The 56,560-nt window shown below is 65.6% G+C and carries 51 protein-coding genes, 4 tRNA genes and 2 pseudogenes (2 of these 57 running past the window's edge); 32 read left to right on the plus strand and 25 right to left on the minus strand.

Annotated features, from left to right (window positions below):
- Nucleotides 1-1,469 carry the 5' portion of an alpha/beta hydrolase gene (locus F6B93_RS08325; protein WP_211698675.1) on the minus strand. The gene continues 121 nt to the left of window position 1, outside the view, so the window shows 1,469 of its 1,590 coding nt (coding positions 1-1,469); it begins with the start codon at nt 1,467-1,469; its stop codon lies off the left edge, out of view.
- A 12-nt stretch (nt 1,470-1,481) separates the two neighbouring features.
- Nucleotides 1,482-2,243 (minus strand): pyrimidine reductase family protein, encoded by a 762-nt coding sequence (locus tag F6B93_RS08330; protein ID WP_211698676.1) that lies wholly within the window; start codon nt 2,241-2,243, stop codon nt 1,482-1,484.
- Between F6B93_RS08330 and zapE the strand changes: the two are divergent.
- Nucleotides 2,242-3,412 (plus strand): annotated as a pseudogene (gene zapE / locus F6B93_RS08335) (cell division protein ZapE). The gene F6B93_RS08330 and the pseudogene zapE overlap by 2 nt on opposite strands.
- On the opposite strand, the gene F6B93_RS08340 reads toward zapE, so the two are convergent.
- Together F6B93_RS08340 and F6B93_RS08345 are read right to left on the minus strand one after the other, a co-directional pair.
- Nucleotides 3,342-3,848, minus strand: coding sequence for a GNAT family N-acetyltransferase (locus F6B93_RS08340; protein ID WP_246541110.1), 507 nt, complete (start codon nt 3,846-3,848; stop codon nt 3,342-3,344). The pseudogene zapE and the gene F6B93_RS08340 sit on opposite strands and share 71 nt — an antisense overlap.
- A 46-nt stretch (nt 3,849-3,894) precedes the next feature.
- The gene (locus F6B93_RS08345) at nt 3,895-4,419 is read right to left on the minus strand and encodes a hypothetical protein (protein WP_211698678.1); all 525 of its coding nucleotides are present in this window, start codon (nt 4,417-4,419) and stop codon (nt 3,895-3,897) included.
- A gap of 127 nt (nt 4,420-4,546) precedes the next feature.
- Here F6B93_RS08345 and F6B93_RS08350 point away from each other — a divergent pair, with 127 nt between their 5' ends.
- Nucleotides 4,547-4,870, plus strand: coding sequence for a DUF732 domain-containing protein (locus F6B93_RS08350; RefSeq protein ID WP_211698679.1), 324 nt, complete (start codon nt 4,547-4,549; stop codon nt 4,868-4,870).
- Between the two features lie 66 nt (nt 4,871-4,936).
- On the plus strand, nt 4,937-6,598 hold the full coding sequence (locus F6B93_RS08355) for a tetratricopeptide repeat protein (RefSeq protein WP_211698680.1): 1,662 nt from the start codon (nt 4,937-4,939) through the stop codon (nt 6,596-6,598).
- A gap of 25 nt (nt 6,599-6,623) precedes the next feature.
- Here F6B93_RS08355 and F6B93_RS08360 read toward each other — a convergent pair whose 3' ends face one another.
- The gene (locus tag F6B93_RS08360) at nt 6,624-7,967 is read right to left on the minus strand and encodes an APC family permease (protein ID WP_246541037.1); all 1,344 of its coding nucleotides are present in this window, start codon (nt 7,965-7,967) and stop codon (nt 6,624-6,626) included.
- A 222-nt stretch (nt 7,968-8,189) separates the two neighbouring features.
- On the opposite strand from F6B93_RS08360, the gene F6B93_RS08365 reads away from it, so the two are divergent.
- Nucleotides 8,190-8,978, plus strand: coding sequence for a thioesterase family protein (locus F6B93_RS08365; RefSeq protein WP_211698682.1), 789 nt, complete (start codon nt 8,190-8,192; stop codon nt 8,976-8,978).
- 23 nt (nt 8,979-9,001) lie between these two features.
- Here the strand turns inward: F6B93_RS08365 and F6B93_RS08370 are convergent, their stop codons facing one another.
- The gene (locus F6B93_RS08370) at nt 9,002-9,325 is read right to left on the minus strand and encodes a hypothetical protein (protein WP_211699682.1); all 324 of its coding nucleotides are present in this window, start codon (nt 9,323-9,325) and stop codon (nt 9,002-9,004) included.
- A 312-nt stretch (nt 9,326-9,637) separates the two neighbouring features.
- Between F6B93_RS08370 and F6B93_RS22760 the strand changes: the two are divergent.
- Nucleotides 9,638-9,949: pseudogene (locus F6B93_RS22760) on the plus strand (transposase domain-containing protein); the annotation flags it as partial.
- Nucleotides 9,950-9,990: 41 nt separating this feature from the next.
- On the opposite strand, the gene F6B93_RS08375 reads toward F6B93_RS22760, so the two are convergent.
- Both F6B93_RS08375 and F6B93_RS08380 read right to left on the minus strand, forming a co-directional pair.
- Nucleotides 9,991-11,610 (minus strand): serine/threonine-protein kinase, encoded by a 1,620-nt coding sequence (locus F6B93_RS08375; RefSeq protein ID WP_211698683.1) that lies wholly within the window; start codon nt 11,608-11,610, stop codon nt 9,991-9,993.
- A 178-nt stretch (nt 11,611-11,788) separates the two neighbouring features.
- Nucleotides 11,789-12,094, minus strand: coding sequence for a hypothetical protein (locus tag F6B93_RS08380; protein ID WP_246541038.1), 306 nt, complete (start codon nt 12,092-12,094; stop codon nt 11,789-11,791).
- Between the two features lie 1,273 nt (nt 12,095-13,367).
- Here F6B93_RS08380 and F6B93_RS08385 point away from each other — a divergent pair.
- Nucleotides 13,368-13,697, plus strand: a complete 330-nt coding sequence (locus F6B93_RS08385) for a hypothetical protein (protein ID WP_211698684.1) — start codon at nt 13,368-13,370, stop codon at nt 13,695-13,697.
- 94 nt (nt 13,698-13,791) lie between these two features.
- Here F6B93_RS08385 and F6B93_RS08390 read toward each other — a convergent pair whose 3' ends face one another.
- The 4 genes from F6B93_RS08390 to F6B93_RS08405 form a co-directional block, all read right to left on the minus strand.
- On the minus strand, nt 13,792-14,631 hold the full coding sequence (locus F6B93_RS08390) for an AbiJ-NTD4 domain-containing protein (protein ID WP_211698685.1): 840 nt from the start codon (nt 14,629-14,631) through the stop codon (nt 13,792-13,794).
- 135 nt (nt 14,632-14,766) lie between these two features.
- Nucleotides 14,767-14,841: transfer RNA gene (locus F6B93_RS08395), tRNA-Val, on the minus strand.
- Nucleotides 14,842-14,857: 16 nt separating this feature from the next.
- Nucleotides 14,858-14,928, minus strand: a tRNA-Cys gene (locus F6B93_RS08400).
- 29 nt (nt 14,929-14,957) lie between these two features.
- Nucleotides 14,958-15,030, minus strand: a tRNA-Gly gene (locus F6B93_RS08405).
- A 168-nt stretch (nt 15,031-15,198) separates the two neighbouring features.
- On the opposite strand from F6B93_RS08405, the gene F6B93_RS08410 reads away from it, so the two are divergent.
- From F6B93_RS08410 to F6B93_RS08420, 3 genes are all read left to right on the plus strand, one after another.
- Nucleotides 15,199-15,273, plus strand: a tRNA-Val gene (locus F6B93_RS08410).
- A 196-nt stretch (nt 15,274-15,469) separates the two neighbouring features.
- Nucleotides 15,470-16,417 (plus strand): alpha/beta fold hydrolase, encoded by a 948-nt coding sequence (locus F6B93_RS08415; protein ID WP_211698686.1) that lies wholly within the window; start codon nt 15,470-15,472, stop codon nt 16,415-16,417.
- A 192-nt stretch (nt 16,418-16,609) separates the two neighbouring features.
- Nucleotides 16,610-17,494, plus strand: a complete 885-nt coding sequence (locus tag F6B93_RS08420; protein ID WP_211699355.1) for an EamA family transporter — start codon at nt 16,610-16,612, stop codon at nt 17,492-17,494.
- 28 nt (nt 17,495-17,522) lie between these two features.
- Here the strand turns inward: F6B93_RS08420 and arsB are convergent, their stop codons facing one another.
- The 3 genes from arsB to F6B93_RS08435 all read right to left on the minus strand — a co-directional run bounded on the left by arsB (nt 17,523) and on the right by F6B93_RS08435 (nt 19,957).
- Nucleotides 17,523-19,031 carry an ACR3 family arsenite efflux transporter gene (arsB, locus tag F6B93_RS08425; protein WP_211698687.1) on the minus strand — a complete coding sequence of 503 codons (1,509 nt, stop codon included), beginning with the start codon at nt 19,029-19,031 and terminating at the stop codon, nt 17,523-17,525.
- Entirely contained in the window at nt 19,028-19,408 is a 381-nt protein-coding gene (locus F6B93_RS08430; protein WP_211698688.1) for an ArsR/SmtB family transcription factor, read from the minus strand. Before F6B93_RS08430 ends, arsB begins: the two co-directional genes overlap by 4 nt.
- Before the next feature lie 90 nt (nt 19,409-19,498).
- Nucleotides 19,499-19,957, minus strand: a complete 459-nt coding sequence (locus tag F6B93_RS08435; RefSeq protein ID WP_211698689.1) for an ArsI/CadI family heavy metal resistance metalloenzyme — start codon at nt 19,955-19,957, stop codon at nt 19,499-19,501.
- Nucleotides 19,958-20,057: 100 nt separating this feature from the next.
- On the opposite strand from F6B93_RS08435, the gene F6B93_RS08440 reads away from it, so the two are divergent.
- From F6B93_RS08440 to F6B93_RS08450, 3 genes are all read left to right on the plus strand, one after another.
- Entirely contained in the window at nt 20,058-20,417 is a 360-nt protein-coding gene (locus F6B93_RS08440) for an Rv2640c family ArsR-like transcriptional regulator (protein ID WP_211698690.1), read from the plus strand.
- Between the two features lie 119 nt (nt 20,418-20,536).
- Nucleotides 20,537-20,827 carry a hypothetical protein gene (locus F6B93_RS08445; RefSeq protein WP_211698691.1) on the plus strand — a complete coding sequence of 97 codons (291 nt, stop codon included), beginning with the start codon at nt 20,537-20,539 and terminating at the stop codon, nt 20,825-20,827.
- A 190-nt stretch (nt 20,828-21,017) separates the two neighbouring features.
- Nucleotides 21,018-21,785, plus strand: coding sequence for a sulfite exporter TauE/SafE family protein (locus F6B93_RS08450; protein WP_211699356.1), 768 nt, complete (start codon nt 21,018-21,020; stop codon nt 21,783-21,785).
- 37 nt (nt 21,786-21,822) lie between these two features.
- Here F6B93_RS08450 and F6B93_RS08455 read toward each other — a convergent pair whose 3' ends face one another.
- Nucleotides 21,823-23,358, minus strand: coding sequence for a DUF7159 family protein (locus F6B93_RS08455; protein WP_211698692.1), 1,536 nt, complete (start codon nt 23,356-23,358; stop codon nt 21,823-21,825).
- 182 nt (nt 23,359-23,540) lie between these two features.
- A complete protein-coding gene (locus tag F6B93_RS08460) occupies nt 23,541-24,200 on the minus strand; it encodes a DedA family protein (protein ID WP_211698693.1) in 660 nt (219 codons plus the stop codon).
- A 20-nt stretch (nt 24,201-24,220) separates the two neighbouring features.
- Between F6B93_RS08460 and F6B93_RS08465 the strand changes: the two genes are divergently transcribed.
- From F6B93_RS08465 to F6B93_RS08475, 3 genes are all read left to right on the plus strand, one after another.
- Entirely contained in the window at nt 24,221-24,421 is a 201-nt protein-coding gene (locus tag F6B93_RS08465; RefSeq protein WP_211698694.1) for a hypothetical protein, read from the plus strand.
- Between the two features lie 194 nt (nt 24,422-24,615).
- A complete protein-coding gene (locus F6B93_RS08470; protein ID WP_211698695.1) occupies nt 24,616-26,931 on the plus strand; it encodes a PE family protein in 2,316 nt (771 codons plus the stop codon).
- A gap of 99 nt (nt 26,932-27,030) precedes the next feature.
- A complete protein-coding gene (locus tag F6B93_RS08475) occupies nt 27,031-27,312 on the plus strand; it encodes a DUF1876 domain-containing protein (RefSeq protein ID WP_211698696.1) in 282 nt (93 codons plus the stop codon).
- A 50-nt stretch (nt 27,313-27,362) separates the two neighbouring features.
- Here F6B93_RS08475 and F6B93_RS08480 read toward each other — a convergent pair whose 3' ends face one another.
- Entirely contained in the window at nt 27,363-28,688 is a 1,326-nt protein-coding gene (locus F6B93_RS08480) for a phosphoribosyltransferase (protein WP_211698697.1), read from the minus strand.
- Nucleotides 28,689-28,866: 178 nt separating this feature from the next.
- Between F6B93_RS08480 and F6B93_RS08485 the strand changes: the two genes are divergently transcribed.
- Genes F6B93_RS08485 through F6B93_RS08495 form a run of 3 tightly spaced genes read left to right on the plus strand, consistent with a single transcriptional unit; the run spans nt 28,867 to nt 31,158 of the window.
- The gene (locus F6B93_RS08485) at nt 28,867-29,490 is read left to right on the plus strand and encodes a TetR/AcrR family transcriptional regulator (protein WP_211698698.1); all 624 of its coding nucleotides are present in this window, start codon (nt 28,867-28,869) and stop codon (nt 29,488-29,490) included.
- A 34-nt stretch (nt 29,491-29,524) separates the two neighbouring features.
- On the plus strand, nt 29,525-30,709 hold the full coding sequence (locus F6B93_RS08490) for an aromatic ring-hydroxylating oxygenase subunit alpha (RefSeq protein WP_211698699.1): 1,185 nt from the start codon (nt 29,525-29,527) through the stop codon (nt 30,707-30,709).
- Nucleotides 30,710-30,717: 8 nt separating this feature from the next.
- A complete protein-coding gene (locus F6B93_RS08495; protein WP_211698700.1) occupies nt 30,718-31,158 on the plus strand; it encodes a hypothetical protein in 441 nt (146 codons plus the stop codon).
- Nucleotides 31,159-31,192: 34 nt separating this feature from the next.
- Here F6B93_RS08495 and F6B93_RS08500 read toward each other — a convergent pair whose 3' ends face one another.
- Nucleotides 31,193-32,086 carry a universal stress protein gene (locus F6B93_RS08500; RefSeq protein WP_211698701.1) on the minus strand — a complete coding sequence of 298 codons (894 nt, stop codon included), beginning with the start codon at nt 32,084-32,086 and terminating at the stop codon, nt 31,193-31,195.
- 317 nt (nt 32,087-32,403) lie between these two features.
- On the opposite strand from F6B93_RS08500, the gene F6B93_RS08505 reads away from it, so the two are divergent.
- Both F6B93_RS08505 and F6B93_RS08510 read left to right on the plus strand, forming a co-directional pair.
- Complete coding sequence (locus tag F6B93_RS08505) at nt 32,404-35,679, plus strand: helix-turn-helix transcriptional regulator (protein ID WP_246541039.1); 3,276 nt, start codon at nt 32,404-32,406, stop codon at nt 35,677-35,679.
- A 147-nt stretch (nt 35,680-35,826) separates the two neighbouring features.
- On the plus strand, nt 35,827-39,075 hold the full coding sequence (locus F6B93_RS08510) for a helix-turn-helix transcriptional regulator (RefSeq protein ID WP_211698702.1): 3,249 nt from the start codon (nt 35,827-35,829) through the stop codon (nt 39,073-39,075).
- Between the two features lie 291 nt (nt 39,076-39,366).
- Here F6B93_RS08510 and F6B93_RS08515 read toward each other — a convergent pair whose 3' ends face one another.
- Together F6B93_RS08515 and F6B93_RS08520 are read right to left on the minus strand one after the other, a co-directional pair.
- Nucleotides 39,367-40,536: a nitroreductase family protein gene (locus F6B93_RS08515; RefSeq protein WP_246541040.1), complete on the minus strand. Its 1,170-nt coding sequence runs from the start codon at nt 40,534-40,536 to the stop codon at nt 39,367-39,369.
- Nucleotides 40,537-40,675: 139 nt separating this feature from the next.
- Nucleotides 40,676-41,497 (minus strand): class I SAM-dependent methyltransferase, encoded by an 822-nt coding sequence (locus tag F6B93_RS08520; protein ID WP_211698703.1) that lies wholly within the window; start codon nt 41,495-41,497, stop codon nt 40,676-40,678.
- 242 nt (nt 41,498-41,739) lie between these two features.
- On the opposite strand from F6B93_RS08520, the gene F6B93_RS08525 reads away from it, so the two are divergent.
- Nucleotides 41,740-42,165 (plus strand): hypothetical protein, encoded by a 426-nt coding sequence (locus F6B93_RS08525; protein ID WP_211699359.1) that lies wholly within the window; start codon nt 41,740-41,742, stop codon nt 42,163-42,165.
- 39 nt (nt 42,166-42,204) lie between these two features.
- The gene (locus F6B93_RS08530; RefSeq protein ID WP_211698704.1) at nt 42,205-42,549 is read left to right on the plus strand and encodes a cupin domain-containing protein; all 345 of its coding nucleotides are present in this window, start codon (nt 42,205-42,207) and stop codon (nt 42,547-42,549) included.
- 48 nt (nt 42,550-42,597) lie between these two features.
- Here the strand turns inward: F6B93_RS08530 and F6B93_RS08535 are convergent, their stop codons facing one another.
- Nucleotides 42,598-43,326, minus strand: a complete 729-nt coding sequence (locus F6B93_RS08535; protein WP_211698705.1) for a helix-turn-helix transcriptional regulator — start codon at nt 43,324-43,326, stop codon at nt 42,598-42,600.
- A 92-nt stretch (nt 43,327-43,418) separates the two neighbouring features.
- On the opposite strand from F6B93_RS08535, the gene F6B93_RS08540 reads away from it, so the two are divergent.
- Entirely contained in the window at nt 43,419-43,862 is a 444-nt protein-coding gene (locus tag F6B93_RS08540; protein ID WP_211698706.1) for an Rv2617c family stress response/phage resistance protein, read from the plus strand.
- A 27-nt stretch (nt 43,863-43,889) separates the two neighbouring features.
- Here the strand turns inward: F6B93_RS08540 and F6B93_RS08545 are convergent, their stop codons facing one another.
- On the minus strand, nt 43,890-44,390 hold the full coding sequence (locus F6B93_RS08545) for a DUF1990 domain-containing protein (RefSeq protein WP_211698707.1): 501 nt from the start codon (nt 44,388-44,390) through the stop codon (nt 43,890-43,892).
- Nucleotides 44,391-44,455: 65 nt separating this feature from the next.
- On the opposite strand from F6B93_RS08545, the gene F6B93_RS08550 reads away from it, so the two are divergent.
- From F6B93_RS08550 to F6B93_RS08585, 8 genes are all read left to right on the plus strand, one after another.
- Nucleotides 44,456-45,361, plus strand: a complete 906-nt coding sequence (locus F6B93_RS08550) for an aldo/keto reductase (protein ID WP_211698708.1) — start codon at nt 44,456-44,458, stop codon at nt 45,359-45,361.
- A gap of 106 nt (nt 45,362-45,467) precedes the next feature.
- Nucleotides 45,468-46,091: a PaaI family thioesterase gene (locus F6B93_RS08555; protein WP_425518512.1), complete on the plus strand. Its 624-nt coding sequence runs from the start codon at nt 45,468-45,470 to the stop codon at nt 46,089-46,091.
- 124 nt (nt 46,092-46,215) lie between these two features.
- A complete protein-coding gene (gene thrS, locus F6B93_RS08560) occupies nt 46,216-48,384 on the plus strand; it encodes a threonine--tRNA ligase (RefSeq protein WP_211698710.1) in 2,169 nt (722 codons plus the stop codon).
- Nucleotides 48,377-48,973 carry an ATP adenylyltransferase gene (locus F6B93_RS08565; RefSeq protein ID WP_211698711.1) on the plus strand — a complete coding sequence of 199 codons (597 nt, stop codon included), beginning with the start codon at nt 48,377-48,379 and terminating at the stop codon, nt 48,971-48,973. The genes thrS and F6B93_RS08565 overlap by 8 nt, the downstream gene beginning before the upstream one ends.
- Before the next feature lie 19 nt (nt 48,974-48,992).
- The gene (gene pgsA / locus F6B93_RS08570; protein ID WP_211698712.1) at nt 48,993-49,646 is read left to right on the plus strand and encodes a phosphatidylinositol phosphate synthase; all 654 of its coding nucleotides are present in this window, start codon (nt 48,993-48,995) and stop codon (nt 49,644-49,646) included.
- Nucleotides 49,646-50,599: a phosphatidylinositol mannoside acyltransferase gene (locus tag F6B93_RS08575; protein WP_211698713.1), complete on the plus strand. Its 954-nt coding sequence runs from the start codon at nt 49,646-49,648 to the stop codon at nt 50,597-50,599. Before pgsA ends, F6B93_RS08575 begins: the two co-directional genes overlap by 1 nt.
- 21 nt (nt 50,600-50,620) lie before the next feature.
- Nucleotides 50,621-51,745 carry a glycosyltransferase family 4 protein gene (locus F6B93_RS08580; RefSeq protein WP_211698714.1) on the plus strand — a complete coding sequence of 375 codons (1,125 nt, stop codon included), beginning with the start codon at nt 50,621-50,623 and terminating at the stop codon, nt 51,743-51,745.
- A complete protein-coding gene (locus tag F6B93_RS08585) occupies nt 51,745-52,809 on the plus strand; it encodes an NUDIX hydrolase (RefSeq protein ID WP_211698715.1) in 1,065 nt (354 codons plus the stop codon). Before F6B93_RS08580 ends, F6B93_RS08585 begins: the two co-directional genes overlap by 1 nt.
- On the opposite strand, the gene F6B93_RS08590 is transcribed toward F6B93_RS08585, so the two are convergent.
- Together F6B93_RS08590 and pdxH are read right to left on the minus strand one after the other, a co-directional pair.
- The gene (locus tag F6B93_RS08590; RefSeq protein WP_211698716.1) at nt 52,794-54,602 is read right to left on the minus strand and encodes a PE-PPE domain-containing protein; all 1,809 of its coding nucleotides are present in this window, start codon (nt 54,600-54,602) and stop codon (nt 52,794-52,796) included. The two genes, F6B93_RS08585 and F6B93_RS08590, sit on opposite strands and share 16 nt — an antisense overlap.
- A gap of 222 nt (nt 54,603-54,824) precedes the next feature.
- The gene (gene pdxH, locus F6B93_RS08595) at nt 54,825-55,499 is read right to left on the minus strand and encodes a pyridoxamine 5'-phosphate oxidase (RefSeq protein WP_211698717.1); all 675 of its coding nucleotides are present in this window, start codon (nt 55,497-55,499) and stop codon (nt 54,825-54,827) included.
- Between the two features lie 239 nt (nt 55,500-55,738).
- Between pdxH and pdxS the strand changes: the two genes are divergently transcribed.
- On the plus strand, nt 55,739-56,560 hold the 5' portion of the coding sequence (gene pdxS, locus F6B93_RS08600; RefSeq protein WP_211698718.1) for a pyridoxal 5'-phosphate synthase lyase subunit PdxS. 78 nt of this gene lie beyond the right edge of the window; only the first 822 of its 900 coding nucleotides appear in the window; its start codon is at nt 55,739-55,741; its stop codon lies off the right edge, out of view.

A 56,560-nucleotide genomic window follows, 5' to 3' on the forward strand; every position in this document is an offset into this window, starting at 1 on the left:
CGCTTGCTCGCGGCGTTTGCGTTGATGATGGTGGCGGCGGTCGCGGCGACGCCGTCCAATCCCACGATCGGGTCGTTCTGGACACCCAACAACAGAACGTCGACCTTGAGATCCTTGGGCGGTTCCGGGGCCGAGTTACTGGGCCAGTGCACGCATTTGATCAGGTTGAGAGCGCCGACGGTACCGAACTGCGGGTAAAGCTTGCCCCAGGCAACCACCAGTTCGCGGACCCGATCCGGCGTCGGGCGGTGGATCGCGTCGCTGCATGAGCTGACGAACTGGCCATCGGTGTCCCGGATGGCATCGGCGCGGGTGATCAGGTTGGTCAGCATGTTCATGTCGCCGGTGCGGGCGGCGGCCACTGCGTCGGCGAGGGTCGTGGTGTTGTTGACCCGGCCACCCCTCGGGAAACCCAAGGTGGTGGTGATCGCGTTGGCGATGGCCGCCACCGATCGGCCGCCGGGTCCATCCCCGGACCGGGCGGCGCTCAACAGGTCATCGATGGCCGCCTTCGGATCGGGGCCCAGCGCGCAGCCCACCGCGACGCATTGGGCGGCGAAGGCGTCGAGTGCGGCCTGCTGGCCTTTGACCTGTTGCTCGGCCGCGGCTTCTTCGCTGACCCCCAGGGCAATGGGGGAGTCGAGAATCAATCGGGCGACCTTGTCGGGACGCTCTCCTGCGTAGGTCAGTGCCACCTGGGCGCCGTTGCCGATTCCGATGAGGGCGATGGCCGGCACATCCCACAGATCGCGCAAGCGCTCGATGTCCGAAGCGGCGTGGGTGTTGTCGTAGGCGGAGGCGCCCGGCGCGATGACGTCGGTGCAGTCGGTGGTTGCGGTGTTGGAGATTTCCGAGAGATTGGCCACGGGGTCGTCGCCGGTCTCGAATTGGGCCTGGGAACGCATCTCCTCGCGGTCGAACAGATCGCGGCAGTCGATCGGGCTCGACATGCCGATTCCGCGGCGGTCGATGGCGACGATGGGGTGGCTGCGCAGCACATCGGCACCCGCGTGGGACAGCCAGACCGGCAACTGCATCGACGACGGCAGATCGGATCCGGTGGTCAACACGAGGGGACCGGCGTCGCGGGGGGTCTGGTTTGACCGGGCTCTCACTACGCCAATGTTGACCGAGGAGGACCCGCCATTGATCGGGTCGAGGTCGGTGTCGAAGCTCGCGCAGTCCAGCCGGATCCCAGGTGCGGCCGCGACCCCCGCGTCGGAAGAGACCTGCGACGTGCAGTCACGCCACGACAAGTGGTTCTTGGGTGCTGCGATGGGCGGTGGGCCGGTCTGCGGCGTTGTCGTGGTGGCTTCGCCTTGTGGTCGGGCACCGGAGTCGGTGGCAAAGCGAGGCCCGGCGCCCAGGGCGGGCACGCAGCCGGCCAGCACCATCGTCACCGAGGAGGCCAGCGCAACCAGGATCGTTGCGGACGTGATGTGCCGACTCATGCCGACCACCCTAGCCACTGGCCGGGTCTGCTAGCCCCTGACGTAGCGCGTGTACAGGTAGCCCGCGTCGTCGGTGAGGATGTGGGCGCGGCGCATCTGGGTGATCAGCTGGGTAGGGCTGGTAGCGATCCGAGAGGCCTGGCCGCCGACGACCACCGGCGCGATCGTCAGGCACAGATCGTCGACCATCTCGCGAGCAACGAAAGCGCCGAGCAGCGTCGGTCCACCTTCGGTCAGGATGCGGCGCAGATCGCGTCCGGCGAGCAGTGCCACGAGTCTGGCCTCATCGACCCTGGTCGGGTCGTCGCCCGAGCAATCGATGACCTCAGCGAGGTCGGCGAGCCGGCGGCGCGTCTCGTCGGCGACATCGGAACAGGTGAACACCAGCGGCGACACCTCGGTCCGCGTGAACACACCAAGACTCCGGTCAAGCTGGCCCGACCCCGTGACGATCGCCAACTGTGGGATTTCGCTTTGATTGCGAGCTTGCCGCCGTTGCCGCTGAGCCACACCGAGCTGCGCCCCCGAGTAACCCTCGGTGCGCACGGTGCCGGCCCCGACCACGATGACATCGGCGAGTTCACGCAACAGATTGAAGACGAATCTGTCGCCGGGTCCGGCCAGGCCGCCGGTGGTGCCGTCAACGGTGGCACCGCCGTCGAGGCTGGTGATGAAGTTCGCGCGCACCCAGGTGCTGTCTTGCCCTTCCGGATAGCCGTAGAGCTGGGGCAGTTCGCCGTCGGTGAGTTCGCGCTCCCCCCCGAGCAGCGTCAGCGGTGTGTCGGCGGGCATGAGTCTGATTGCAGCACGTCGCTACAGTGCCAGCATGCACGGGTCCACCTCCGCGAACGTCTCGGCAGCCGTCGGTCAGGTGGGGCGGCTGGTGGATCGCCATCCGACGGTGTCGCCGGGGCGCCTGATCTCGCAACTGCGGCCGCCGCCGACGTTTGCCGAAGTCAGCTTCGCGACGTATCGACCGGACCCGGCCGAACCGACCCAGGCTGCCGCGGTGCAGGACTGCCAAGAGTTCTGCCGGCAGGCCGTCCAGCGGCGGGCGGGCCGCAAGAAACTGTTCGGCAGACGGACGGTGTTGCCCGGTGTCGGGTTGTACCTGGACGGCGGGTTCGGTGTGGGCAAGACCCACCTGCTGGCCTCGGCGTACTATCGGCTGCCCGGAGACGGGCCGGAAGCGCCCACGCGTCCCAAGGCCTTCGCGACCTTTGGCGAACTCACCCAGCTGGCCGGGGTGTTCGGCTTCGCCGAATGCATTGAGTTGCTCGAGCATTACACGGCCATCTGTATCGACGAGTTCGAGCTGGACGATCCGGGGAATACCACGCTGATTTCGCGGATGCTATCGCACTTGGTTGAGCGGGGCGTATCGGTGGCTGCCACGTCCAACACACTGCCCGAACAGCTCGGCGAAGGCAGGTTCGCCGCTCAGGACTTTCTGCGGGAGATCAATACGCTGGCAGGGATATTCACCACCGTGCGGATCGAAGGACCCGACTACCGGCACCGAGATCTGGCGCCGGCACCCCAACCGTTGACCGACGCGGAGGTGGCCGCCGGCGCGGCAGCCCACCGGGGCGCGACGCTCGACGACTTCGACGCGCTCTGCGCACACTTGGCGACCATGCACCCCTCGCGGTATCTCTCGTTGATCGAGGGCGTGACCGCGGTCTTCCTGACCGGCGTGCATGGCATCGACGACCAGAGTGTTGCGCTGCGACTGGTCGCGCTGACCGATCGCCTGTATGACGCCGGCATCCCGGTGGTGGCTTCCGGAGAAAAGCTCGACACGATCTTCAGCGCGGACATGCTGGCCGGGGGCTACCGCAAGAAATACCTGCGGGCCACCTCGCGGCTGCTGGCGCTGACGGCCGGCGGCTAGAGCTCGCGAACCATCACGTAGTCGTTTTCGGTGTGGGTGCCAAGCTGAAATGTTCTGGTGCCGTTGATCCGAAAACCGCTCTTCGCGTAGAAGCGCTGTGCGCGTGAGTTTTTCTGGTTGACGCCCAGCCACACGCAGTGCACGCCCCAATCGCCGGCGGCGGCAAGTGCGGCATTCATCAATGCGGTCGACATGTCGGTGCCGTGAAAGTCCGGCAGCAGATACATCTTGGACAGCTCGGCGGTGGGCCGGGTGCCGACCGCGCGCGCCACGTCGGCCGGCAGATCCCGCTCGGAACCACCGCGAACGAGCATGGCGTATCCGACAATTCGGCGATCATGCTGGGCGGCCAGAATGGCGCGCCGCGCATCGGCCAGATACTCGGCGAAGCGGGTGGCGGACAAGTTGGCGTCGACGAACGAGGCGACGTGGTCCGCGGGCACCGAGGGGGGACACGCCAACGGAAAAGTGCGTGCGGCCACCGAGGCCAGTTCCCGCGCCAGCCCGGCGGCGTCGACGCCATCCGTCGAGGCGAGGTAGACGGTCAGGTCAGAGGTTCCACTGGGCGAGGTGGTGGCCCGTCTTCCTGTCCAGGAGCACGACGGTCGAGACCGGATCGCGGTAGGCGTCCCAGTACACACCGCCACGAACAATCGCCCCCTGCGGGGCGTTGCCCAGCGCGGCGTCGAGCCAATCGGGTGCGTCGCACGGCCGCGGCTTGTAGGCGTCGGCAAAGGGCGTCACGCCGTTGAAGCTGAAGTTGGTCGCCAGGATGTAGGGGTTGGGCACCTGCACGGCGCGGACGGTCACGTCGGCGCGTGCGACCGAGCTACCGGGGAAGCTCTTGACCGGGACGCCGCTACGTGTGTAGCCGAACCCTGGCGGCGGCGGGACCGGGACGACGTTGCTGACGGTGACGTCTGCGACGTAGGTGCCGGTATCCACCCGCAGGGTGTCGCCAATGTGGCCGATCGGCGCGTCGCCGGCCCACGCGTGCGGCGCGGCGGCGCACACGCCGGTGAGGCCCGCGGCAGCGACGAGGAAGGTGCTCAGGACGACCAGCCAGCGATGCATCGTTGCCTCCTCGGCTCCCTTTTCCGGGACCTTCGCATGATTGCACATCTGGTAGCGCGAAGGGGAGCGGTTGTTCGCGGCTTCCCGAGATGCACGCGCAGCGTCCGTCTGGGACCATCGGGGAGCTATGAGGCTCTTGCTCACGCTGGCTAGCGTCGCCGCAATGATCGGCATGGCCGCGCCCGCATATGCCGATAGCACCGATGACGCTTTCCTCGCCGCCCTGGGCCAGGCAGGGATCACCTACCCGGACCCAGGGCGCGCTATCGGGGCGGCCAAATGGGTATGCGCGCGGATCAATGAGGGCCAGCAGACGGTCGATGTCGTCGACACCGTGCAACGGCTCAACTCCGGGCTCAGCGCGGATCACGCAGCCCAATTCACCGCGATCGCGGCCAAGGCGTATTGCCCCGGGGTTCTCGCCCAGCCAGGGGGCGGCAGCGACCGCTGACCGCAACCACGGGGATTCCCGGTCGGCGACGGTTGCTTCGTGGTGCTCGCGGGCTAGGGTGCGATCATGGCTGCCGGCGAGCGGTATTTCGACCTCGGCTCCTACCATCGGCCCATCGAAACCTCGTGCGCCCAAGCACAGGTCTGGTTCGACCGTGGACTGGTGTGGGCATACGCGTTCAACCATGAAGAAGCGATTCGCTGCTTCGAGCAAGCCCTGGAACTCGACCCGGATCTGGCCATTGCGCGATGGGGGATCGCTTATTCGGTCGGTCCCAACTACAACAAGCAGTGGGCGTCGTTCGACCCGGTCGACCTGTCCACGTCGCTGGCCCGTGCGCGCAGCGAACTCCTGTTAGCCGCCTCGGGCCGCGTCAGCCCCGTCGAGCGAGGCCTGATCGGAGCCCTGCAGGCCCGCTTTCCCACTGACGATCCACAGGACAGCGATGCTTTGGATGCGGGCCTTGCCGCCTACGCCGACGCGATGGTGACGCTGGCCGTCGACTATCCCCGAGACGTCGACGTGCAAGCACTGGCCGCCGATGCGCTGGTCAACATCACGGCATGGGCGCTGTGGGACACCGCCACGGGAGAGCCGGCGCCTGGCTCACGGGTGATCGAAGCCAAGCGAATCCTCGACGACGCGCTCGCGCGGCCCGAGGGGCGGGAACATCCCGGGATCCTGCATCTGTACTTGCACACCATGGAGATGTCGGGGACTCCGGAGGTTGCCCTGCCGGCGGCGGACCTGTTGCGTGGCTTAGTGCCCGACGCCGGGCATCTGCAGCACATGCCGAGCCACATCGACGTGCTGTGCGGCGACTACCGCAGCTCAGTGCTGGCGAATCGTGCTGCGGTGCAAGCGGATCGGCAGTTTCTCAGCCGCGAAGGTCCGCTGAATTTCTACTCGCTCTACCGTGCGCACGACCTGCACTTCATCGTCTACTCGGCCATGTTCGAGGGACAATCGCAGGTTGCGTTGCGGGCTGCCGACGAACTAGCCGCCCAGCTGACCGCCGAGCTGCTGTCGATCGAATCCCCGCCGATGGCCGACTGGCTGGAGGCGTTCGCGCCGCTGCGGACGCACGTGCTGGTGCGGTTCGGCCGCTGGGATGAGCTGATCGCCCAGTCATTGCCCGAAGATCGAGACTTGTACTGCACCACCACCGCGACGGTGCACTACGGACGCGGCATCGCGCTGGCGGCCACCGGTCAGCTCACACAGGCGGATGCCGAACGCGCCGCATTCGTCGAGGCGTACGGGCGGATACCGGACTCGCGGTATCTGTTCAACAACACCAGCCGCGACATTCTCGCCGTGGCCGCTGCGATGCTCCACGGCGAGATCGCCTACCGTCAGCAGCGTTTCGACGAGGCATTCGGGCATCTGCGGCGTGCGGTCGAGCTCGACGACTCCCTGCCGTACGACGAGCCATGGGGCTGGATGCAGCCCACGCGGCACGCCTACGGCGCCCTGCTCCTCGAACAGGGCCACACTGAGCAGGCGGCCGCGGTGTTCGCCGCCGACCTGGGCCTGGACCCGACCTTGGCGCGGCCGTGTCAACACCCCCGCAACGTGTGGAGCCTGCACGGGTACCACGAATGCCTGCAGCGGCTGGGTCGTGCCGCCGAGGCCACGATCGTCGGCCAACAGCTGGCCCTGGCGGTTGCGCGCGCGGACGTGCCGATCCGTGCGTCCTGTGCGTGTCGGCTCGACGTTGCGTCGTGACCCGTCAGGGTGCGGTACCCGCAGGTCAGGCGCTTGCCGCAGACGGATTGTCGGGCGGCGTTGCTGGTGGGGGAAGTCGCCCGGGCAGCCTTCGTCGGTACATGAGGTAGCCCACGGCCGCCGCAACGGTCAGGCCGGCGCCGATGGCAAGATCTCTCGCCTCCTGGGTCCAGAGCGTCACGACGACCCCGGCAATGGCGATCAGCGGTGGTAGGGGCCACAGTGGCATCCGAAACGGGCGGGCAAGGCTGCGATCCCGAATGCGACAGATAATGGCCGACATCGCCACCAGCAGGTACACCGTCGCAATCACAACGCCCGTGAAGGTGATCAGTTTGTGCAGCGAGACAACCATGCACAACAGCCCGTTGCCGGCAAACAGAAACAAAAACCCGCGAACCGGGACCCTGGACTTGGGGGACACCCGACCGAAGAGAAGCTGTAGCTGCCGCGGCAGCAGCCCATCCCGGGCGGCAGCGTAGTAAGCGCGGGCATACCCGAGGTTTGCCACCAATCCCGTGTTGAACATCGCCACGACCACGCCGGCCACCAGAATCGCGGCGCCAACCGGACCCATGAGGTGGCGAGCCAGCAGCTCCACCGGAGAACCATCGGCGATAGTCATCGGAAGATCACGGATCGCTAGCGTCGCGGCGATGACCGCGAGGCACTCGACCACCACCGCCAGCACCGCGGACACCACTACGGCGTACGGAATCGCACGCCGCGATCCGGCTGTCTCTTCGGAGAAATACAGGGGCCAGTCGTAGCCGTTGAACGCGAACAGCGCCGGTCCCACCGCGGCGAAGATGCCGACGATGCCGACACCAACGAGCGCGTCCTGGTGCCCTACCGTCACGGGTTCGGTGAACGGGTTCGTGGCCCCGGAGATGTGGCCAAAGGCCACGCCGGTAAAGACGACAATGACAACCAGCTCCAGTGCCAGCATGGCCGCGGCGACCCAGCTCGCGGGGGCGATCTTTCCGATGGACAACGCCGTGATCAGCGCCATCATCGCCAGGGCCAGCCACCGCGTTGGGATGGCGCTGCCGACGAGCGACGACAGATACGTCGCCGCGGCCACCAGAATCGCGGCCGTCGACACCACCCCGAGGAGCAGGAACAGCACGGTGGTGACGCCACCCCAGACGGGGCCGATGGCACGGCGCACGATGGTGTACGCCCCGCCGGCAGAGGGAAATACCGAGCCAACCTCCGCGTAGCACAGCGCCATACACACCGCGATGGCAGAACCGATCACGAACGCCCATACGACTCCGGTCCCCGCGATCTCCAATCCGTCTCCGTAAATCAGAAACACCGACGTTGTCGGTGAAATCGCCGAGACAGCGATCGCCAGAACGTTCATCGGCCGTAGGGCCGACGCCTCCAGCGTTGTCGGTGTGCGGTTGGTCCGCTGTTGTCGCCCTCGTGACATAGGAGCTACGCATACCTCCGGGATCGCGACGAATCATCTCTGCTGGCTCGCGGTATGGCGTGATCGCCGATCGGCAGCGTACGCCCGCAGCTGGGCTGACCTTCCCGAAAGTTATGCTGCGCCCCAGCAATCGACGCAATGTACGGATACCAGATGGATTTGCTGCGGTCTCACTTGTCCTGGCGCGAAACGGCCGAAGGTGTGTTTGAGCGCCATTGTGATCACACGTGGTGGGGGACCGGCGCGATGGTGGGTGGCTACGTGCAGGCGCTGGCGCTGTCGGCCATGCAACAGGCAAACGCCGAGCTGGACAAGGAGGCATTGTCCCTGCACTGCCAGTTTCTGAAGCCGGTGCTGGAGGAGGACGTGCGTGCCGAGGTCCGCGTCGTGCGGCGGGGGCGAACGGCGACGAATATGCGCTGTGAGCTGTATTCACAGGAGAAAATGGCTGCGGTGGCACTGGCTTGCTTCGCCAAGCGCTCGGATCTCGGGGGATTTGTCGAACTCGAAGCGCCCGATTTCGCGCCGGTGCTCGCCGCCGAGAGCCCCGTGCGCCCGGAAGTGGGGCTCGCGGCTCACGGCCACTTCGACTTCTATCCGCGGCTGGGTAGCTTCGAACGCGGTCAGGGGGATGCGCAGGTGGGGGGCTGGGTCGCGCCTCGCTGGGACGCCGGGTGCGACGTCAGCTTGCTGGCGGTCGTGGCGGACCTGTGGGTGCCGGCGGCCTACCATCGCTGGCGCGACGAGCTAGGGGTTGTCGGCCTGGATATCACTGTCCACTTTCGCGCCACCGCTGCGCAGCTGCGAGGGCTGCGACCGATGCTGCAGCTGCGTTCGGCGTCGGCGTTGGCTGCTGGCGGTTATGTCGACGAGGACGGCGAAATATGGAGCGAGTCCGGGCAGCTGCTCTGCCAGTACCGGCAGATGCGGCTCGTATTCTGAACCGTGCTGCCCAGGAGCACTAGTCAGGAACCCTGGATCGCCTCGGTCAGTCGGAAGAGGTAGGCGAACGCGGTCCTGGTGTAGGCGATCCCCCGACCGTTGCTGCGAATGACGTTGGGGTCGGCAGCGGTCGGTTTCTTCGGCGTGAGATAGGTGCCGAGCGCGTTGCCGGATGCTTTGACGGAAGCGATGCCCGAACAGTATCGGGCGATGGTTTGCTGGCATCGTGGTGCGTTGCGATTCGGTGAGTTGACCGAGCAGTGCCGCAAGGACATCGACCTGGCTGAGGTGGCCATCGGTGTCGGTCGGGCTGTCGTGCGTACCGATGACGGGCTCCCTGTGGCCATACCCAAGAGTGAGGCTGGGATGCGAGACTTGGTCATACCGCCGCACTTGCTTTCAGTTGATCGGCATCTTTCTGAATGTGTTGCAGGCTAATTGGGTTCGTTGGCTTTCCGCGCGTCACGGCGGTCATTTGGCACGAGGTGACCCTGTATCGATAGTTCTAGATGGCGCGATACAAAGCTGGACGTTCAGACTTGCGGTTCCACGATCTGCGACACAGCGGTGGCGTCCGCGCCGCATCTACCGGGCCGACCTTGGCCGAACTCATGGCGCGCTTGGGGTGCTTCACTCCGCGTCGACGTGCTCAGTCGATGATCGTGGACAGACGGGTAGCCTCCCACATGCGCGCCACCATGGTTCCTCGACGCGGTCCAGATGGCCCCCTCGCCACGCGGAAACATGCTGCCGGGTTTGATATGTCACTCTGGTATTGGGAAAGTTTCACCTCCGTTCGGTACGGCAAACTTCTCGCTGAGATCGGCGCTATGCCCTATATCGGCACCGTGGTGACCGCTTCTCTCGCGGAAACACTGAACGGCTGCTACAAGTCCGAACTGATTTGTGGGCCTGCCTGGCCAAGACCGTGGCGCAACGTCGCGGATGTCGAGTTGGCCACTCTGAGCTGGGGCACCGACACCACTACCGGTGACGCCCTGTCGCCGGGGCGTTATCGATCGGCTGGGCCGAGGGGGTTGCAGAATGGGATCAGCCCATTCCAGCGATAGGCGGGCATTCCGTTGTAGCGTGTCGCCACAGGATCATGGGGGGAAATTGCATTCATGATTGCTTCCTCGGGTGGCAACGACGTCGAGGGGTAGGCCACGATCAGTTGGGTGTAAAAGCGTAGATCTGTGGGGCATTCACTGTCTGTTGGCGGGGGTCTTGGGAATGAGAAATGAAGTTCAACCGGGCTTTCGATTATTTCACCGGCGGCACAACTTGGATTGCAGTTCGACAGGTGTTCGAACCCGCTCCCATCTGCACGCGTGCTGGTCCAGGTACTCCAGCGCAGTCCTGTATACCAGTGGTGTCGGCACCCAAGGTTCGCCCCCGGAGGTTCGGGAGTGATGTTTCGGCTGGAATTCTTGCCATAACACACGGGTAGCGCGTAGCGGGCATCTGGTTCGGATCGTGTCTTGGCAACTGTGGTGTTTGGCGTGGTCTGGGAAGCTCTCGGTGATGTCGCCGGTGTGGGGATGCTGGCGGACGCCTTGGGAGTGGTCGCGCCGGGCTGGCTTCGTTGTGATCGTGGCCAATCCTGTTGCGCCACAATGACCATAACGGCCGCCAGCATCGCGGCAAGAACGACCGCAAGCAGGGCGCGCTTGGCCCGGAATCGCCTAAGCATCACAACGGGAGTCGGCCCCACTGGTGCAACTGAGTTCCGGGATGAGCGTTCCGGCGCTGCGGCGGGGGTGGTCGGTGGCAGCACGGTGCCCGGTCCGCCGTAATCGACAACCTCGGCAAAAGCGCGGGCGAAGTCGCTGCAGGACGCGAACCGATCGACGGGATTTTTTGCCAAACCGGTAGCCATGACGGGATCAAGTGGTTTGAGTTGCGGAACTATCCTTCCCAGGGCGGGAACCGGGGCGTTGAGGTGCTTGCTAATCACCACGGCCGGATTGCAGTCCTGATAGAGCGGGGTTGCCGTTAAAAGTTGGTAGGCGGAAGCAGCTAGCGCGTATTGGTCGGCGCGTCCGTCGATACTCTCGCCCATGAGCTGTTCGGGGGCGGCATATGCCAGCGTCCCCAGGATCACGTTGGTTGTCGTCAACCCTCCGGGGTCATCCATAGGCCGGGCGATACCGAAGTCCGTCAGTAGGGTTGAGCGTTCCCCGTCTTCGAGATCGGCTAGCAGGATGTTGGCCGGTTTCACGTCACGGTGAATCAAGCCGCGCTTGTGCGCATAGTCGAGGGCACCCGCGACTGCGATCACAATTTCACCGACCTCTTGCGCTGGCATCCCAACGGGATAACGGCGCTGCATCATTTGTGCAGCATCGACACCGTCGACATACTCCATCGCAATCCAAAGCTGACCGTTGTATTCACCGCGGTCGTGTACGCAGACGATATGGGGATGACCTAGTCCTGCGGCGAGGTCGGCTTCCCGGATGAACCGTTTACGAAAGTCAGCATGTGCCGAGATCTCGGCGCGCAGGACTTTGAGGGCGTCGCGTCGAGGTAAACGCGGGTGCCGAGCCAGGTAGACCTCTCCCATACCACCCGAGCCGAGCAGGTGCACGATCGTGTAGCCGGCGAACACCGCGCCGGCAGCTAGGGGCATGAGCGAATTGTGAGTGCAAGTTCCGCGTTGCCTGGACAGCCTTGTGGTACATCAAGCCTTTGAGCGATCTTCAGCTCGATGTGTGCCAAGTACTGCTTGGCGAGTTGGTCATCGATATCCATTACGGCGGTCACTCCCACTGATAATGCCGAAGTTCAACCCGCAGCCGCTCGCCGGCCTACGGACAAATCTCGCTATCGACACGGACCACACCGAAGGTGATGTTGGTGTCTGTCGTGAACCTTGAGCCCGGCCGCGGCGTCGAGGAGCACACCTGCCAATTTCGGTCGACAATCTGCATACGGTCCTGGCCAGTAAGGTCGCGGGAGCCCGTGTACCACACCTGGTCGCGCGTCAATGACTGGATCGCGTCCTGGGCGAATTGCAGGTCTTTGCCAATCAGGTTTGGCATAGTCCAGGACGGGTCATCGGCGAAGGCCATGGGCGCAAGGCCGAAGCCCGCGATCGCTACAACAGCCGACACGATTGATACTGCGCCCGATCGATATTTCATGTCGCGTCTAGTCCCACTCTGCTGCGTTCTCAGACACGCATCATCATACGGCGCGCCTGCCTTAGTTTGTCTAGCCGATAATGTCGGTTTACACAGTTCAGCTAGCCGAGAAGCACGGGCTGCGGGTCCTTCCAGGTATTGATTTCACTGGCCAGACTTCAGGAGGTCCTGCCCCGCAGCTGCCAGCCGTCGAGATTATCCCGGGCGTCGAAATCTGTGGGTACAGGTGTTGTGTCAGCGTAGGGCGATTGTGGGCGTGGTTCGATGACAGCGCCGCTGGGGTGCTCGCCGCCGAGGGCCACGCGATTGGACGCGTAACAACACAGAGGCCTCCGACCGCCAATGGCCACGATCACGCCGCGTCCCGGCTACTCGGCCCGATCGAACCCGAATGCCGGTTCGGCCAGGCGAGGTGATTGGGTGCTCGCAGTCCAGCGAAGATACGGCGATTCCGCCGCAGTGCGCTCCTCCGGTCGCATCTAGCGCAGGCGTAGCCATTCGACAGGTTGTCCAGAAATCTGCGCGATCAAGTCGAAGTCCTTGTCGACAGAGGGGAATGTAAGTGCCGCGATTTCGGCAGCGGCAGCCACGAGAAGGTCGGGGCTGGGGAGATGCCCGAGCAACTGAGTCTCATGGTCCCGTTAGCCACCTGGTGTGCAATGAGATTCGGTGAATTGGTCGAGCTGAAGAGGCTCGATATCGACCTTGACGACGAGGTGATTCGCATTCGTTGAGCGGCTGTTCGAGGCGAGAAGAGTTGGAAAGTGGGCGATCCGAAGTCGGATGCGGCGAAGCGTGAGGTTGCCATCCCTCCGCGTATCATCCCGGCGGTAAAGCGGCATCTAGCGAGACACTTTGGTGAACAAGCTAATTCAGTGCTTCCCCGGCGAAATCAGGAGACCAGCTACAGCCTTCCAGCCCCTATAGCAAGGCTCGTCAAAAGGCCCAGCGTGCTGACCTTCGCTGGCACGACTTGCTGCATAGCGGCGCGGTACTCACGGCGCAGACGGGCGCCACACTCGCCGAGTTAACAATTCGGCTCGGCCATTCCACGCCTCAGGCCGCAATGCGCTATCACCATGCGGCCCAGGGGAGGGACAAGCGGATGGAAGAGGAGCGCCGCCGCAGCGGCGGCGGGGTGAAGCGAAACTAAGTCATTTTTCACGCCGAAGATCACGATCGATTCGCGACACGCCGGCCAGCCACCGCGGCCCCGTCGGCTCAGGCCGCTACCCTCGAACACATGAACGAACTAGAGATCGACCCGCTGGTGGTCTACCAGGAGCTGCGCGAGCGGCGGCAGCGCGGCGGCCAGCCCCACCCCGAGGCCGCCGCAACCCGCAGGATGCTCTCCGACATGCGGCACTTCGAGGCCCGTATCGACGAGATCCCCGCTGAGGACCACGAAACGGCCCGCGCCCTGATGTGGGGCTGGACGGCGAGCCGGGCCGTCGGCGAGGTCGAGGAGCGGCTCATCGCGCTCGAGCAGCGCAACTCTGACGAGGACCGGCGGCGCGCCATCGAGGACTTGCAGTACCGCTCGGCCGGTGGGGGGACCACACGCCGGTTCTGAGGTCTAGGGCTGGCAACTCCCTGTGGTGTGGACAGGAGCCCTGCCGGTTCGACGTCAGCCAGCTAACTGTCCCTCGGCACGCGCGCCACGTTGCTCATCCGGCGTCGATGCTCGCCAGCAGGTTTACGAATGCGGAACAGGTAACCAGGAAGTATTGAGCCATGGCCTGCGTTGGCGTCAATGTGCCGACCCTTAGCGCGTGACGAATGCCGCCGCTATCGCCGGTGAATGCGTACAACTTCCGCCACCCATCGATCAACGCTGGGTGCAAGTCCGCTTTCCCGTTTCGCTTGATCTCATCTAGTGCCTTCTCAAGGGTCGCGGCAGGTTTCGCGGCTACGACGCGGGCAGCAAACTCGACCGCCGATATTGACTCGCTGATCGATTTCGCCCATTGTGGATTGTCTCGGTCGGCGAATAGCTGCACGGCGGCCCGTAGGTGTTGGCGGACTTCCGGCAGATCGCTGTTAGCTGCTGTCTCTACAGACTGCATTTCTTGCTCGTTGGTGATCGGGACTATCAACGCCTCGGCCACGTTCAGTCTGTAGCCGACCCGGTTTCGGGCAAGTATGATGTTGAGGCCTTCGGCGGCGCCCTCATAGTTGCGGAGCAAACACAGGCGCGATCGCTGCATCAAGTACTCGGTCAGATCGAACACCCGATTAATCGGTTGACCGCCGACAATGTCTAGCAGCTCCGGGGTTAGGCGCGACAACGTGTAGTTGTGTTGATACTTACCGAGGAATCCCGTCCAGACTGTCGACAGTTCGATGGGGTCGTCGTACACATCGATGTACCGGGCATAGAAGTAGTTCCAGAGGTCGGTCCGGGTGCGCTCGTCCAGGTGTTGGAGTTGCAGTGGTGGCGGGTATGGCTCGTACCCGTGTCGCTCAGAGAAGTTGGGCGGCCTCACGCCGCTGAGGTCATCGGTCACTCCGGCTCCTGATTTCACCTGGGATCGAAGTGGATGCGCGGGTCGCCGCTCGGCGGCCTTCCAATGGGGAGTTCACGAAGAGTTCACGATCTTGCGAAAATGTCAACCAAAACGACTCTTGAACTGCACAAACTCTGGTGCGCGATACTGGGATTGAACCAGTGACCTCTTCCGTGTCAGGGAAGCGCTCTCCCGCTGAGCTAATCGCGCTGGGGGTCGAATCTAGAGGTGGAGACGGGAATCGAACCCGTGTGCACGGCTTTGCAGGCCGTTGCCTCACCACTCGGCCACTCCACCGCTGGGGATTGATGCCATTTGCACCTTCGAGCGGATGACGGGATTCGAACCCGCGACCCTCACCTTGGCAAGGTGATGCGCTACCAACTGCGCTACATCCGCGCGCAACGGACGAGATCGTCGCCCGGTGCGAAGGTCGACGATAGTCGACGTGAGCGGGCGCACACAAATCTTCAGGTCCTTTGGGGCGCTTCGGCTATCGGCTGCCCCTGCGGGGCGGTCGCCGACCTGCGGCTCGTGCTAGTCTTCGACCTCGTTCGCCTTGGCTTCGGTCCCGTGGCTCAGTGGGAGAGCGTCCGCTTCACACGCGGAAGGTCGCTGGTTCGATCCCAGCCGGGACCACCATCTCCGTCCGGCAAAAGCGCTGCTAAGGCCCCCGGATAGCACAGAGAACAACCGCGCCGGTGTCTGCTGGCACGCGGATGACGCCAGTTACCTGCGGTTCTGTCGCGCCGGCATGAGAAGTTTTTCATTAACCCGACCCGGCTACTCTCATCCTCGGTTACGACTCTGGCCCCTAGTCCGACGAAGGAGCCAAGTCATGAACCTCGTTACGCCAACCGCCGGTGGGCTGGTATGCCTCACCGGCCAACGCAACCGGAAGAAGCTCAAACACACCCAGGTGACGGTGATGACGAGCGACGGCGTTGAGCTAGCCGCGCACGTCTACGGCGTGTCATCGGCGCGCCACACCGTTGTATTGCTGCACGGGTTGTGCGTCAGCAGTGACGTGTGGTCGCGCCAAGTCGCCTACCTGTTGGGGCGCTACGGCGCCAACGTTCGCGTTATCACTTACGACCACCGTGGTCACGGCAAATCCAGTGCCGCGCCTGCCCACACCTACTGCGTCGATCAGCTAGCCAGCGACCTCGCCGACGTACTTGCCGCGCTCCATGTCCGCGGCGCCCTGACCCTCGTTGGCCATTCCATGGGCGGGATGACGGCACTGGCCTATCTTGGCCGCCCACGTGCCGATCGCCCAGTCGATGCACAGGGCCTGGTCCTGGCCGCCACCGCCGCCGGCAAACTCAGCCAGCGAGGCCTCGGCCGCCTATTGGCCACGCCCGGCATCGGTGTGCTGCTCAGAGCGGTGAACCGCGTACCCAAGTTGGCGCGTCAAGCGCTGGCCGCGCCGCTGTGCGCAACGCTGGGCAGGATCTGGCCCACGCAGCGCCCGATGCTGACGACCATGGCGGAGGTAGCGGGCACGGCGTCATTGCCCGCCGCCGGATTCTTGCCCCGGCTGCGCGACTACGACCAATACGAGAATCTCGACCGCATCGACGCCAAAACGGTCGTCATCAGCGGCGGCGCCGACCCGGTGACCCCGGCATCGCACTCGCGCGAGATTGCCGGCACCATCCCCGACTCGGCGCACGTGCACCTTCCCCAAGCTGGGCACATGCTGCCTCACGAGGACCCTGACGCCATCAACGATGCCATCAGCCACGTGATGTTCTCGGCTCGCGCCGAGCGACTCGCTGCCTAGAGCCCCGACATCGCAAACAACCCAGATCACCGGTGCGTGTAGCCCCCAACCGGCGGCAGACCGTGGCAGCGGCGGGTGATCGAAATCCAAAGGATTCAGCGTGAACCTCGACCAAGAAGAAGAGACCGTATGGGGTCGGTGGAGAGGTGAGTTCGTGTGAGCTCAATAGGTCAGGCCCGCGCCGGCGCGCTCATGGTGGTCTGTTCAACGCTATCCGTACAGATCGGCCTCGCTCTGTCCGTTGGCATGGTGGACCGCATCGGTGTCGAAGGAACGGCCTGGCTCAGACTGTCCTGGGCTGGAGTGTTGTTCCTGGTGCTTGTGCGGCCGCGGCTCTCGTCGTACACACCCAAGATGTTCCGCGCGTCGGTACTGCTTGGGGTGAACATCGCGGCGAACACGCTGCTGTTCATGGCGGCCGTCAGCCGGATCCCGCTGGCCACCGCCAGTGCCCTGGAATTCCTCGGACCGCTCGGGGTCGCTATTGCGCACGGAAAGGGCAACGGCCGCGTGCTTTGGCCCGGGCTGGCCGCCATCGGGGTAATAATGCTGATCGACCCTTGGGCTGGTGCTACCGACACGATCGGGCTGGTGTACGCCCTCTGTGCGTCCCTGGGCTGGGCCTGCTACATCGTGCTCACCCAACACCTCAGCGACCGCGTCGCCGGGGTCAACGCGCTTGCGATCTCGATGCCAGTGGCCGGACTGGTGGCGACCATGTTCGTTGGTCCCGCGGGACTCGACTGGATCACCACAGAAATTATGCTGCTCGGCGTCGGTCTGGCCATTCTGCTTCCCTGCTTACCGTTCGCGCTCGAAATGCTGGCGCTGCGCCGGATGAACACCACAGCGTTCGGCACGCTGATGAGCCTGGAACCGGCATTCGCCATGCTCATCGGCGTGATCATGCTGCACCAAATGCCCGGTTTAGGAGGCGCGGCTGGCATCTGCTGTGTTGTCATCGCGGGAATTGCCGCGGCGCGTCAAGGCGCGAGGTCCTCGCCTCCGGCGCAGCAAGACGCCGAGTCCTCGGCTCCGGTGCCCACGTCCCCGGAACCCGTGGGGTCGTATAGCTGATTGCCGCGTTGAGTCCCGCGGCTAGCCCCTACACGGTCTTTGCGGCACCCAGCAGTTCGTCGATCAGGGCTTCGACACGCTCAGCGATGTCGTCGCGGATAGCGCGGACGGTATCGAGAGGCTGGCCGGCGGGGTCGGGCAGTGTCCAGTCGCGGTACGTCACTCCGGGGAAGTAGGGGCAGCTGTCGCCGCAGCCCATCGTGATCACCACATCGCTGCTCTGTACTTGGTCGCCGGTGAGCATCCTGGGGGTGTTGGTGGTGATGTCGATGCCCAGTTCGGCCATCGCGGCGACGGCGACCGGGTTGATCTGATCGGCGGGCTCGGTTCCGGCGGAACGGACGTCGATGCGATCCCCGGCTAGGTGGGTCAGCAACCCGGCGGCCATCTGGGAACGACCGGCGTTGTGCACGCAGACAAACAACACGCTGGGTCTATCGTCGTCACGGGGCGGCTGTCGGCGGGGGGCCGGATCGAACAGTCGCCGGCGCAGCGCCAGGGACACATAGACCAACCCCACCAGCACCGGCACCTCGATCAGGGGTCCGACGACTCCGGCCAGGGCTTGCCCAGAGGTTGCGCCATAGGTGGCGATGGCTACCGCGATGGCCAGTTCGAAGTTGTTGCCCGCCGCGGTGAACGCGAGGGTGGTGGTGCGGGGGTAGCCCAAGCGCAACGCCGCACCGAGCAGGTAACCCCCGCCCCACATGATCGCGAAGTAGGCCAGCAGCGGTAGCGCGATGCGTGCCACATCGAGGGGGCGGCTGATGATCTGATCCCCTTGGAGCGCAAACAGAATCACGATGGTGAACAGCAGGCCGTAGAGCGCCCACGGCCCGATCGTGGGCAGGAAGCGGGTCTCATACCAGTCTCGGCCCTTGGTCTTTTCCCCGATGCGCCGCGACAGGTATCCGCCCAGGAGCGGAATACCCAGGAAGATCAGCACCGATTTGGCGATCTCCCACGCGGACGTGGAGATGGTGGTTTGTGCTAGGCCCAGCCAGCCCGGCAGGACGGACAGGTAGAACCAGCCGAGCACCGCGAACATGGCTACCTGGAAGATCGAGTTCAACGCGACCAGCACGGCCGCGGCTTCGCGGTCTCCGCAGGCCAAGTCATTCCAGATGATCACCATGGCGATACAGCGGGCCAGTCCCACGATGATCAATCCGGTGCGGTACTCGGGCAGATCCGGGAGCAGCAGCCACGCCAGCGCGAACATCAACGCGGGGCCGATCACCCAGTTCAGCAGCAGGGAGCCAACGAGGAGCTTGCGGTCACCGGTGACGCTGTCGAGGCGGTCGTAGCGAACCTTGGCCAGCACCGGGTACATCATGATCAACAGACCGAGAGCGATCGGCAGCGAGATCCCGTCGACCTCAACCTTTTCCAGAGCGATGTTCAGACCGGGAATCCACCGGCCCAACATCAGTCCTGCGGCCATGGCCACCCCGATCCATACCGGGAGGAACCGGTCGACGGTGGATAGTTTGCCCGTCACCGCGGGCGAGGTTTCGCAGGTGAGTGTGTCGGTCATGCCGACGCCTCCACTGCGGTCGCGGCGTCGGCGTGAACGCTCAGCAGCGTCGACAGTGCATTCAGGGCCTCGGGAACCACGGCGTAGTACACCCACGAGGCGCGGCGCTGCGAGGTGAGCAAGCCGGCGTCGCGGAGCACCTTGAGGTGGTGGGAAATCGTTGGCTGGCTCACCTCGACGCCCGCGGAGATGTCGCAGACGCAGGCTTCACCGCCGGCGTGACTGGCCACCGAGCTCAGCAACTGCAATCGCACCGGATCGGCCAGGGCCTTGAACCGGGCCGCCATGTCGGCTGCGGTCGGGGCATCGAGCGGTTCACGGACCAGCGGCTCGACGAGGCAGCACGCGGCATCTGGCTGAATGCTCTGATTCGACATACATCTATATTGACAGATATCGAAATCACTCTCAAGCCGACGACGAGGGCGGGCATCCGGGATGTGGATGCCCGCCCTGTCCGGTTGCGCTCAGCTCGCTGCGGCTGCGGCGGCGGTGTGGCCACAGCACACGCCAGCCTCTTCGTCACCGTCATCGGCCGCCTCGGGGGCCGAGCCGAAGGTCTCGGAGTCGGCTAGCACCGTATAGACCTCCCACCGTTCTCCGCTGGGGCCGCTGACCCACACCTTGTCTTGCTTGGCAAAGCAACACGTGGTGCCGATCTCCTCTTCGGTGAAGAGCCCGGCCTCGGCCAACCGACTGATCTCGGCATGCACCGTTTGGCTGGAGCCGACCTCCACCCCGAGGTGGTTCACGGTTCCGCCGTTGCCGGGGTTCTCGATGAGCACCAGCTTCAGCGGCGGTTCGGAGATCGCGAAGTTTGCATACCCGGGCTTGCGTTTGGCTGGCTCGGTGTTGAACAGTGCGGAGTAGAACGTGACCGCGGTCTCGATGTCATCGACGTTGAGAGCTAACTGAACACGGGACATCAGAAACACCTCCTGAATAGTTCGACATATATCAAAGTGGCGCCGGTCTTCAGTGTGCCACCTTTTTGATATATGTCAAGTTATCTGGCAGAGTGGGGGCATGCCCAAGAGCCTGCCAGCGATCGACATCTCCGCCCCGGTGTGCTGCGCACCGGTGGCCGCCGGACGGATGAGCGATGACGACGCTCTGGCGGTGGCATTGCGGCTGAAAGCCCTGGCCGACCCGGTGCGGGTCAAGATGATGTCCTACCTGTTCGGGTCGTCGGCCGGCGAGGAGAGCAGCCACAAACTGGCCGCGGTGCTCAACCTCAGCGATGGCACGGTCAGTCACCATGTGACGCAGCTACGTAAGGCAGGGTTGGTTACCTCCGAGCGTCGCGGCATGCACGTCTTCCACCGTGTCGACACCGAGGCCCTGAAAGCACTGTGTGCGGTGCTCGACCCCAACTGTTGCATGTGACGTGGCGTGACGTGGCTTGGCCATCCGTAAGTGATCGACACGGAGCTTTCCCGTCGTGCATGGCATACCGTCGAGGGTGACGACACGGTGTCACCGATACGACGCAAGGATGGCGCACCATGAGCAACAACGAAGGTATAGGCGTGCTGAAACTCGAATGCCCGCAGCGCCATCCTGTCGGCAGGATCCTCAAGGAGGTCCCGCATCAGAACGTCCAATACGACCCCGGCGCCAGTGTCGGCCCACGCCGATTCTGGCCGGAAGAAGGTGACCAGCCTCAATTCAGCACGCGCTGTCGCTTCTGCGACAAATCCGTAGGGGAGTCCGCGGCTAACCTGCGGAGCGAACTGAGCGAACTGATCGCTGACTCATCCGAGACCTACCGGACTACCGCGCTGCCGTTCCTGTAGGACGCTGCCGTCCGTGTAGGAGCGCTCGATGGCGCCAGCGCGGCGGCGAGCAAAGTCCGCGTCTCGCTTGCGCGAACGCCGGGCAGCGAGGTCGCATAACGGCTGGATCGCTACGACGGGCTCACCTCACTATGGCGGGTGCGAAGACAGCCCAACGACCGACTAGGGTTCCGGGGTGCCGGTTGTCCACATGATCTTGATCGCAGTGGCCGGATTCGGCGCCGGCGCCATCAACGCGCTCGTCGGATCCGGCACGCTGATCACCTTCCCGACGCTCGTTGCGATCGGCTACCCGCCGGTCACCGCCACCATGTCGAACGCGGTCGGGTTGGTGGCCGGCGGCGTATCGGGCACGTGGGGTTACCGCCAGGAACTCGGCGGTCAATGGGACCGGTTGCGGTGGCAAATCCCGGCATCGCTGGCTGGTGCTGCACTTGGCGCATTCTTGCTCCTGCATCTGCCGGAGAAGGTGTTCACCCAGATCGTGCCGGTCCTGCTGGTGTTGGCCCTGGTCCTAGTCCTCATCGGGCCGCAGATTCAGACGTGGGCGCGGCGGCGGGCCGAGGAAGCAGGGCGCTCGGCCGAACACATCGCGCCGGCTCGGATGGCTGCCTTGGTGTTCGGGACGTTCGTTGTCGGTGTCTACGGGGGTTACTTCACCGCTGCCCAAGGCATCCTGTTGATCGGCGTGATGGGTGCCTTGCTGCCCGAGTCGGTGCAGCGTATGAACGCGGCGAAAAACCTCCTGGCTCTGGTGGTGAATATTGTTGCGGCGGTTGCCTATACAGGGGTGGCCTTTGACCGGATCAGCTGGCCGGTTGCGGGCCTGGTCGCGGTGGGTTCGTTGGTCGGCGGATCGGTCGGAGCGCGCCTCGGACGTCGTTTGTCGCCCGCGACGTTGCGCGCCACCATCGTGGTAGTCGGCTTGATCGGGCTTTATCGTCTAGTGACGGTATAGCTAGGACGGCGAGTGCGCCGCACCCCATTCCGCGTCGCTAGCGCCCACGATTGGGCAGTATCGACGGGATCCGGGGAAGTGCCGGCGCCAGGATCGGAACTCGTGGTCTCACAGGAGCCGGTCGCCGTAGTGCCGGTGCTTTGCGCTTTGGTCGCTCGACTTTGGGTGCTGGTCGCTGCACCCGCACCGGTGGTTTCGGCGGCCCGATCGGCAGGGCCGGGAGCGCAATGGGCAGCCTTGGTAGCTGAATCGGGGGCCTCGGCCGCTGAATCGGCGGCGCCGGAAGGTCCATTCGGGGCGCAGTGTGTGGACCGTTGTCCGGAAGCTGAATGTTTGGACCCGGTACCGAAGCCGCAGGAGCGGGTACCGGAACTATGGCCGGAATCGGTGAGGCCGGCTCCGGGGCTTCGGGGCTCGGGACGCTGAGCACGTCCTCCGCGGGCTGCGGCGCGGGCTCTGTCTGGCGAGTTGGGGGAGGTGCTGGCGACGTCGGAGCCGGCGGAGTCGGAATAGTCGCCTGCTCCGTAGGGACGCTGGGATTCTCGACTGGGTTGGGTAGCAGGGCGACTGTCGGGCGGGCCTTGAGCGCCACCGCCAGTTCGAGCGCGACCGCGGCGGTGATGCAGATCATCCCTAGCGCGCCGCTGGCCAGCAACAAGGACTTGCGTCGCTGCTGGGTGTCGCGCTCGGCGGGATCGGTGTCGACGTGGATGGTGTCAGCGTCGGAGTCGTCATCCGCGATGTCGCTATAGGCGACTGGCGCTTGCCCGCCGCGGTGCGCAATGCCGGCGGCGTTGCGGCGTGCGGTCAGCGTGTAGCCGTCCACCTCGCCGGTTCCGGGATCCTGGGCGTAGGCGAGTGCGGCGGTGGACGAGACGAACAACGGAGCATTCGCAGAGGCCAGCGCCGCACCACGAGCCAGCGCCAGGTGCGGTTCTTCGGCCGCGTTCACTCTGAGCGGAAGGGCCGCCTCGAGAGCCGGCTTGAGCCCGACGACGTCGACGCCGTGGCACATCGCGAACACGCCGTCTGGTAGCGATGCTCCGTTGGTCGCGGTGCCCATGACCATGGCAGCTAGCTGGCCAACGATCTCGGTGTCGGTGTCGCCACCGTGTTGCGGAATGAGCAGCGGTTCCTTTCGCACCGCGGTGACCGAACCATCGGCCGAGTCCACCATCGCCACGGTTGCGCTATCTGGCTCGATGAGCAGCAGTGCCGTGTGTCGGTCGCCGATCGCGTGGCCAACGGTATGGGTTAATGCCGCCGCGGCCAGCAATGACGACACCAGCATGACGTCGTTGATGTTGTGCGCGGCCAGCGTGTCGTGGAGCACGGCCGCCTCGCCGGGATGCGTCCAGGCCACGCCGGTCGACGTCAGCTGGTGGCCCGCCTGCGCGGCTCCCTGCCTGGTGCCCAGGATGGCGGCGAGCGTCTGTCCTGGTGCGGCTGAGACGTCACCGGCACCGACGCGGAAGTCGTCTTCGTCGAGTGTTGCCCCGTCGGCGTTTTCGCCTTCGATAACGACCATCTGGATTGCTGCGGACCCCATCGATACGCCGAGCACGACGTCCACTGCAACTCCCAGATCCTCGCGAGCTAGCCGCGGTCTGCGCTGGGCGCGTCACGCGGGCGGCGTCACTGCCGGCCCCTTCGACGCTACGCAGCGGCGCTATGTGGACGCTGTGCATTCGACATGAATGAGAAATGCACACGATGTGAGGGACCGGGTGCCTGGGGCTGGCGTGGCCGAGCCGGCTAGTCAGGCAGCACTGGCGCCGTCTTGCGATAGTGCTCGGCCTCGAGTTGTGCGATCGCGTGAGATGTACGCTCCCGCAGCAAGATCGCGGCCGTAATGCCACCTATGATCGCGATGAGGAGCGCGACCCAGGAGAACCGCTGTAGCCAGCGCTCGGCCGCGATCCCGGCAAAGTAGACGAGCGCGGTCGTGCCCCCGGCCCAGCAGATCGCCCCGGATACATTGGCCACCAGGAAGCGCGGGTAGCGCATTCTCAATGCGCCGGCCAGGGGGCCGGCGAGGATCCGCAGCACCGCGACGAAGCGACCGAAGAAGACCGCACGGGATCCCCAGCGAGCAAACAACCGTTCAGCGAGGGCGATATGCCCGGGGCCGAAGTGTTTTGGGAACCGTCGGCCGAGCCGATCGAACAGCGGCATGCCGAACCGGCGCCCGATGCTGTAGCCGATCGAGTCGCCGATCACAGCGCCGATCACCGCCGCGACGCCGACGCCCACCGGACTCACGGCCAGGTCTTGGTGCGACGACAACAGCGCGGCGCTGACGAGGACTATCTCTCCAGGAAGGGGGATACCGAGGCTCTCGACCCCGACCACGCCGCCAACCAGGAGGTAGACGGCCAGCGGCGGGATCGACTCCAGCAGGACCTCCACATTCATGGGTCAAGGATGCCTTACCGGTGCTCGACGTGCGCCGGCAACATTCTTGTTGGCGCATCGCGGCCGTCGCGTTGTTGGCTGGCGGGTTTGATGAACTCGGCGTGTCGTTGACTTTTCCTGCGTCGAAAGGCGAGTTCGTTCTGCCCGTTGGTGGCGGTATTCGCAGTGACAGCGAATTGTGCATTGAAAGCTATTGTCCTGCACAACAAGAGATCTGGTGATCTGACTCGCGGTGTGTTCGGCGCAAGCGATTGGCCCCGTTGGTATTCGAGGCGCGGCAGAGGTCGTGAGACAACGAATTTATCAAATTTGCAGTCGCGTCTCGCCAAATATCTCCCGGCTTGTTCGCGTCAGGGGATAGGATTTGTTGCTGCCGAGTGCTCGACGAGACTGTCCTGTAAGGGGAGGTTGGCGGATGTCGTTTATGTTTGCGGTCCCGGAAGCGGTGACAGTGGCGGCGTCGGATTTGGCGGGGATCGGCAATGCGCTCGCGGAGGCCAGTGCAGCGGCGGCGTTGCCGACGATGGAGGTGGTGCCCGCGGCCGCCGATGAGGTGTCGGTAGCGGTTGCGGAGCTGTACGGATCGTACGCGCAGGGGTATCAGGCCTTGAGCGCGCAGATGGCGGTGTTTCACACGCAGTTCGTGCAGGCTCTGAGCGCGGGTGCGGGTGCGTACGCGGCGGCCGAGGCCGCTAATGCGTCGCCACTGGAACAGCTGTTGGGTCTGGTGAATGCGCCCACGCAGGCGTTGTTCGGCCGTCCGCTGATCGGTAATGGCGCCAATGGGGCCGCTGGGACCGGCGCCGCCGGTGGGGATGGCGGGATCCTCCTCGGCAACGGGGGCAATGGCGGTTCCGGTGGGGTGGGGCAGGTCGGCGGGGCCGGCGGAGCGGCCGGACTGTTCGGCAATGGCGGGGTTGGCGGTATGGGGGGTATCGGTGCGGCTGGTGGCGCGGGCGGCCTCGGCGGGATGCTGCTGGGCAACGGCGGCACGGGCGGGATTGGCGGGACCGACGTGGTCGGCAGTGTCGGCGGTGTAGGTGGGGCCGCGGGACTGTTCGGTAACGGCGGGATCGGTGGTGCCGGCGGGGCTTCGTCAGTCATGGGTGGCCCCGGTGGTGGTGGGGGAGCCGGTGGTTTTGGTGGGGTGTTCGGCAACGGAGGGATCGGCGGGGCCGGCGGGTTTGGCGCCGCCGGTGGAGTGGGTGGGGCGGGCAATCTGTTCGGTTCCGGTGGTGTCGGCGGTGTTGGGGGGATTGGTGCCCCTGGCGGCAATGGTGGCGCTGGTCCGCTGCTGATTGGCAACGGCGGCGGTGGCGGCATGGGTGGGGCCGGTGCTGCCGGCGGCAATGGCGGCGCCGGCGCGACATTGCTCGGCGATGGCGGCACCGGCGGGCAGGGCGGGGCGGCCATGTCGGGAGTTAATGGGGACCTGCCTGGGGATGGCGGCGACGGTGGCAGTGCCAACTGGTTCGGTTCCGGCGGCGCCGGCGGCCAAGGCGGCACCGGTCTGGCCGGGACAGATGGGGTGAACCCCACCCCGTTTCCCAACCCGGGCACCGGCGGTGACGGCATAAACGACATTGGAGCTGGACCTCAAGTCGGCGGGACAGGGGACACCGGCCCCACGGGCGGCATCGGCGAGGACGGCGGTACCGGCGGAACGGGAGGTACCGGCGAGTCGACCGACGGCAACGACGGCACCGGTGGTGTCGGCGGAACCGGAGGCACCGGCGGGAGCGGCGGTGGTGGCGGCGGCGCCGGCGGCATGGGTGGCACCGGCGAAACCGACGGCACGATGGGCGGCGTGGCAACCGGGGGCAAGGGCGGCTCCGGTGGTAGCCCCGGAGTCGACGGCGGGGCGGGCGGTGCCGGCGGCAAGGGCGGCGAGGGCCACATTACCGGTGGTGGTTTCGCGTCGGGCGGCGAAGGCGGTGACGGTGCTGCCGGCACCGCGGCATTGGGCGTGGCCGGCGACGGCGCCACGGGCGGTGCCGGCGGTAACGGCGGCAATGGCGGAATGTTCATCGGCAATGGCGGTGCCGGAGGCGCCGGGGGGATCGGCGGGACCGGAGGCACCGGCGCCGGCGGCTTCGCGGGTGGGGCTGGCGGGGCCGGCGGCGAGGGCATCACCGATGGTGGGGGTGCTGCGATCGGTGGCGAAGGTGGTGAAGGCGGCGCCGGCGGCGCCGCGGGTGTCGGCGGCACTGGCGGCAGTGGGGGTGTGGGCGGCGCCGGCGGGGCAGCCGGGTTCATTGGTATCGGTGGCGCCGGAGGCAGTGGTGGCCTGGGTGGCACCGGCGGAGTCGGTGGCATCGGGGGTGCCGGCGGCAACGGCGGTGCCGGCGGGCCGGGCACTGCCATAGTTGCACCTGCAGAAGGCGGTGGCGGCAACACCGGTGGTGTCGGCGGCGACGGCGGCACCGGAGGCATGGGCGGCGCCGGTGGCACCACCGGCGGCGCCGGGGGAGCCGGTGGAGTGATCGGCTTCGCGGGCGCCGCCGGCGGCACCGGTGCCGGAGGTACCGGTGGCCAAGGTGGCCTCGGCGGCCAGGGCGGCAACGGCGGCAACGGGGGCACCGCCACCGGGGCTTTCGAGATTCCCGGCAGCGGCGGCGATCTGGCGTTGGGCGGCAACGGTGGTGCCGGAGGCGCGGGCGGCTCGCCGGGCGGCAGCTCCGGAATCGTCGGCAACATGGGCCCGCCCGGCGAAAACGGCACCGACGGATAGCTCTTCAGCTGATCGCCGTCACAGTTCACGCAGAAGGGTCAGCAGCGGGGTGCGGCTGCGATAATCGGCAGTACCGGTTCAGTCGGCAAGGAGGCCGCGATGACAGACAACGCTCGCAACACCAAGACCTGTCAGATTGACCTGGTGATCGATGAGCGCGACGAGCGCACCCGAGCAAAGGCACGACTGTCGTGGAGCGGCACCACGCTGGTCGGTGTTGGCTTAGCCCGGCTCGATCCCGCCGATGAGCCCGTGGCCGAGATCGGCGACGAGCTCGCGGTCGCCCGGGCGCTGTCCGACTTGGCGAATCAGCTGTTCGCCGTGACATCGTCGGACATCGCGGCCAATACCCACGAGCCAGTCACGAGTCTGCACCACTGACTGCTGGGCTGGTCGCGCTGCGGCGGCTGTTTCGTTGCGGCGCAACGAGATCAGTGAGCCGGGGGATTGACATACCTGACGAACCATGCGCGGGCGAGCTCCGCCACCTGCCCTAGCGCCCCCGCCTCTTCGAAGAGGTGTGTGGCACCAGGCACCACGGCGAGCTCGCACACAGCCGGGATCGTCGCTTGCGCACGCCGATTCAGATCGAGCACCATCTCGTCGCGTCCGCCCACAATCAACAGGGTTGGGGTTTGGACCTCCTGAAGCGCTGCGCCGGCGAGATCGGGCCGCCCGCCGCGCGAGACCACCGCCGCGACTTTCACACCCGGATGTGCGGCGGCCGCAAGGGCCGCACCGGCACCAGTGCTGGCACCGAAGTACCCGACCGGCAATGACCCGGTAGCGGGCTGGCCGGCCAGCCAGTCGGTGACGTTCACCAGTCGGCTTGCGAGCAATCCGATGTCGAAGACGTTGGCGCGGCTGCGTTCTTCGTCGGGTGTCAGGAGGTCGAACAGCAGGGTGGCGAGCCCGGCATCGTTGAGGATTTCGGCGACGTACTGATTGCGCGGGCTGTGTCTGCTGCTCCCGCTGCCGTGGGCGAATACGATCATCGCGGTCGGGTGCTCGGGAACCGTCAGGTGTCCCGCGAGCGATACCGGCCCGGCGGCGATCCGGATTTCCCGCGGACGCCGCAGTGGGTCATCACGGCACGCGGCGCCGCCGGTCGTCCGATAGTGGCCCCGGGCTCGCTCAAGCAGCGCGACCACCTCGTCGTCGGAGGTTTGGGTGAAGTTGTGGTATCCCTGGCCGACGGCGAAGTACATCTCGGGTGTTTCCAGGCACACCACCTCGTCGGCGAACTCGGCGAACCTGTCGGCAGTGTCGGTGGCCCCGATGGGAACCGCCAGGATCACCCTGCTGGCTCCCTCGGCCCGGGCGACCTGGCAGGCGGCCTGGGCGGTGGCCCCGGTCGCGACACCGTCATCGACAATGACCGCGGTGCGTCCGTGTAGCGAAATCCGGTCATGATCGCCGCGGAAGCGTTCCGATCGGCGACGCAGCTCGTTCTGCTGCTGGTCATCGACCGCGGCCATTTCGCGCGTGCTGAGCTTGGCGGTGCGCACCACGTCGTCGTTGGTTACTCGCACGCCGCCCTCGCCGATGGCGCCAAACGCAAGCTCCGGATGGAAGGGGACCCCGAGTTTGCGCACTATCAGCACATCGAGGGGAGCCTGCAGCGCGGTGGCAACTTCATAGGCGACCGGGACTCCGCCTCGTGGCAGACCCAGCACGACGATGTCTTGACCACGCAAACATTCCAGACGGCGCGACAATTGCCGCCCGGCGTCGGTGCGATCGTCGAACATCCTCATATATCGAGTCTGGATCGTGTCATCGATTGCCGCTACGGTCACAAGTCCTCAACCCTCCCACCGGGGTTTGGCTGTAGGAACCTAACAACTTCGGCCACCAGCGCGCCGGCACCGATCACCACCGCTGCGACGGCGAGTGCCGCTTGACGAGGAAATAAAGTGAATTTACTTTAGTCAGATGACGCACCCGGTTTCGGCGGTGGGTACCGGGTCGAGAACGGCCCGTGGCGAGGCCACCGAAGAGCGCCTGCTAGCCGCCGCGCGGCACGAGATCATCGAGAACAACGGGGCGATGGAGCTTGCGGCTGTGGTCATGAGAGCCGGGGTATCGCCCGGTCTTCCGTATCGCTACTTCGATTCGAAATCCGCCCTGGTGGTGGCAGTCGTCGAGGCCTATTTCGATGCGCTGGACGAGCGCGTCTACCGGCCGGTCTTCACCGAGGTCTCCGACGACTGGTGGGAGCGGGAGAAAGCTCGCGTTGAGGAGCTGGTCAACTTCTTCTATGAGGAACCGCTAACGCCGCACCTGATGTCTCGGCTCGCCGGCGACGCGGCGGTGGCACGTGCCAAGCAGGAGCGGATCCGTCGACAAGTTCGGGGTGCGACAGCCAACGTCAACACCGGCAAGAAGCTCGGCAGGGTGCCAGCGGATGCCGACGCTGAGGTGTGTGGTGCGTTCCTCATCGGCGGCGCGCACCAGGCCATCGACATTGCGGTTTCCCGGGATCCGCGAATGCCGCGGGCACGCGTCAGCCGCGCAATCCGGGAGGCCATGCGAAACGTGTTGGGCATCAGGGATTGACGACACATCCAGAATTGACGACAAGGGCTAGACGATGGACCGAGACGAAGAACTGAAGTTGATCACCGAGTGCCTCGAGCTGACCCAGGCCAACCGACCGGTGATGACGGCCGAAGAGACGTTGGTTCCCGTTGCCAAGTATCGCGACCAAGCGCTCTTCGAGCGTGAACGACGCATTCTGTTTCGTCGCTCGGCGAACGTCATCGCGCATGGCAGCCAAATCGCGCAACCCGGTGACTTCATCACCCGTGACGTGGTCGGGACACCAGTACTGCTCGTTCGCGACGAGGACCGCGCTGCGCGGGCTTTCGTCAACGTGTGTTCGCACCGCGGCGCGACCGTCGAGCTGCGCGAACAGGGTCGGTGCCGGCGCTTCGTCTGTCCCTACCACGCGTGGACGTACAAGACCGATGGCTCGCTTGCCAATGTCCGCCACCGGCAAGGATTTCCGTCACTCGACGGGACCGACGCAGGCTTGGTGGAGTTGCCTTGTCTCGAGAGAGCGGGGTTTGTTTGGGTCTGCCCCGACCCCGGTGTGCGCGAGTCGTCCCCGGACATGCACACCGAAGTCTTGTTGGCGGAGCTTGAACAGATCGGTTGCGCACAGTCCGCGGTCTTCGACTCGGAAACCCGGGTGTGGAAAGCCAACTGGAAGTTGATCGTCGACGGAGGCCTGGAGTCATACCACTTTCGGGTCGCCCACCGGGACACGATCGCGAGCTTCTTCACCGACAGCATCTCGACGTTTCAGCCCATGGGCGATCACATCCGCACGATTCTTCCCCGGCTGTCGATCGTAGAACTCGCCGAACGACCCCGCTCCGATTGGGACATTCGCAAGCACGCGCATCTGTTGTACACCGTGTATCCAAACGCCATGATCCTGGTTCAGGAGCGCCACTTCGAGCTGATCCTGCTCACGCCCCTGGCGCTGGACCAGACCCGCATCGAGATCGCGACTATCGTGCCTGACCCGGGTCCCGCGGGCCATAGCGAAAAGGACAATCGGTTCTGGGCCGCCAATCACGCGTTCACGAAGGCCACCCTCACCGAAGACTTCGAGATTGCCGAGCAAATCCAGACGGGCGTGTCGAGCGGGGTTCAGGAATTCTTCCGCTTTGCTAGATTCGAGGGGGCGTTGAGCCAGTGGCACCGACGAACCGATGCCAAACTCGGTTGCGACATAGATGATTTCGGGGGGCAGGGATGTCGCCGATGAGCGAGTCCATGCGCGTGGTCGACACCTCCCCGGACGACTACCTTGCGACCCTTCCCGAAGAGCACCGCGCCACCTTAACTGCGCTCGACCGCACAATTCAGCGCGCACTGCCTGGTCGCGACCGAGTGCTGTGGCAGGGCGTGTTCTGGGGCGGAACACACCAGTCGATCATCGGCTACGGCCACGTCAACCAGACCCGCTCCTCCGGAGACACCGTCGCGTGGTTCCTCGTCGGTCTCGCTCGTCAGAAGCGGAACTACAGCATCTACGTCAACGCCGCGGCCGACAACGCCTACCTCGCGCACCGCTATGCGGATCGTCTCGGGAGAGTAAGACTCGGTGCAGCGAGCATCTCGTTTCGACGAATCGAGGACCTCGACGTGGCCGTGTTGGTCGAGCTAGTGGTGGAAGCGGACCGTCTGACACCGGCGGATCCTCCCCGGAGTTAGGTCACCCGCCCGTCATCAACCTGCTGTAACGGGTCTAGGCCGCCGACTCGCGTGCCACGATGACCGGCATCCGGGCCAGCTGCGCAACGGTCTCGCCCACGGACCCCACCAGCATTCCGGCGAACCCGCCGCGACCGCGGTTGCCGACGACAACGAGCTGGGCCTCCTCGGAGCGTTGAATCAGTTGGCGGGCAGGCTGATCGCGTACCACGATGCGGGTGACGGTCACGTCGGGATACTGCTCCTGCCATCCCGCCAAGCGCTCGGCAAGTACCTGTTCGGCCATCGACTGCGTTGCCGGCCAGTCGATGCCGGGCCACTCCGAAACATCGACGTCGCTCCATGCGTGCAACGCGATCAGGTCAACGTGTCGACGTGAGGCCTCATCGAAGGCGACCTTGGTCGCCAACTCGGAAGCCGATGAACCATCGATGCCCACGAGCACCGGCGCCTGGCGTGGGTGTGGCATCAACGGATCCTCATCGTGGATCACGGCGACCGGACACCCGGCATGACGAAGCAGCCCGGAACTGACTGACCCGAGCAACCTGCCCGGCCACCGCCCGCTTCCGCGACAACCGACGACCACCAGCTCTGCGTCCTTGGACATGTCGACCAACGTGGGAACTGCTGCCGCAGGAACGATTTCGCTATGTACTGCGGCGGGGCCGCCGGACGTCGCGGCCTCGGAAACCACCGCGATGGCGTCGTCGATCAGCCGGCGCCCGTGGTCCTTCTGCCATCGCAGCACGCCCGCGGGCACCGGCACTGTCAGCCAGGTGGCAACTTCCGGTGAGACCGCATGCACGAGGGTCAGTGGGATGTTTCGCAGTTCGGCGTCGCGCGCCGCCCATTGCACCGCGACTTTTGCCGCGGGTGAATCGTCGACCCCGACGATGATTCCCATCGCTGCATTGGCCGTTGTCATGTCGGTCCCCTTTGCTCGTGGCGTGCTCGCCGGCCGAAGTTGGGTCGCTGCCACAGCACGACGGTAATGACGGCGGCTGCGGTGAGTCAGGAGGCGTTGGTCATCGGTTCGATGGGCTTAGGGCCCGGCACCCACTCTGGCGGGTCCACACACGGGCAACGCGGCCGTGGAACAAGCTGGCCAGTTACCCGTGATTTGCCGGGATGGCGTCCAGCTAACCGTTGGCACGAGTGTCGGTCGTTGCGGCTTCCTACCGGCGTGTGCGGGCTACGATGCCCAGGTGAGGATTCGCCGCTGGTGATGTGGAGCTATCGCGCGTGACTGAATCGCTGCCCATGGGAACGGTGACGTTTCTTCTCGGCGATGTGGATTGCTCCACGCGGCTTTGGCGCACCCAGCGGGACGAGATGGCGGCAGCCAGCGCCCGCCTCGACAACGTGCTGGGTGAATTCGTCGAGGCCCATGAGGGAATCCGGCTTGTCGAACAAGATGACGACGACAGCTTCGCAATCGCGTTCGCTCGCGCCAGTGATGCGGTCACGTGTGCACTGCAATTGCAGCAAGCTCCGTTGGCGCCGATCCGGTTGCGCATCGCGGTGCATACCGGCCAAGTGCGCTTGAGCGACGAGGCCAACTACGCGGGTCCGACCATCGACCGGACCCGGCTGTTACGGGATCTGGCCCATGGTGGCCAAACATTGCTGTCGGGTCTGACCGAGCAGCTAGTCGTTGACTGGTTACCGCACGATGTCTGGCTGACCGACCTGGGCGCTCTTCAGTTGCGTGAACTACCCCGGCCCGAACGGGTGGTTCAGCTGTGTCATCCCAGCCTGAACAATAGGTTCCCGCCGCTGCGGAAGGGGGGTAAAAGTGTTGATACGCACAATCTTCCGGTGCACTTGACCAGTTTTGTGGGCCGCAGTCCGCAGATCGCCCAGCTGCGCGAGCTGCTGGTCGACGACCGGTTGGTGACGTTGACCGGTGCCGGTGGTGTCGGCAAGACTCGTCTGGGTGCGGAGCTGGCTGTCCGCATTGCCCCGGAGTTCGGCGACGGTGTCTGGTATGTCGACCTGGCCCCGATCAGCGATCCGGCGCTGGTTCCCGTCGCGGTGGCTCGTGCTTTGAGCCTTTCCGATCGGCCCGGCATGACAACGATGGAGGCGTTGGTTCAGTTCGTCGGCGGTCGCCAGATGCTGGTGGTGCTGGATAATTGCGAACATCTACGGGCCGCGGTTGCATCGTTGGCCGTTGAGCTCCTCGGCGCTACTGGTGGGTTGCGGTTGGTGGCGACCAGCCGTGAACCCCTGGGGGTGTCCGGTGAGATGACTTTTGTGGTGCCGTCGCTGTCGCTGGCTGACGAGGCCGTGGACTTGTTCGTAGACCGGGTTCGCCTGGTGCGCCCCGATTTCGAGGTGACCGACGATAATGAAGTGGCGGTGGCGGAGATCTGCCGGCGGCTCGACGGTATCCCGCTTGCCATCGAATTGGCGGCCGCGCGGGTGCGGGCGTTGTCGCTTGCCGAGATCCTCGGCAGTCTGGACGATCGGTTTGGGTTGCTGACGTCGGGTGCGCGCACCGCGTTGCCCCGCCAGCAGACGTTGCGAGCTTCGGTCGATTGGTCGTATGCGTTGCTGACCGAGTACGAGCGCATCGTGTTGCGTCGGCTAGGGGTGTTTGTCGGTGGGTTCGATCTGGACGCGGCTCTTGCCGTGGCTGCTGGCACCGTCATTGCGGGCCATCAAGTCTTTGACCAGCTTGTCTTGCTCGTAGGCAAGTCTTTGGTGGTGAGTCACAACGCCGGCGGGTCGACACGGTATCGCTTGTTGGAGACCGTGCGCCAGTATGCGCTGGAGAAGCTGGTGGAGTCCGGTGAGGCTGACGAAGTGCGCAACCGTCACCGGGATCATTACGCGTCACTTGGAGTGTGCCTGTTCGCCCCGTCGGGAGGTGACTACGAGCAGCGGCTGGGGCATGCCTCCGGTGAGTTGGACAATTTCCGTGCCGCGTTCGAGCGCTGTCTGGAAACGGGCTCGATTGGGCGAGCATTGGAGCTGTCCTCCTCGCTAGAACCGCTGTGGTGGCAGTCGCACGGCGGCTTGCCGGAGGCGTTGACTTGGCTGGAGACGGGGCTGGCCGACATCGATGCACACGACGTGGCCCCCGAAATACGGGTGCAGGCATTGGCCAGTCGGGCGACCCTGCTGTCCTTGGCAGGCGTCGCGGCCAGTGTTACCGAAACCGAGGAGGCCCTAGCCATCGCCCGCACCCTCGATGACCGGTCCACGCTGGTGCGCGCTCTGCTCGCGCGCGGCTGCGCCTCCTTTCACGACCCGGAGGCGGCTGGGCCGTACTTCACCGAGGCGGTCAGCATCGCACAGGAAATCGGTAATTCGTGGCTGCTGAGCCAAGTTCTCTTCCGGCAGGTCATGCCGGCGCTCATCGCCGGCCAATTGGCCGCGCCGGTCACGGCGGCGGCAGAGGCGCTCGACGCCGCCGACGCGGCCGGTGACCGATTCGCCTCTCGGCATTGCCGCTGGCTCGAAGGAATCGAGATGTTCCTCCAGGGCGACTTGGTGGCGGCGGCGGCACGGCTCGCCGAGGTGATCGAGGAAGCGACCGCGGCAGATGACGCGATGTTTCGGTTTTACGGCTTGGCTATCGAGGGCCACGTGCGGGCGGTTCAGGGCGACGCGATCGGTGCCCGTGCCTCCGCCGACGCCGCCCGGGAAAGCTGCTCCGAACTTCCCGCCTTGCACACCGGCGAGGCGGACGCTGTCGTCGGGATCGGGTTCCTGGCCCTCGGTGACGCGGACGCGGCGTGGCGAGCCTACGAAGAAGCGTGGCGTCGCACCGGTTTGGAGCCATTGACGGTCGGGTTCTACGTGTGGGCGGCGCTGGGACCGCTGGGTTGTGGCGACTCCGCTGCGGCGCGACGTTGGGCTGACGACGTCGTGCCGACGACGAAGGGCTCGTTTCGGGCGTTGGCGCTATCGACTCGTTCGCGCGTCGCTATCGCCCAGCACGATCAAGAACAAGCCGAAAGTGACGCCTACGAAGCGCTTGCGATCGCATCCAATATCGGGACGTCCCTCGTGCTGCCGGAGGTTTTCGAATGTCTGGCCGATCTGGCGTGCGACGCCGGCACTCACCGCGACGCGGCGACGCTGTATGGCGCGGCCGACGCCGCCCGGCAGCTCATGGGAGCAGTGCGGTTCGGGGTGCTGGACGAAAGCCATCATGCGATGGTTGATGTCACACGGAAAGCGTTGGGGAACAATTTCTTTGACAGAGCATGGGCGGAGGGTGCGGCCTTGTCGACGGACGAGGCAATCGCCTACGCGCAGAGCGGTCGACGTGAACGTGAGCGCGTAATCAAAGATTGGGCTTCGCTGACTCCGAGCGAGTTCCGGATCGTGGAGCTGGTCAAGGAAGGGCTGGCCAACAAAGACATCGCCGGACGGCTTTTCGTTTCCTACCGTACGGTTCAGACCCACCTGACGCACATCTACGCCAAGCTCGACGTGACCTCGCGCGTGCAACTCGCTCAAGAAGCAGCGCGGATGCCCGGCGGTCAGGCGAAAAAATCAGGTTGACGGGACGGCGCCGCAGGCGACGTCGCAATCGCGCCAACGGCTACCACACCGTGCCCAGAGGATGCTGATTATGGGACTTCCCGCCGACTGATGCGGGCTACGATGCCCAGGTGAGGATTCGCCGCTGGCGATGTGGAGCTATCGCGCGTGACTGAATCGCTGCCCACGGGAACGGTGACGTTTCTTCTCGGCGATGTGGACGGCTCGACCCGGCTGCGGCGCACTCAGCCGGACAAGCTGGTGGCCGCCGGCGCCCGCCTCGACCAGATGCTCGCCGAGTTCGTCGCGGTCCATGGGGGAGTCCGAGTGGTTGAAAGGGCTGAGGACGACGGCTTCGTCGTCGCGTTCGCCCGTGCCAGTGACGCGGTCGCGTGTGCATTGCGATTGCAGCAGGCGCGGTTGGCGCCAATCCGCCTGCGTATCGGGGTGCACACCGGCCAGGTCCGGGTGCGTGATGAGGCCGGTTACGCGGGTCCGACAATCAACAGGACCAAGTTGTTGCGGGATCTGGCCCACGGCGGCCAGACACTGCTGTCGGGCGTCACTGAGCAGCTTGTCGTTGACTGGTTGCCGGCGGACGTCTGGCTGACCGACCTGGGTGCGCACCAGCTAGGTGATCTGCCCCGGCCCGAACGGGTAGGGCAGTTGTGTCATCCCAGCTTGAGCAACAAGTTTCCGCCATTGCGGACGACCGGTAAAAGTGTTGATACCCACAATGTTCCGGTGCACCTGACCAGCTTTGTGGGCCGCGCAACGCAAATCACCCAGCTGCGCGAGCTGCTGGCCGACAACCGCTTGGTGACGTTGACCGGTGCCGGTGGTGTCGGCAAGACGCGTCTGGGGGCAGAGCTCGCTGTGCGCATTGCCCCCGAGTTCGGCGACGGCGCCTGGTATGTCGACCTGGCGACGACCACCGATCCTGCCCTCGTTTCGGTAGCGGTGGCGCGCGCCCTGGGCCTATCCGATCGGCCCGGCATGACAACAAGGGAAGTGCTAGTACAGTTTGTCGGCGGTCGCCACATGCTGATGGTGCTCGATAACTGCGAGCATCTGCTGGCCGCGTCCGCGTCCGTGGCGGTCGATCTCCTCGATGCCGACTCTGGGCTGACGGTGTTGACGACCAGTCGTGAGCCTCTGGGGGTCGCTGGTGAAGTGACGTTTATGGTGCCGTCGCTGTCGCTGGCTGATGAGGCCGTGGAGTTGTTCGCCGATCGGGCTCGTCGAGTGCGACCCGATTTCGAGGTGATTGAGGACAACGAGGAAGCGGTGGTGGAGATCTGTCGACGGCTCGACGGTATCCCGCTTGCCATCGAATTGGCGGCCGCGAGGGCGGGGGCGTTGTCGCTTGCCGAGATCCTCGGCAGTCTTGATGATCGGTTTGGGTTGCTGACGTCGGGTGCGCGTACCGCGTTGCCGCGTCAGCAAACATTGCGCGCTTCGGTCGATTGGTCCTATGCGTTGCTGACCGAGTACGAGCGCACGGTGTTGCGTCGGCTGTCGGTGTTTGTCGGTGGGTTCGATCTGGACGCGGCGCGTGCCGTGGCGGCCAGCACCCTCATTGAGGGCCACCAAATCTTCGACCAGCTGGTATCGCTGGTCGATAAGTCGTTGGTCGTGGCCGATAGCGCCGGAGCGTCGACGCGGTATCGCTTGTTGGAGACGGTGCGCCAGTATGCGTTGGAGAAGCTGGTGGAGTCCGGCGAGGCTGACGATGTGCGCAATCGGCACCGCGACTACTACACGTCGTTGGCGGCGTCGTTGCTCGATCCCGGGTGCGGTGACTACGAGCAGCGGTTGGGGCATGCCTGGGACGAGATGGACGACTTTCGTGGCGCGTTCGGGCGCAGTCTGGAAACGGGCGCGATCGGGCGGGCGTTGGAGTTGGCGTCCTCGTTAGAGCCGTTGTGGCAGTCGCACGGTGGCATCCGGGAAGGGCTGGCGTGGCTCGAAACAGCCCTCGCCGACATCGACGCGCCCACTGTGACCCCGGAAGTGCGGGTGCAGGCGCTGGCCAGTCGAGCCACCTTGCTGGCGTGGGTGGGCGTGGCGGCCAGCGTTACCGAAACCGAGGAGGCCCTGGCCGTAGCCCGGAGCCTTGATGACCGGGTCTCGTTGGTGCGCGCGCTGATGGCTCGCGGCTGCGCCTCGCTGTATGACGCGGAGGCCGCCGGGCCGTACTTCGCCGAGGCGGTCAGCGTTGCACGCGAGATCGGGGACTCGTGGCTGCTAAGCCAAGCTCTTGTCCGGCAGACCACACCGGCTGTCATCGCAGGCGACCTGGCCGCAACGGTCAAGGCCGCGGCGAAGGCGCTCGACGCCGCTGAAGCCACCGGTGATCGATTCGCCGCTCGTCATTGCCGCCTGCTCGAGGGATTTGCGATATTCCTGCAGGGCGATTTGGAGACGGGCTACGCTCGGCTCGCCCACGTGATCGAGGAAGCGACCGCTGAGCACGACGCGATGTTTCGGGTTTACGGGCTGGTCATCGGGGGCTATGTGCGGGCGCTTCAGGGCGACGCGGTCGGCGCCCAAGGCTGCGCCGACGCGGCCTTGGAAAGTTGTGCCGAATTGCTTGGGTTCCATACGGGCACGGCCAATGCCGGTGTGGCGGTCGCGTGCTTGGCTGCCGGTGATGCGGACGCCGCCTGGCAGGCCTACGAAGCCGCTCGGACGCGCACCGGCCTAGAGCCACTGACCAATGGACTTTTTGTGTGGGCGGCGTTGGGGCCACTGGGTTGTGGTGACCTGGCTGCGGCCCGTCGCTGGGCCGACGATGTCGTGCTGGCGACGGAGGGCTCATTTGAGGCTGCGTCGCTATCAACCCGTTCGCGCGTCGCGATCGCGCAGCATGACCTAAGGCAAGCCGAAAGCGACGCGTACGATGCGCTGGCGATCGCATCCCGCCTCCCGAGTTCGCTCATCGTTCCGGACGTTTTCGAATGTCTGGCCGATCTGGCATGTGATGTCGGCAACCACCGTGACGCGGCGAGGTTGTGCGGTGCGGCCGACACCGCGCGGCGGGGCATGGGCACGGTGCGGTTCAAGGTACTTGACGAAAGCCATCAGGCCACCGTGGGTGCCGTGCGGGAGGCATTGGGAAACAACGAGTTCGATAGCGCGTGGGCTGAGGGTGCGGCCTTGTCGACCAGCGATGCGATCGCCTACGCGCAACGCGGTCGCGGCGAACGCAACCGTCCGACCCGGGGTTGGGCGTCGCTGACTCCGACCGAAGCCCGAGTCGTGCGCCTGGTCAGCGAAGGGCTGACCAACAAGGACATCGCGACCCAGCTTTTTATTTCCTACCGGACCGTTCAGACCCACCTCACGCACGTCTACGCCAAGCTGGGTCTGAACTCTCGCCTGCAGCTCGCCCAACAAGCCGCGCGCCGTGTCTGACACCGTCGGTGCGACCCGGTGACGCGGTCCGGGGCGCTGAGTCGGTTGCGCGTGGCTGGGCAGAGCGGCCACATGCGCCGGCGCGGCGACGACAGCCACATTGGGTCGTAGCTTTTTCCGATGCGGGGTTCGGATAGCCGCGTGCGCGGAATGCTCGAATAAAGGTTTGCCACTGGTGAGTTGGAGCTATCGTGCGTGAACTCGAACTGACCTCCGGCGTGCAACTCGCCCGAAACGCAACACGCCAGACCTAACCGCCACCAACGCCCTCCGCTCAGAGAGCACGCGTGCCTACCCTTGGTCCGCGATCCAACTTAGATCGCGATGGGCCGCGCCGGTGTCGTCATTGCGGTCGCCGAGTGGGATCGTGAAGTGGCCCCGGATGCCGAGCGCATCGCAGCCGGTTTCCCAGTTCGCGGCCCAGATTCCCAGTGCGACAGGGGTATAGAACCGTGATGTGTTGGTGGCGTAGAAGTCGAATCGCACGGCTTTCTGCTGCGTTCCGACCTGGGTCGTGACCGCCGCGCAGCGAACGGGTTGGGCGTTGTAGGACGATGGCGCCCACTGACAGGCCTGATAGCAGCGTCCGAATGCGGAGAACGGTGCGGTGCTGACATCCAGCGGCACATCCAGGTCGGGATTGGCAAAAAACAGCGACCGTAGTGGCAGGCGGCGCCGCTGGAGCCGTGACATCAGCCGAACGAACAGCGGCTGGAAACGGGACCGGTATCCCACAGCGCAGACGCAGACCACATGGTCGGTCTCCGGATCGAATCGGTCACCGAGGTGGGTGATGACGCTGGTTTGGTCAGCACCGGGGCCGATCCAGCAGGTGGCTATGCCCATCCGCGTCGCGTGCAGCACTACTTTTTCCAAGCTGCGGCCGATATCGATAATCGCGAGGCGGTCGTAGTTTCGCGGTGCTATCGCGACAAGGAACTCATGGGCGCCGGCCACCGGCCAGACCGTCAGCGGAGCCGCGACGTACTCCAGCCGAATTGGGCTGGTCCCGATCAAGCGGTCATCCCGGGTGTGTTCGGTCACAGCGTCCATGAGCTCGGCGCGGTCGGCTCGGGTCAGATCGCGGCTCTGAAAGGACCGGCACGAGCGCCGCGAGCGGATCAGCTCGAAGGTGTCGACATCATCGTGGCGGTGCGGGATCGGCTCTGAGGGTCGCACTCCCCACTTGACCGTGACGACATCGAATCCCGTCGCAGCGAGGAGGAGCACGCCGACGGACAGGGGCAGCCAGAACAACACCAGCGGCCAAACCCCCACCAACCAGCCCACCAATGCGGTGATGAGAAGCGCGGCCGCGACCACGGTGGTGATGAGGTACTGCAGCCAGCCCGTGAACTGCAATCGCAGCTTTGCACGCCACAGCGGCGAGCGTCGGAACTTCCCGGCCAGGGAGGTGTCGTTGGTACCCGGTGCCTGTTGTTGCTGCGTCATCGTGACCATCGCCTTGGCTCCTTTCGGATAGATCCAACGTAACGCAAAAATCCCTTTTATGCAAGTGGATACTTGCTTTAAAGGGCTGCCGCGGCCGCCGCAACCCAGCACGACCTCGATGTCTGAGTTGACCAGGATTGCGACGCGATTAGGGTTTGCGGGCGACGATGCCGACCGCAGTCAACCGTGTGCGATGCCGGCGGAATGTGCGGCGCATCAACAGCACTCGCCTGCGCGCATCACGATGGATGAGCACGTTCCTGACGAACCGCAGCGTTCCCCATAGCCCTTCGTCGGCGATCAGCCGTCGCGGTTCCAGTAGCGCCATCGGTGCTGTGGCGACCTGTTCGACCACCAGTCCGTGCTGCGCCAACAGCTGCGACCATTCGGCGATCGTCAGTGGACGAGCATTCACCTTGATCGCGCGGGCAAGCGATCGCCGGATGTCCGTGCTGACGTCCTCGGGAACGGTGTCCGGTGTCAGGGCAAGCTCGTGGATCGCGTAACGGCCTTGGGACCTCAGCACCCGCGACGCCTCGGCGACAATCGCGTCTTTGGCGGTGTCGGCCTGCATGGTCAGCATCGCCTCCCCGAGGACGACATCGGCGCTCGCGTCGGGTAGCTGGGTCCTGGCCGCGTCGGTCACGTGGACGGCAGTTGGTACGGCCCCACGATCCTGCACGATGGCGCGAACGGCGTGCGCCGCATCGGGGTCGCTTTCTGCGCCGACATACGAACGCGGTCCGCGGGACATGATCTCGGCCGCGGTACGGCCGAGACCGGGCGCAAGCTCGAGAACGTCGGCGTCGGTCACCTCGGCATGGGCGAGCAGCGTTCGCGTGAGCTCCACGCCCCCGGGGCGAAGCACTCGCTTGCCGAGCCGCGCCAGCAGCCAGTGGCCAGCCACACTGTCGTCGGTGCGATTCGATGCCGGTAGCCGATGCTGCGACTCGTTGTGCTTGTCGGGCATCAGCTGGTTTGCCGCAGGCGCGAATCGTGTGCACACCACGAAAAGACGCGGCGGGTGGTGTCGGGGGAGGGGGTGAATGTGCTCATATCGTTCGCCAGTCTTGCATTACCCGACAACACGTGGATCAAGGCGTGGACCGCGACGAACGAACCCTGCAAGACTGGGTAATGCCGGTCACTGTCGAGCGGCTCGACGCGGTCGCCGAACCCGGCCTGGCCCCCGTTGTGGTGGAAGGAGTTTCGTTGAGTGCCGCACCGGCGATCGAAGTCGCCATCGCATTCTGTTGGCTCGGGATGGTGCTGGCGATCTCTTTCCTGGAGGCGCCGTTGAAGTTCCGGGCGCCCGGGGTGACCCTGCAGATTGGGCTCGGCATCGGCCGCCTGGTGTTCCGCGCGCTCAACACCGTCGAGGTCGCTTTCGCGCTGGTCATCCTCGCGATCGTGGTGGCTGGTCCGACCCCAGTACGGATCACTGCGGCGTTCTCCGTTGCTCTCGGCTCGCTCGCCGTCCAGCTGCTCGCAGTGCGTCCGCTCTTGACCCGCCGATCGGATCAGGTCTTGTCGGGGTTGCAGGCCCCCGGCTCCCGCGCCCACTACGTCTATATCGGGCTGGAGGTAACAAAAGCGGTCGCCTTGGCCGTAGCGGGGATACTTCTACTTACCGGCTGATACTTGCCGGCTGATAGTCACCGGCTGAAGGGACTCATCATGGAATCCGTTTCGCTGACCAGCCTGGCTTCCGAAAAGCTGGCCGAAGCGCACCAGTCACACAGCGGCCGGGCCGCGCACACCATTCACGGCGGTCATGCCCACGAACTTCGGCAGACCGTGATGGCGCTGCTTGCCGGCCAGGACCTGTCCGAACACGACAACCCAGGTGAGGCGACGCTGCAGGTCCTGCAGGGGCACGTGCGCCTCACCGCTGGAGATGACGCCTGGGATGGCACGACCGGCGACTACGTCGCGATTCCGCGCAGGCGGCATGGGCTGCTTGCGATCGAGGATTCGGTCTTCATGCTGACCGTGCTGAAGTCTTTGCCAGACGCTCCATAGCCGTCTGTCGCTAGCGGCGGCGCATGCCGGCGGCCCGCAGCGTGCGCGTCAGCGGGTGGGGCTCGGCGCGGCGCACCGCTTGAGCACCACACAACAACGGGTCGATCCGGGCTCGAGCCAGGCGTCGGGCCCGTGTGGCGCCAGCGCCTCGGCCACGCCGGTGATCAACGCGTGGTTCATGTTGCACGCGAGCTCGGTCTGTTCGCGTGCCAGTGCATGAAACGGGCAGTTCACGAGCTCGACTTCGTAGTCGGCGGAGCCATCGCTAGTGCGGGGTTCATAGCCGTGGTTGCGGAGCACTCGAAGCGCGGCCGCCAGTGCGTCGGCGGGGTCTGCGGGCGGCCGGCCGGCAGCGGCGGCGGCGATGGCACGGCCGTAGTCATTGGCGGCCCGGTTCAGCAGCTCTACCACCGGCTCGCCGGTGCTGGCCGAGCGCGCGATGGCCGCGGCCATGAGTCGCCCGGCAAGCTCGTACTCACGTTGCGGAAGGCTGACCGAAATTTCCTGGTCGGATCTGCGATACAACTTTGAGGTCCGCCCGGCGCCAGGGCCGGAGCGACCGCTCAAGCGCGCGTAGTCGGTGTCCAGCAGGCCCTCGGCGGTGAGGCGGTCCAGGTGAAACTTCGCTTGGTGGTGCGCAATGCCCACGGCGTCGGCCGCCTGATCGCGGCTCACCGGCATCGGTTGCGAGCACACGAACTCGTAGAGCCGGCGACGCAGCGGATCGGCGAGCGCGCCAATTCCGGCGGCGTCGCGTTCTAAAGCCGGGCCGTCCACAGCGCTAACCCATTTCTAACGGACAGAACACTTGACGCTACAGTCTACAGAATCTAACGTTCGAAATTATATCTCTTAGAAAGGGTGGACACATGAGCATCGGACACGCCGGGGCTAGCCCGGCACTCGCAGACCAGCTGAAGGATCCCGCGTATTCGGCCTTTCTGTTGCTTCGCACCGTGTTCACGATCGCGCCCATCGCGTTCGGACTGGACAAGTTCTTCAATCTGCTGACCCACCCGCACCACTGGAACATGTATCTGGCCGGGTGGATGGACAAACTCGTCCCGGGTACCGCCGATCAATGCATGTATGTGGTCGGGGTCGTCGAGATTGCCGCCGGCGTGCTGGTTGCGGTCGCGCCGCGCATCGGCGCCTGGGTGGTCGCCGCGTGGCTGGCGGCGATCATCTTCGACCTGGTTACCGGGCCGGGTTTCTACGATGTCGCGCTGCGGGATTTCGGTTTGCTGGTCGGCGCGGTCGCGCTCGGGAGGCTCGCGCAGGGCGTGCACGACGGCAGCGTCGGGCGCACCTAGCCGGATCGGCGAGACAGGTTCGGCCCGTCAGACCGCGCGCAGGTAGCGCTTGGCAATCAAGCGCTGGGCCACCGCCCCGAACGGCCCGGTGGCTTTGATCGCAAGAGTCACCGGGCGCGAGAACGACGACACCTCCGCGAACACCGCCGAGGTGGTCGGGTCGCGGCGCACGGCGAACCGTTCCTCGCCGGAAACCGGGTGGCCGGGCAAGGTCCCGTAGCCGAATCCCCGGACATCGGGTTCGTCGACGACGTAGACCACCCGGCACGGCGCACGCAGGAAAGCGATTCCCACCAGCACCACCGCGGAGACCACGGCGACCTCGGAGCTGGCCTGCACCCGCAGGCCGGCTCCGCGCTGCATCCCCCAACTCATGACGGCATCGGCGGCCTCCTCGAAGCGCTGGTCGCCAGTGCCGATCTGGGTCACCACACTGAGATGGCTATATCCCGGGGGCAGTTGACCGGCCGCTGTCGCACCCACCTCCGGGTAGGTCAGCGGTAGGTCAGCAAGCGCATCTAAGTCCACGAGCCCAGCTTGCCACGCAACGGGCGCCACGGAGCGGCCCGTATTCGCGGCGTACGGTCGGTGACGTGACCGCACCGACCCCGCAAGCACAGGCCCCAGAACCACCGGCGGAGGCCTCTGGCACCTTCACACTGGGCGGCGACCTCACCGTCAACCGGCTCGGATTCGGCGCGATGCGTGTCACCGGTCCCGGTGTCTGGGGTCCGCCCGCCGACCGGGGCGAAGCCGTGCGGTTGTTGCGCCGCGCGGTGGAGCTTGGCGTGAACTTCATCGACACCGCGGACTCATACGGGCCCGCGATATCCGAAGAGATCCTCGCCGAGGCATTGCATCCGTATCCCGGTCTGGTGATCGCGACCAAGGCGGGGCTGCTGCGCACCGGCCCGGGTGCGTGGGTTCCCTTGGGGAACCCGAGCTATCTGCGCCAGCAGTGCGAGATGAGCCTACGGCGCCTTCGGGTAGACACCATCGACCTGTTTCAGCTGCACCGCATCGACAGCAACTTCTCACTGGCCGAACAGCTGGGCGAGCTGGTCGCGTTGCACCACGAGGGCAAGATCCGCCACATCGGCCTGTCAGAGGTCGACGTTGAACAGCTCAACGCGGCTCGCCAGATCACTCCGATCGTGTCGGTACAGAACCTGTACAACGTGTCGGCTCGCGCCGCCGAGCCGCTGGTGGACGTTGCGGCAAGCGAGGGCATCGGCTTCATTCCGTGGTATCCGCTGGCCGCAGGGCCACTGGCGGCCGCCGACGGCCCGCTGCACCAGATCGCAGCCGACCACCACGCCACGCCGTCGCAGCTGGCCCTGGCGTGGCTGCTGAAGCGGTCGCCGGCGATGCTGCCCATCCCGGGCACCTCGCAGGTGGCACACCTGGAGGAGAACGTCGCTGCGGCGGAAATCATGTTGACCGATCAGGAGTTCGAGATCCTCGGCGCTGCGGGCGCCGACGCCGAACGCGGCAGGTAGTGGCGGGCGGCCGCCAACTCGGTTGCGCCGGTAGCGGGTTGGCTGGGCACTGCCGCCCGCACGGCCTGCTCCCCGGAGCCGTAAAGCGGGGCAATACGGTGTTTTGGTGACCAGTGAACCGGCCCGACACCCCGGCGGTGGCTTCAATCCGCCCGAACCGACCAGCAAGGGCGGGCCAGACTACGGCAGGTTTATCGACGCGGTGCGGAAGTTGCAGGATCATGCGCGCGCGGCTGACGCGCCCGACGCGGTGATCACTGAGGCTGCCGACCTGCTGGACAAAGTGTCCACGCTGCTGGGCCCGTACGACACGGATGAATGGCAGTCACCTTCGGGGCGCCGGATGGACCTGCCCGTGCGCGGCAACATTCTTACCGTTCCGCAGTCGGCGCACAAGACGGCGGACGGTCGGGTAGCGGGCACGGCGCGATTCGCACGCTTTCACCTCGGCCGTAACGGCGCCGTGCACGGGGGAGCCCTCGGGCTGCTGTTCGACACGGTGCTCGGGTTGACCGCGTCGTTGCTCACGGGCAGCCCGCGCCAACGCACCGCCTACCTGACGATCAACTACCGCCAGATTGTGCCGATCGAAAAGGAACTGCAGTTCGACGCGGGTATCGACCGCGTGGACGGGCGCAAGATCTTCGTGTCGGCCCGGTTGAGCGACGCGGACACGCTGCTGACCGAAGCCGACGCGTTGTTTGTCCGGCTCAGGCCCGGCCAGCCGTAGGGCGAACCCGACCAAGCCGCCGGGGATCCATCGCGACGCGGCGGTTTGGGGCCGGCGCGGTCCGCACCGATAGCATGGCAACGATTATCACGTACCCACCCGCAGGCCTTGGAGACCGAGCCACATGAGCGCCCCCGTACACCCTGCCGCAGGAGCCGATGGCGGCGACCCGCCGCACCCGGCTTCGCCGGGTTTGCGATCGCCGCGGGCCGACGGCGGCGACCCGTCGCACCCGGCAGCGCCGGGTTTGCGATCGCCGCATGCCGTCGCCCCGATCCGGGTTCCTGCCGGGACAACCGCGGCCGCAGCGGTCGGCGAGGCGGGTTTGCCGAGGCGCGGCGTGCCCGACGCGATCGTGGTGGTCCGCGACGCCGACGGCAACCTGCGCGACTTGAGCTGGGCGCCCACCGCCGACGCCGAGGTCACCCCGGTGGCCGCCAACACCGACGACGGTCGCAGCGTCATTCGTCATTCGACCGCACATGTGCTCGCCCAAGCTGTCCAGGACATGTTCCCGCACGCCAAACTGGGCATCGGGCCACCGATCACCGACGGCTTCTACTACGACTTCGACGTCGCCGAACCGTTCACGCCCGAGGACCTCGCGGCGCTGGAGAAACGGATGCGCCAGATCGTCAAGGATGGGCAGCTGTTCTCGCGGCGGGTCTACGAGTCCAAGGAGCACGCCCGCGTCGAGCTGGCCGACGAGCCCTACAAGCTCGAACTCGTCGACGACAAGTCCGGTGACGCCGAAATCATGGAAGTCGGCGGCGACGAGCTCACGGCCTACGACAACCTCAACCCCCGTACCCGCGATCGGGTCTGGGGTGACCTGTGCCGTGGTCCCCACATCCCGACCACCAAGCACATCCCGGCCTTCAGGCTGACCCGAAGCTCCGCCGCCTACTGGCGCGGCGACCAGGCGAACGCCAGCCTGCAACGTATCTACGGCACCGCATGGGAGTCGCAGGAGGCGCTCGATCAGCACCTGGAGCTCATCGAGGAGGCGCAGCGGCGCGATCACCGCAAACTGGGCGTGGAGCTGGACCTGTTCAGCTTTCCCGACGAAATCGGTTCCGGTCTAGCGGTTTTCCACCCAAAGGGCGGCATCGTCCGTCGCGAACTCGAAGACTACTCGCGCCGCAAGCACACCGAAGCCGGCTACCAGTTCGTCAATAGCCCGCACATCACCAAGGCCCAGCTGTTCCACACGTCGGGACACCTGGACTGGTACGCCGACGGCATGTTCCCGCCGATGCACATCGATGCGGAGTACAACGCAGACGGCTCAGTGCGTAAGCCGGGTCAGGACTACTACCTCAAGCCGATGAACTGCCCGATGCACTGCCTGATCTTCCGGGCGCGCGGGCGGTCGTATCGCGAACTGCCGCTGCGGTTGTTCGAATTCGGCACGGTCTACCGCTACGAGAAATCCGGAGTGGTGCACGGTCTGACCCGGGTACGCGGGTTGACGATGGACGATGCCCACATCTTCTGCACCCGCGAGCAGATGCGCGACGAGCTGCGCTCGCTGCTGCGATTCGTGCTCGACCTGCTCGGCGACTACGGCCTGACCGACTTCTATCTCGAACTGTCGACGAAGGACCCGGAGAAGTTCGTTGGATCCGACGCGGTCTGGGAGGACGCCACGAATGTACTGGCCGAGGTCGGTGCCGAATCCGGCCTGGAGCTGGTGCCGGATCCGGGTGGCGCGGCGTTCTACGGTCCCAAGATCTCGGTGCAAGTCAAGGACGCGCTGGGCCGCACCTGGCAAATGTCGACCATCCAGCTGGATTTCAACTTCCCGGAGCGCTTCGAGTTGGAATACACCGCCGCCGACGGGACCCGCCAGCGTCCGGTGATGATCCACCGGGCACTGTTCGGGTCGATCGAGCGGTTCTTCGGAATCCTCACCGAACACTATGCCGGCGCGTTCCCGGCGTGGTTGGCGCCGGTACAGGTCGTCGGCATCCCGGTCGCCGATGAACATATCGCCTACTTGGAAGATGTTGCCGCGCAACTACGATCGCGGGGCATCCGAGCCGAGGTCGACGCTAGCGACGATCGGATGGCCAAGAAGATCGTCCATCACACCAACCAGAAGGTGCCCTTCATGGTGCTGGCCGGTGACCGCGATGTCGCCGCGGGTGCCGTCAGCTTCCGGTTCGGCGACCGCACCCAGATCAACGGCGTGCCGTGCGACGAGGCCATCGCAACCATCGTGGGTTGGATCGGCAACCGCGAAAACGCCACTCCGACAGCCAAACTGGTGGAAGCTGGCGGCCGTGGGTGACGAGCAACGCGCGGATCGGGCACCCGAAGAGCCCGAAGCCGAAACCATCTTGGACAGGGGCGTAGGCCAGCGCGATCAGTTGCAGCGGCTATGGACGCCGTACCGGATGAACTATCTCGCTGAAGCGCCGCTGAAGCGCGACCCCAATTCGTCAGCCAAGCCCGAGCAGCCGTTCACCGACATTCCGCAGCTGTCCGACGAAGAAGGCTTGGTAGTGGCTCGCGGCGAACTCGTCTACGCCGTGCTCAACCTCTACCCCTACAACCCCGGGCACCTCATGGTGGTGCCCTATCGGCGGGTATCGGAGTTGGAGGACCTGACCGAACCCGAGAGCGCCGAACTGATGGCCTTCACACAAAAGGCGATCCGCGTCATCAAGAACGTCTCCCGGCCGCACGGTTTCAACGTCGGCCTGAACCTGGGGACGTCGGCGGGCGGCTCGCTGGCCGAGCATCTGCACGTGCACGTCGTGCCGCGCTGGGGCGGTGATGCGAACTTCATCACCATCGTCGGGGGATCCAAGGTGATCCCGCAGCTGTTGCGCGACACTCGCCGCCTGCTTGCCACCGAATGGGCTCGGCAATCATGAGCGCAACGATGAGGCGCTCATGAGCAAACTGCCCTTCCTGTCGCGCGCCGCCTTCGCGCGGATCACCTCGCCGATCGCCAGGGCGTTGCTGCGGGTTGGCCTCACCCCGGACGCCGTCACCATCCTGGGCACCGCCGCTTCGGTGGCGGGCGCGCTGACACTGTTCCCGATGGGCAAGCTGTTTCCTGGTGCATGTGTGGTCACGTTCTTCGTGGTGTTCGACATGCTCGATGGGGCGATGGCCCGAGAACGGGGCGGCGGCACTCGCTTTGGCGCGGTCTTGGACGCCACCTGTGACCGGATCAGTGACGGCGCGGTCTTCTGCGGACTGCTGTGGTGGATTGCGTTTCACCTGCACGACGGGCCACTGGCGGTGGCCACCATGATCGGTCTGGTCTCCTCGCAGGTGATTTCCTACATCAAAGCCCGGGCAGAGGCCAGCGGCCTGCGCGGCGATGGCGGGTTCATCGAGAGACCAGAACGGTTGATCATCGTGCTGACCGGAGCAGGCGTGTCGGACTTTCCGTTTATTGCCTGGCCGCCGGCGCTGCCGATTGCGATGTGGCTGCTGGCGGTGGCCAGTGTGATCACCTTCCTACAACGCATGCACACGGTGCGAAACTCGCCCGGTGCCACCGATCGCCTTGCGCTCGGCGGAAAGAGCCAACCGTAATGGCCGCCCCTGCCGGCTTGAGATTGCCCAGAGACCCGCGCGGCTTCGTGACCGACAGGGCTACCGACTGGGCCTACGCGGCCGGCTGGATGGCTGTGCGCACGCTACCGGAGTTTGCGGCGCGCAACGCCTTTGACGCAGGAGCGCGGTACGCGGCGCGCCACGGCGGACCTGAACAGTTGCGTGCGAACTTGGCCCGCGTCGTGGGTGTGCGGCCCGCCGAAGTGCCCGATTCGCTGATGCGCGCGGCCCTGGCGTCCTACGGCCGCTATTGGCGGGAGGTGTTCCGACTGCCGACGATGGACCACCGCGCGATCGCTCGTCAGCTCGGCCAGGTGATCGAGGGGCTGGAGCACCTCGATGCGGGGCTGGCGGCTGGTCGCGGGGTCGTGCTGGCGTTGCCGCACAGCGGCAACTGGGACATCGCCGGGGTGTACCTGGCGCAGACCCACGGCACCTTCGCCACCGTGGCCGAGCGACTCAAACCCGAGTCGCTCTACCGGCGTTTCATTGACTACCGTCGCAGCCTCGGCTTCGAAGTGCTGCCGTTGTCCGGTGGCTCGCGACCACCCTTCGAGGTGCTGTGCGAGCGGCTGCGGGCCAACCGGGTGGTGTGCCTGATGGCCGAGCGCGACCTCACCCGTACCGGCGTTGAGGTCGACTTCTTCGGCGAACCGACGCGAATGCCAGCGGGTCCGGCCAAACTCGCGATCGAGACCGGCGCTGCCCTGTTGCCTGTGCACGGCTGGTTCGAAGGGCGCGGCTGGGGGTTCTCGGTGCATCCGAAGTTGGACTGCACCAGTGGTGACGTGGGAGCGATCACCGCCGCCCTGGCAGACCGATTCGCGCGGAACATAGCCGTCCATCCCGAGGACTGGCACATGCTGCAGCCGCAGTGGCTGGCCGACTTGTCCGCTGCCAAGCGGGCGCGATTGAGGCCACATGAGGATTGAGATCCCAATGAGGGACGCCTGATGCGGATCGGGATGGTCTGCCCGTACTCCTTCGATGTACCGGGTGGGGTGCAGTCGCACGTATTGCAGCTGGCCGAGGTGATGCGTGGCCGCGGGCACGAGGTCAGTGTGCTTGCGCCGGCATCGCCGCACGCCACGCTGCCGGACTACGTCGTCTCCGGCGGCAAGGCCGTCCCGATCCCCTACAACGGGTCGGTGGCCCGGCTACGATTCGGTCCGGCCACCCACCGCAAAGTCAAAAAATGGCTTGCGGAGGGCGATTTCGACGTGCTGCACCTGCACGAGCCGAACGCGCCGAGCCTATCGATGCTCGCCCTGAACATTGCCCATGGTCCAATCGTCGCGACCTTTCACACCTCGACCACGAAGTCGCTGACGCTGACGGTCTTCCAGGGCATCCTGCGGCCAATGCACGAAAAGATCTTCGGCCGGATCGCAGTGTCCGACCTGGCCAGACGCTGGCAGATGGAAGCGCTGGGGTCCGATGCCGTGGAGATCCCCAACGGAGTCGACGTCGATTACTTCGCCTCGGCAACGCGGTTGGAGGCGTATCCGCGCCGCGGTAAGACGGTGCTGTTCTTGGGTCGCTACGACGAGCCCCGTAAGGGCATGGCGGTCTTGCTTGATGCGTTGCCACGGGTGGTGGAACGCTTCGCCGATGTGCAGTTGCTGATTGTCGGCCGCGGCGACGAAGATCAATTGCGTAGCCAGGCAGGGGGATTGGTACGGAATCTGCGATTCCTCGGGCAAGTCGATGACGCTGGAAAGGCATCGGCGATGCGCAGCGCCGACGTCTACTGTGCACCGAACACCGGCGGTGAGAGTTTCGGCATCGTGTTGGTCGAAGCGATGGCCGCGGGCACGCCGGTCGTCGCCAGCGACCTGGACGCGTTCCGGCGAGTGCTGCGTGGGGGCGTAGCTGGCTGTCTGGTGCCGGTTGATGATGCCGCTGCGCTGGCCGCCGCGCTCATTTCGGTGCTGGAGGACGACGCGCTGCGGGAGCGTTACGTCGCGGCGGGTGCCGAAGCGGTCCGCGGCTACGACTGGTCGGTGGTGGCTGGCCAGATCATGCGGGTGTACGAGACGGTCGCCGGCTCTGGCGCCAAAGTTTCGGCGGCGAGCTGATGACGCCGCTGACGGTTGCGGTTGTTGCGCTGTTAGCGGTGCTGGTCGTGGCACTGGTCGCCCTTGGCGCGTGGGGATACCAGACGGCCAACCGCCTGAACCGACTCAACGTGCGCTACGACTTGTCCTGGCAGGCGCTCGACGGTGCGCTGGCGCGGCGCGCGGTGGTGGCTCGAGCGGTCGCGATCGATGCGTACGGCGGTGCGCCGGGAGGCGCGCGATTGGCGACACTGGCCGACGACGCGGAGTGTGCGCCCCGGCACGCCCGCGAGACCGCGGAGAACGAGCTTTCCGCCGCGTTGGCCATGGTCGATCCGGCGTCGCTGCCGGCAGCCCTGATCGCCGAATTGGCCGATGCCGAAGCGCGGGTTCTGCTGGCGCGCCGCTTCCACAACGACGCGGTCCGCGACACCCTGGCGTTGGCAGAGCGACCGCTGGTGCGCGCGCTGCGTCTCGGCGGAACGGCTGCGCTGCCAAGCTATTTCGAGATCGCTGAGCGACCCCACGCATTGGCACACGGCGATCACGGTCTCAACCACCGCACCTCCGCGCGGGTGGTGCTACTTGACGACCGTGGCGCTGTGCTGCTGCTGTGTGGCTCGGACCCGGCCAACCCGGCGTTTGCGGACCGGGCTGCGCCTCGATGGTGGTTCACCATCGGGGGCGAAGTGCACCGGGGTGAGCGGTTGGCGCATGCGGCCGCGCGCGAGTTGGCCGAGGAAACCGGTCTGCGCGTGGATCCGGCCGAGTTGGTAGGGCCGATCTGGCGTCGTGATGACGTCTTTGAGTTCAACGGCTCGGTGATCGACAGCGAGGAGTTCTACCTGGCCTACCGCACACGTCGGTTCGAGCCGGCCGTGCAGGGGCGGACCGAATTGGAACGCCGCTACATCCACGACGCGCGCTGGTGCGATGCCGGCGACATCGCCGACCTGGTTGCCGCCGGCGAACTCGTGTACCCGCTGCAACTCGGCGAGCTGCTGCCTGCGGCCAACCGGCTGGCAGACGCGGCGCCCGACGGCGAGGCAGCGCCAAAGGCGGGTGTGCCTCAGTCGATCCGCTGATATCCGGCCCAGCCCGGCGGCACCGGCAAACTCAGGCCGGACAAGGCGTCGTTGATGCCTTGCACGGTCCCGTGCTGGAGGTCGGCGCCGACGGCGGCCCAATCGACGTCCGGAAACAGCTCGAACGGCGCGGGAACGTCTTGATAGGCCGTGCGGTCGTAGCCCAGCTCGACCAGCACGCGCAGGTTCGGCTGGACCAGGTCGGCCAGGGGGTCTCCCACGAACGGAATGGCGCGTACCGGGGTCAGTAGCGGCAGATCGTCCGTGGGAAGCAGGATGTAGGTGGTCAAGACGTCCGGCGAGGACACCGGTTGAACTATTCCCGACGCAAGGTCGGGCTCCCCGCCAAGGAGCCCGGAGTGTATGAAAAGGATGCCCGCGAGGGCGTTGGCGGTCGAAAACACATTCAGCGGGTATCGGGGAAAGTCGTTGACGCCGTCGTATTGGGCTGAGTAATCGACGATCGGGTACACGTCGGCGGGCGTCGCGCCGGAGAACGTAAGACCTAACTGCGGTATGGAGAAACCGCCCAGACGCGCGAGGAGACCGCCGTCGGGCCGGTTGGGATTGCCGGTGAAGGTAAAGGACAGCTCGTCGATGCCCGGACGCAGGTGTGCGGGCAGGGATTGCAGAAAGCGGATTTCCATGGTGGAAACCGTGGCGCCCTGGGAGGTGCCGAAGACGACGATCTCGTTTCCCGCCGCGTGCTGCGCCATGATCGCGGCGTGCAGCTTCGCCACACCCTGGGCCACGGAGGCGTCGAAAGTCAGGCTATCGAGCCCGGTGAACGGGAAAAACATCGACGGTGTTTCCAGGATCGAAGCGGTGAACCCGGGATGGAAGGGGGCGATGAACTGCGCGGCGTACTCGAGTACGCGGACATTGGGCAGCGGCAGTGCGATCTCGGTGCCGCCAATGACTAGCGCTGTGACTCCCGGGCCGCCGTCCCCGACTACCAGGACGTCGATGTCCTCAAAACCGAAGTCCCCGATGCCGATCTGTCCATTGCCGGTGATGCCGGCGCCGATGTTCCAGCTACCAATGTTCCCAATACCGATGTTTGCGTCGCCAATGTTCTCGAAGCCAATGTTGCCGTTGCCGACGTTTCCGATGCCGATGTTGCCGTTGCCGATGTTGCCGTTGCCGATATTGTTGATTCCGGCATTGCCGTTGCCCACGTTGAAGGTCCCGGTGGTCAAATCCACGCTGATCGCTGGAAGCCCTGAGGCGGCATACGCGGTAGCCACCCGCCCGTGCAGGCTGCCCAGCAGCGACTGCAACCCTTCCTGGTACGGCGCCAACTGCGACACCACCGCCGATGCTCCGGCGTGGTAGCCCGACATCGCCGCCACGTCCTGGGCCCAGATCTGCTCATACTCAGCTTCGATGGCGGCGATCGCCGCGGCGTTCTGACCCAGCAGGTCCGATCTCACCAACGAGACCAGCGCGGAACGATTGAGCGCAACCATCGCCGGATGCACGGTGGCCGCCTGCGCCGCCTCGAACACGCTTGCCGCGAGCCGGGCCTGAACGGCCGTCTGGTTCGCCTGGCCTGCCACCGTGCTCAACCACTCCAGGTAGGGGATCGACGCGCGGGTCATCGCCAGCGATGCCGGACCCAGCCACGCCTCGCCCGTCAGCCCCGAGGTCACCGCCCCGAACGCACCCGCCGCGGCGTGCAGGTCCTCGGCGAGACCATCCCAGGCAGTCGCGGCCGCCAGCATCGGGCCTAGGCCCACACCGGTAAAGATCCGCGCGGAATTGACCTCCGGCGGCAGTACGGCGAAATGCATCGGTGCGCTTCTTCTCAGTCGGCCTTCCCCGCTCGGCCACCACCGGGGCGGATATCGCCGCGAGCCACCACCCGAACACCAGCACCCATGGTGTGCGCGCAGCCGGTGAACGGTCCCAGAGCACCGAGCATTCCGGTCGCAAGAACTCTATGACATGTGCGACCAGATCTCCGGGGTTCCATCAAACTTTGCCTATGACCCGACCGCTCGACATCCGTGAACTCAGGGTTGCAACCGCTCCAGGCGGCCATGGACGACGCGGATCCGGTTGTGTAACCGATTCTCTCGCCCCTGCCAGAACTCCACGATTTCGGGGGCTATTCGGTAGCCGCCCCACTCGGGAGGTACCGGGATGTCGTCTTGTTCGGCAAAGCGACGCGTGGCTGCGGCAAGCCGCTCGTCGAGCTCGGCGCGAGAACCGACCGGCCGCGACTGCTGTGATGCCCACGCGCCCAGCTGTGCACCCCGCGGGCGTTTGGACCAATAGGCGAGTGTTTCTCCGGCGCTGACTTTGCTGACGGGGCCTTGCACGTGGGCCTGACGACCCAGCTCGTACCACGGAAAAGTAGCCGACGCATAGGGTTTCGCGGCGAGCTGGTCGCCCTTCGCCGACGTGTAGCTCGTAAAGAAGGTGATACCCGACTCGTCCAAACTCTTGCAGAGCACCGAACGGCTCACCGGTTTTCCATCGTCGACGGTGGCGAGAACCATCGCATTCGGTTCCACCACGCCCGCGTGCTGTGCGTCGCTCATCCATCGGCGAAGCAACGCCAGCCACCCGTCGTCGAGCCAGTCAAAATCCAGGTCGCCGCAGCCGTCCTTCTCCGGTCCGTATTCCCCACGCATCCTGGCTAGCTGTTCGTCATCGAACTCGACGATGTGGGCATCGTCGTTCATCCCGGCCTCCGGCACCGATGGTGAGGGACTTGCGTCGTTTCGATCGGGCGACGCGAGAATCGCGCCGCTGGTAGATCTCACTGGGGGTGGATCAACCGTGTCCGGCTCGATTCCTTTGCCGAATCTATCAACTGGCGGACTTGATCACGCCTTCGGTGACTGACTGTCCCTGGCTGGGTGCCCTCGTATCGTATTGGGGTCACAGCGGGTCGTACGGTAATGGAGACAAGGGAGGCACCATGGATCCTGCAGGTAAACCCGCGACCGGCACGGCGCGAGTCAAGCGTGGCATGGCCGAGATGCTCAAGGGCGGCGTCATCATGGACGTTGTCACGCCGGAGCAGGCACGCATCGCCGAGGGCGCCGGCGCGGTCGCGGTCATGGCGCTAGAACGAGTGCCCGCCGATATCCGCGCACAAGGCGGGGTGTCGCGCATGAGTGACCCCGACATGATTGAGGCGATCATCGCCGCGGTCACGATTCCGGTGATGGCCAAAGTGCGCATTGGCCATTTCGTCGAGGCGCAGATCTTGCAGAACCTGGGTGTGGACTACATTGACGAATCCGAGGTGCTCACACCCGCCGACTACACCCACCACATCGACAAGTGGAAGTTCACGGTGCCTTTCGTCTGTGGGGCGACGAATCTGGGTGAGGCGCTGCGGCGCGTCGCCGAGGGCGCGGCCATGATTCGGTCCAAAGGTGAGGCCGGTACCGGGGACGTCTCCAACGCGACGACCCATATGCGCGCGATCGGCGGCGATATCCGTAGGCTCACATCGCTGTCGGAGGACGAGTTATTCGTCGCGGCAAAGGAATTGCAGGCGCCTCACGAGTTGGTCGTTGAGGTGGCTCGGGCGGGCAAGTTGCCGGTAACGCTATTCACTGCTGGCGGTATCGCTACCCCCGCCGACGCGGCGATGATGATGCAGCTCGGTGCCGAGGGTGTCTTCGTGGGTTCAGGCATCTTCAAGTCCGGCGCGCCGGAACACCGCGCCGCCGCGATCGTCAAGGCCACCACGTTCTATGACGATCCCGGTGTGCTGGCCAAGGTGTCGCGA

The organism is Mycobacterium spongiae (assembly GCF_018278905.1).
Classification (GTDB): domain Bacteria; phylum Actinomycetota; class Actinomycetes; order Mycobacteriales; family Mycobacteriaceae; genus Mycobacterium; species Mycobacterium spongiae.

Bases quoted from the DNA above. Each gene is read 5' to 3' on its own strand.
- F6B93_RS08540 (WP_211698706.1), top strand. From the start codon at position 43,419: ATGAGCATCGGACACGCCGGGGCTAGCCCGGCACTCGCAGACCAGCTG.
- F6B93_RS08475 (WP_211698696.1), top strand. From the start codon at position 27,031: ATGACAGACAACGCTCGCAACACCAAGACCTGTCAGATTGACCTGGTG.
- F6B93_RS08430 (WP_211698688.1), bottom strand. From the start codon at position 19,408: ATGTCGAATCAGAGCATTCAGCCAGATGCCGCGTGCTGCCTCGTCGAG.
- F6B93_RS08330 (WP_211698676.1), bottom strand. From the start codon at position 2,243: ATGCCCGCCGACACACCGCTGACGCTGCTCGGGGGGGAGCGCGAACTC.
- F6B93_RS08460 (WP_211698693.1), bottom strand. From the start codon at position 24,200: ATGAATGTGGAGGTCCTGCTGGAGTCGATCCCGCCGCTGGCCGTCTAC.
- F6B93_RS08580 (WP_211698714.1), top strand. From the start codon at position 50,621: ATGCGGATCGGGATGGTCTGCCCGTACTCCTTCGATGTACCGGGTGGG.
- arsB (WP_211698687.1), bottom strand. From the start codon at position 19,031: ATGACCGACACACTCACCTGCGAAACCTCGCCCGCGGTGACGGGCAAA.
- F6B93_RS08350 (WP_211698679.1), top strand. From the start codon at position 4,547: ATGAGGCTCTTGCTCACGCTGGCTAGCGTCGCCGCAATGATCGGCATG.
- F6B93_RS08385 (WP_211698684.1), top strand. From the start codon at position 13,368: ATGAACGAACTAGAGATCGACCCGCTGGTGGTCTACCAGGAGCTGCGC.
- F6B93_RS08575 (WP_211698713.1), top strand. From the start codon at position 49,646: ATGGCCGCCCCTGCCGGCTTGAGATTGCCCAGAGACCCGCGCGGCTTC.
- F6B93_RS08435 (WP_211698689.1), bottom strand. From the start codon at position 19,957: ATGTCCCGTGTTCAGTTAGCTCTCAACGTCGATGACATCGAGACCGCG.
- F6B93_RS08440 (WP_211698690.1), top strand. From the start codon at position 20,058: ATGCCCAAGAGCCTGCCAGCGATCGACATCTCCGCCCCGGTGTGCTGC.
- F6B93_RS08485 (WP_211698698.1), top strand. From the start codon at position 28,867: ATGACGCACCCGGTTTCGGCGGTGGGTACCGGGTCGAGAACGGCCCGT.
- F6B93_RS08530 (WP_211698704.1), top strand. From the start codon at position 42,205: ATGGAATCCGTTTCGCTGACCAGCCTGGCTTCCGAAAAGCTGGCCGAA.
- pdxH (WP_211698717.1), bottom strand. From the start codon at position 55,499: ATGAACGACGATGCCCACATCGTCGAGTTCGATGACGAACAGCTAGCC.
- F6B93_RS08445 (WP_211698691.1), top strand. From the start codon at position 20,537: ATGAGCAACAACGAAGGTATAGGCGTGCTGAAACTCGAATGCCCGCAG.
- F6B93_RS08500 (WP_211698701.1), bottom strand. From the start codon at position 32,086: ATGACAACGGCCAATGCAGCGATGGGAATCATCGTCGGGGTCGACGAT.
- F6B93_RS08470 (WP_211698695.1), top strand. From the start codon at position 24,616: ATGTCGTTTATGTTTGCGGTCCCGGAAGCGGTGACAGTGGCGGCGTCG.
- F6B93_RS08355 (WP_211698680.1), top strand. From the start codon at position 4,937: ATGGCTGCCGGCGAGCGGTATTTCGACCTCGGCTCCTACCATCGGCCC.
- F6B93_RS08520 (WP_211698703.1), bottom strand. From the start codon at position 41,497: ATGCCCGACAAGCACAACGAGTCGCAGCATCGGCTACCGGCATCGAAT.
- F6B93_RS08420 (WP_211699355.1), top strand. From the start codon at position 16,610: ATGGTGGTCTGTTCAACGCTATCCGTACAGATCGGCCTCGCTCTGTCC.
- F6B93_RS08450 (WP_211699356.1), top strand. From the start codon at position 21,018: ATGATCTTGATCGCAGTGGCCGGATTCGGCGCCGGCGCCATCAACGCG.
- F6B93_RS08480 (WP_211698697.1), bottom strand. From the start codon at position 28,688: ATGAGGATGTTCGACGATCGCACCGACGCCGGGCGGCAATTGTCGCGC.
- F6B93_RS08360 (WP_246541037.1), bottom strand. From the start codon at position 7,967: ATGAACGTTCTGGCGATCGCTGTCTCGGCGATTTCACCGACAACGTCG.
- F6B93_RS08490 (WP_211698699.1), top strand. From the start codon at position 29,525: ATGGACCGAGACGAAGAACTGAAGTTGATCACCGAGTGCCTCGAGCTG.
- F6B93_RS08585 (WP_211698715.1), top strand. From the start codon at position 51,745: ATGACGCCGCTGACGGTTGCGGTTGTTGCGCTGTTAGCGGTGCTGGTC.
- F6B93_RS08345 (WP_211698678.1), bottom strand. From the start codon at position 4,419: ATGCATCGCTGGCTGGTCGTCCTGAGCACCTTCCTCGTCGCTGCCGCG.
- F6B93_RS08365 (WP_211698682.1), top strand. From the start codon at position 8,190: ATGGATTTGCTGCGGTCTCACTTGTCCTGGCGCGAAACGGCCGAAGGT.
- F6B93_RS08415 (WP_211698686.1), top strand. From the start codon at position 15,470: ATGAACCTCGTTACGCCAACCGCCGGTGGGCTGGTATGCCTCACCGGC.
- F6B93_RS08495 (WP_211698700.1), top strand. From the start codon at position 30,718: ATGCGCGTGGTCGACACCTCCCCGGACGACTACCTTGCGACCCTTCCC.
- F6B93_RS08375 (WP_211698683.1), bottom strand. From the start codon at position 11,610: ATGCCCCTAGCTGCCGGCGCGGTGTTCGCCGGCTACACGATCGTGCAC.
- pgsA (WP_211698712.1), top strand. From the start codon at position 48,993: ATGAGCAAACTGCCCTTCCTGTCGCGCGCCGCCTTCGCGCGGATCACC.
- F6B93_RS08590 (WP_211698716.1), bottom strand. From the start codon at position 54,602: ATGCATTTCGCCGTACTGCCGCCGGAGGTCAATTCCGCGCGGATCTTT.
- thrS (WP_211698710.1), top strand. From the start codon at position 46,216: ATGAGCGCCCCCGTACACCCTGCCGCAGGAGCCGATGGCGGCGACCCG.
- F6B93_RS08515 (WP_246541040.1), bottom strand. From the start codon at position 40,536: ATGGTCACGATGACGCAGCAACAACAGGCACCGGGTACCAACGACACC.
- F6B93_RS08370 (WP_211699682.1), bottom strand. From the start codon at position 9,325: ATGGCCACAGGGAGCCCGTCATCGGTACGCACGACAGCCCGACCGACA.